At 35.3% G+C, this 57,671-nt stretch carries 50 protein-coding genes, 4 pseudogenes and 4 other annotated features; of the genes and pseudogenes, 45 read left to right on the top strand and 9 right to left on the bottom strand.

From position 1 onward, the window contains the following. The first annotated feature begins 27 nt into the window (after nucleotides 1-27). Nucleotides 28-801, top strand: coding sequence for a ZinT family metal-binding protein (locus Y7E_RS0102810; protein ID WP_017149804.1), 774 nt, complete (start codon nucleotides 28-30; stop codon nucleotides 799-801). 385 nt (nucleotides 802-1,186) lie between these two features. Here Y7E_RS0102810 and Y7E_RS29055 read toward each other — a convergent pair. After that, nucleotides 1,187-1,512 (bottom strand): annotated as a pseudogene (locus tag Y7E_RS29055) (IS4 family transposase); the annotation flags it as partial. Nucleotides 1,513-1,685: 173 nt separating this feature from the next. Here Y7E_RS29055 and Y7E_RS0102800 point away from each other — a divergent pair. Next, nucleotides 1,686-2,189 (top strand): dihydrofolate reductase, encoded by a 504-nt coding sequence (locus Y7E_RS0102800; RefSeq protein ID WP_017149803.1) that lies wholly within the window; start codon nucleotides 1,686-1,688, stop codon nucleotides 2,187-2,189. Between the two features lie 209 nt (nucleotides 2,190-2,398). Beyond that, nucleotides 2,399-2,551 carry a hypothetical protein gene (locus tag Y7E_RS33115; RefSeq protein WP_017149802.1) on the top strand — a complete coding sequence of 51 codons (153 nt, stop codon included), beginning with the start codon at nucleotides 2,399-2,401 and terminating at the stop codon, nucleotides 2,549-2,551. A gap of 91 nt (nucleotides 2,552-2,642) precedes the next feature. Here the strand turns inward: Y7E_RS33115 and Y7E_RS31305 are convergent. The 3 genes from Y7E_RS31305 to proC form a co-directional block, all read right to left on the bottom strand. Beyond that, nucleotides 2,643-3,915 (bottom strand): IS3 family transposase gene (locus Y7E_RS31305; RefSeq protein WP_390881332.1). Its coding sequence is split into 2 segments (ribosomal slippage): nucleotides 2,643-3,513 and nucleotides 3,512-3,915, totalling 1,275 coding nucleotides; the frame shifts between segments, so codons are not numbered across the junction. Between the two features lie 730 nt (nucleotides 3,916-4,645). Next, nucleotides 4,646-4,855 (bottom strand): hypothetical protein, encoded by a 210-nt coding sequence (locus Y7E_RS34960; protein WP_017149798.1) that lies wholly within the window; start codon nucleotides 4,853-4,855, stop codon nucleotides 4,646-4,648. Nucleotides 4,856-5,684: 829 nt separating this feature from the next. After that, nucleotides 5,685-6,503, bottom strand: a complete 819-nt coding sequence (gene proC, locus Y7E_RS0102770; protein ID WP_017149797.1) for a pyrroline-5-carboxylate reductase — start codon at nucleotides 6,501-6,503, stop codon at nucleotides 5,685-5,687. 505 nt (nucleotides 6,504-7,008) lie between these two features. Then, nucleotides 7,009-7,219 (top strand) — a binding site (T-box leader). A 139-nt stretch (nucleotides 7,220-7,358) separates the two neighbouring features. Here proC and proB point away from each other — a divergent pair. The 15 genes from proB (at nucleotide 7,359) to Y7E_RS0102695 (ending at nucleotide 21,248) form a co-directional block, all read left to right on the top strand. Then, entirely contained in the window at nucleotides 7,359-8,462 is a 1,104-nt protein-coding gene (gene proB, locus Y7E_RS0102765) for a glutamate 5-kinase (RefSeq protein WP_017149796.1), read from the top strand. Nucleotides 8,463-8,642: 180 nt separating this feature from the next. Continuing rightward, nucleotides 8,643-9,890: a glutamate-5-semialdehyde dehydrogenase gene (locus tag Y7E_RS0102760; RefSeq protein ID WP_017149795.1), complete on the top strand. Its 1,248-nt coding sequence runs from the start codon at nucleotides 8,643-8,645 to the stop codon at nucleotides 9,888-9,890. Nucleotides 9,891-10,101: 211 nt separating this feature from the next. Beyond that, a protein-coding gene (locus Y7E_RS0102750) for an IS3 family transposase (RefSeq protein ID WP_154652004.1) occupies nucleotides 10,102-11,297 on the top strand; the annotation gives its coding sequence in 2 pieces (ribosomal slippage) (nucleotides 10,102-10,408 and nucleotides 10,408-11,297; 1,197 coding nt in all). Between the two features lie 226 nt (nucleotides 11,298-11,523). Further along, nucleotides 11,524-12,441: an ATP-binding cassette domain-containing protein gene (locus tag Y7E_RS0102745; protein WP_017149792.1), complete on the top strand. Its 918-nt coding sequence runs from the start codon at nucleotides 11,524-11,526 to the stop codon at nucleotides 12,439-12,441. After that, complete coding sequence (locus Y7E_RS0102740) at nucleotides 12,434-13,213, top strand: ABC transporter permease (protein WP_017149791.1); 780 nt, start codon at nucleotides 12,434-12,436, stop codon at nucleotides 13,211-13,213. The genes Y7E_RS0102745 and Y7E_RS0102740 overlap by 8 nt, the downstream gene beginning before the upstream one ends. A gap of 11 nt (nucleotides 13,214-13,224) precedes the next feature. After that, a complete protein-coding gene (locus tag Y7E_RS0102735; RefSeq protein WP_017149790.1) occupies nucleotides 13,225-13,896 on the top strand; it encodes a response regulator transcription factor in 672 nt (223 codons plus the stop codon). Between the two features lie 19 nt (nucleotides 13,897-13,915). Beyond that, nucleotides 13,916-14,560 (top strand): sensor histidine kinase, encoded by a 645-nt coding sequence (locus tag Y7E_RS29050; RefSeq protein ID WP_237741333.1) that lies wholly within the window; start codon nucleotides 13,916-13,918, stop codon nucleotides 14,558-14,560. Further along, on the top strand, nucleotides 14,508-14,828 hold the full coding sequence (locus tag Y7E_RS34150; RefSeq protein WP_237741332.1) for an ATP-binding protein: 321 nt from the start codon (nucleotides 14,508-14,510) through the stop codon (nucleotides 14,826-14,828). The genes Y7E_RS29050 and Y7E_RS34150 overlap by 53 nt, the downstream gene beginning before the upstream one ends. 255 nt (nucleotides 14,829-15,083) lie before the next feature. Further along, nucleotides 15,084-15,338 (top strand): hypothetical protein, encoded by a 255-nt coding sequence (locus Y7E_RS29045; RefSeq protein WP_017149788.1) that lies wholly within the window; start codon nucleotides 15,084-15,086, stop codon nucleotides 15,336-15,338. Nucleotides 15,339-15,861: 523 nt separating this feature from the next. Beyond that, on the top strand, nucleotides 15,862-16,989 hold the full coding sequence (locus Y7E_RS0102720) for a conserved virulence factor C family protein (RefSeq protein ID WP_017149787.1): 1,128 nt from the start codon (nucleotides 15,862-15,864) through the stop codon (nucleotides 16,987-16,989). Nucleotides 16,990-16,993: 4 nt separating this feature from the next. Continuing rightward, nucleotides 16,994-17,377, top strand: coding sequence for a thiol-disulfide oxidoreductase DCC family protein (locus tag Y7E_RS0102715; RefSeq protein ID WP_017149786.1), 384 nt, complete (start codon nucleotides 16,994-16,996; stop codon nucleotides 17,375-17,377). A gap of 82 nt (nucleotides 17,378-17,459) precedes the next feature. Then, nucleotides 17,460-17,894 (top strand): BrxA/BrxB family bacilliredoxin, encoded by a 435-nt coding sequence (locus Y7E_RS0102710; protein ID WP_017149785.1) that lies wholly within the window; start codon nucleotides 17,460-17,462, stop codon nucleotides 17,892-17,894. Nucleotides 17,895-17,942: 48 nt separating this feature from the next. Next, a complete protein-coding gene (locus Y7E_RS0102705; protein WP_017149784.1) occupies nucleotides 17,943-18,719 on the top strand; it encodes a class I SAM-dependent methyltransferase in 777 nt (258 codons plus the stop codon). A 40-nt stretch (nucleotides 18,720-18,759) separates the two neighbouring features. Beyond that, nucleotides 18,760-18,974: a binding site (T-box leader), on the top strand. A 44-nt stretch (nucleotides 18,975-19,018) separates the two neighbouring features. After that, nucleotides 19,019-20,707 carry an arginine--tRNA ligase gene (argS, locus tag Y7E_RS0102700; RefSeq protein ID WP_017149783.1) on the top strand — a complete coding sequence of 563 codons (1,689 nt, stop codon included), beginning with the start codon at nucleotides 19,019-19,021 and terminating at the stop codon, nucleotides 20,705-20,707. 136 nt (nucleotides 20,708-20,843) lie between these two features. Next, nucleotides 20,844-21,248 (top strand): PH domain-containing protein, encoded by a 405-nt coding sequence (locus tag Y7E_RS0102695; protein ID WP_017149782.1) that lies wholly within the window; start codon nucleotides 20,844-20,846, stop codon nucleotides 21,246-21,248. A 195-nt stretch (nucleotides 21,249-21,443) separates the two neighbouring features. Here Y7E_RS0102695 and Y7E_RS0102690 read toward each other — a convergent pair whose 3' ends face one another. After that, entirely contained in the window at nucleotides 21,444-21,776 is a 333-nt protein-coding gene (locus Y7E_RS0102690) for a hypothetical protein (RefSeq protein WP_017149781.1), read from the bottom strand. A 257-nt stretch (nucleotides 21,777-22,033) separates the two neighbouring features. Here Y7E_RS0102690 and Y7E_RS0102685 point away from each other — a divergent pair, with 257 nt between their 5' ends. Further along, entirely contained in the window at nucleotides 22,034-22,915 is an 882-nt protein-coding gene (locus Y7E_RS0102685; protein ID WP_017149780.1) for a methyltransferase domain-containing protein, read from the top strand. Nucleotides 22,916-23,194: 279 nt separating this feature from the next. Next, nucleotides 23,195-24,022, top strand: a complete 828-nt coding sequence (locus tag Y7E_RS0102680; RefSeq protein ID WP_017149779.1) for a DegV family protein — start codon at nucleotides 23,195-23,197, stop codon at nucleotides 24,020-24,022. A gap of 53 nt (nucleotides 24,023-24,075) precedes the next feature. Here the strand turns inward: Y7E_RS0102680 and Y7E_RS34145 are convergent, their stop codons facing one another. Continuing rightward, entirely contained in the window at nucleotides 24,076-24,396 is a 321-nt protein-coding gene (locus tag Y7E_RS34145; protein ID WP_237741331.1) for an MFS transporter, read from the bottom strand. 101 nt (nucleotides 24,397-24,497) lie between these two features. Then, nucleotides 24,498-24,737: a binding site (T-box leader), on the top strand. A gap of 54 nt (nucleotides 24,738-24,791) precedes the next feature. Here Y7E_RS34145 and ileS point away from each other — a divergent pair. Together ileS and Y7E_RS0102670 are read left to right on the top strand one after the other, a co-directional pair. Further along, nucleotides 24,792-27,893 (top strand): isoleucine--tRNA ligase, encoded by a 3,102-nt coding sequence (gene ileS, locus Y7E_RS0102675; protein WP_017149778.1) that lies wholly within the window; start codon nucleotides 24,792-24,794, stop codon nucleotides 27,891-27,893. Between the two features lie 240 nt (nucleotides 27,894-28,133). After that, on the top strand, nucleotides 28,134-29,642 hold the full coding sequence (locus Y7E_RS0102670) for a M36 family metallopeptidase (protein WP_017149777.1): 1,509 nt from the start codon (nucleotides 28,134-28,136) through the stop codon (nucleotides 29,640-29,642). 66 nt (nucleotides 29,643-29,708) lie between these two features. Here Y7E_RS0102670 and Y7E_RS0102665 read toward each other — a convergent pair whose 3' ends face one another. After that, on the bottom strand, nucleotides 29,709-30,188 hold the full coding sequence (locus Y7E_RS0102665) for a hypothetical protein (protein ID WP_017149776.1): 480 nt from the start codon (nucleotides 30,186-30,188) through the stop codon (nucleotides 29,709-29,711). A gap of 216 nt (nucleotides 30,189-30,404) precedes the next feature. Further along, nucleotides 30,405-30,617, top strand: a binding site (T-box leader). Nucleotides 30,618-30,722: 105 nt separating this feature from the next. Here Y7E_RS0102665 and aspS point away from each other — a divergent pair. The 19 genes and pseudogenes from aspS (at nucleotide 30,723) to Y7E_RS0102570 (ending at nucleotide 53,397) form a co-directional block, all read left to right on the top strand. Continuing rightward, entirely contained in the window at nucleotides 30,723-32,021 is a 1,299-nt protein-coding gene (aspS, locus tag Y7E_RS0102660) for an aspartate--tRNA(Asn) ligase (RefSeq protein WP_017149775.1), read from the top strand. A gap of 251 nt (nucleotides 32,022-32,272) precedes the next feature. Further along, nucleotides 32,273-33,037 carry a vWA domain-containing protein gene (locus Y7E_RS0102655; RefSeq protein ID WP_017149774.1) on the top strand — a complete coding sequence of 255 codons (765 nt, stop codon included), beginning with the start codon at nucleotides 32,273-32,275 and terminating at the stop codon, nucleotides 33,035-33,037. An 11-nt stretch (nucleotides 33,038-33,048) separates the two neighbouring features. Then, complete coding sequence (locus Y7E_RS0102650) at nucleotides 33,049-33,822, top strand: protein phosphatase 2C domain-containing protein (protein ID WP_017149773.1); 774 nt, start codon at nucleotides 33,049-33,051, stop codon at nucleotides 33,820-33,822. Nucleotides 33,823-33,849: 27 nt separating this feature from the next. Beyond that, on the top strand, nucleotides 33,850-34,215 hold the full coding sequence (locus Y7E_RS0102645; RefSeq protein ID WP_017149772.1) for an EsaB/YukD family protein: 366 nt from the start codon (nucleotides 33,850-33,852) through the stop codon (nucleotides 34,213-34,215). Between the two features lie 33 nt (nucleotides 34,216-34,248). Continuing rightward, entirely contained in the window at nucleotides 34,249-38,259 is a 4,011-nt protein-coding gene (essC, locus tag Y7E_RS0102640; protein WP_017149771.1) for a type VII secretion protein EssC, read from the top strand. Nucleotides 38,260-38,378: 119 nt separating this feature from the next. Continuing rightward, the gene (locus Y7E_RS0102635; protein WP_017149770.1) at nucleotides 38,379-38,651 is read left to right on the top strand and encodes a WXG100 family type VII secretion target; all 273 of its coding nucleotides are present in this window, start codon (nucleotides 38,379-38,381) and stop codon (nucleotides 38,649-38,651) included. A gap of 82 nt (nucleotides 38,652-38,733) precedes the next feature. Further along, a complete protein-coding gene (locus tag Y7E_RS0102630) occupies nucleotides 38,734-41,409 on the top strand; it encodes a tetratricopeptide repeat protein (RefSeq protein WP_017149769.1) in 2,676 nt (891 codons plus the stop codon). A gap of 26 nt (nucleotides 41,410-41,435) precedes the next feature. Next, on the top strand, nucleotides 41,436-44,231 hold the full coding sequence (locus tag Y7E_RS0102625; protein ID WP_017149768.1) for a collagen-like domain-containing protein: 2,796 nt from the start codon (nucleotides 41,436-41,438) through the stop codon (nucleotides 44,229-44,231). A gap of 70 nt (nucleotides 44,232-44,301) precedes the next feature. Continuing rightward, complete coding sequence (locus tag Y7E_RS0102620) at nucleotides 44,302-44,736, top strand: SseB family protein (protein ID WP_017149767.1); 435 nt, start codon at nucleotides 44,302-44,304, stop codon at nucleotides 44,734-44,736. A 60-nt stretch (nucleotides 44,737-44,796) separates the two neighbouring features. Continuing rightward, the gene (locus Y7E_RS30865) at nucleotides 44,797-46,209 is read left to right on the top strand and encodes a WXG100 family type VII secretion target (protein WP_017149766.1); all 1,413 of its coding nucleotides are present in this window, start codon (nucleotides 44,797-44,799) and stop codon (nucleotides 46,207-46,209) included. Nucleotides 46,210-46,236: 27 nt separating this feature from the next. After that, entirely contained in the window at nucleotides 46,237-47,469 is a 1,233-nt protein-coding gene (locus Y7E_RS0102610) for a PoNi-like cognate immunity protein (protein WP_017149765.1), read from the top strand. 533 nt (nucleotides 47,470-48,002) lie between these two features. After that, nucleotides 48,003-48,263: pseudogene (locus Y7E_RS34955) on the top strand (pre-toxin TG domain-containing protein); the annotation flags it as partial. A gap of 180 nt (nucleotides 48,264-48,443) precedes the next feature. Continuing rightward, nucleotides 48,444-48,896: a zincin-like metallopeptidase toxin domain-containing protein gene (locus tag Y7E_RS0102605; protein WP_017149764.1), complete on the top strand. Its 453-nt coding sequence runs from the start codon at nucleotides 48,444-48,446 to the stop codon at nucleotides 48,894-48,896. A 16-nt stretch (nucleotides 48,897-48,912) separates the two neighbouring features. Beyond that, nucleotides 48,913-49,377: a hypothetical protein gene (locus tag Y7E_RS0102600; RefSeq protein WP_017149763.1), complete on the top strand. Its 465-nt coding sequence runs from the start codon at nucleotides 48,913-48,915 to the stop codon at nucleotides 49,375-49,377. A 777-nt stretch (nucleotides 49,378-50,154) separates the two neighbouring features. Then, a pseudogene (locus tag Y7E_RS0102595) lies at nucleotides 50,155-50,538 on the top strand (hypothetical protein); the annotation flags it as partial. Between the two features lie 5 nt (nucleotides 50,539-50,543). Then, complete coding sequence (locus Y7E_RS0102590) at nucleotides 50,544-51,041, top strand: SMI1/KNR4 family protein (protein ID WP_017149761.1); 498 nt, start codon at nucleotides 50,544-50,546, stop codon at nucleotides 51,039-51,041. Between the two features lie 705 nt (nucleotides 51,042-51,746). Then, nucleotides 51,747-52,190, top strand: a pseudogene (locus Y7E_RS29030) (recombinase family protein); the annotation flags it as partial. A 218-nt stretch (nucleotides 52,191-52,408) separates the two neighbouring features. Next, nucleotides 52,409-52,660 carry a hypothetical protein gene (locus tag Y7E_RS0102575; protein WP_017149758.1) on the top strand — a complete coding sequence of 84 codons (252 nt, stop codon included), beginning with the start codon at nucleotides 52,409-52,411 and terminating at the stop codon, nucleotides 52,658-52,660. Between the two features lie 227 nt (nucleotides 52,661-52,887). After that, the gene (locus tag Y7E_RS0102570) at nucleotides 52,888-53,397 is read left to right on the top strand and encodes an ankyrin repeat domain-containing protein (RefSeq protein ID WP_017149757.1); all 510 of its coding nucleotides are present in this window, start codon (nucleotides 52,888-52,890) and stop codon (nucleotides 53,395-53,397) included. 772 nt (nucleotides 53,398-54,169) lie between these two features. On the opposite strand, the gene Y7E_RS0102565 is transcribed toward Y7E_RS0102570, so the two are convergent. Further along, a complete protein-coding gene (locus Y7E_RS0102565; RefSeq protein WP_017149756.1) occupies nucleotides 54,170-54,469 on the bottom strand; it encodes a hypothetical protein in 300 nt (99 codons plus the stop codon). 292 nt (nucleotides 54,470-54,761) lie between these two features. Next, nucleotides 54,762-55,001 carry a hypothetical protein gene (locus tag Y7E_RS33510; RefSeq protein ID WP_017149755.1) on the bottom strand — a complete coding sequence of 80 codons (240 nt, stop codon included), beginning with the start codon at nucleotides 54,999-55,001 and terminating at the stop codon, nucleotides 54,762-54,764. A 253-nt stretch (nucleotides 55,002-55,254) separates the two neighbouring features. Between Y7E_RS33510 and Y7E_RS0102555 the strand changes: the two genes are divergently transcribed. The 4 genes from Y7E_RS0102555 to Y7E_RS0102540 all read left to right on the top strand — a co-directional run bounded on the left by Y7E_RS0102555 (nucleotide 55,255) and on the right by Y7E_RS0102540 (nucleotide 57,626). Then, nucleotides 55,255-55,644: a cupredoxin domain-containing protein gene (locus Y7E_RS0102555; RefSeq protein ID WP_017149754.1), complete on the top strand. Its 390-nt coding sequence runs from the start codon at nucleotides 55,255-55,257 to the stop codon at nucleotides 55,642-55,644. Nucleotides 55,645-56,104: 460 nt separating this feature from the next. After that, nucleotides 56,105-56,485: a BA_1872 family lipoprotein gene (locus tag Y7E_RS0102550; RefSeq protein ID WP_017149753.1), complete on the top strand. Its 381-nt coding sequence runs from the start codon at nucleotides 56,105-56,107 to the stop codon at nucleotides 56,483-56,485. A gap of 255 nt (nucleotides 56,486-56,740) precedes the next feature. Then, the gene (locus Y7E_RS0102545; protein ID WP_017149752.1) at nucleotides 56,741-57,088 is read left to right on the top strand and encodes a hypothetical protein; all 348 of its coding nucleotides are present in this window, start codon (nucleotides 56,741-56,743) and stop codon (nucleotides 57,086-57,088) included. A gap of 19 nt (nucleotides 57,089-57,107) precedes the next feature. Next, nucleotides 57,108-57,626: a hypothetical protein gene (locus Y7E_RS0102540; RefSeq protein ID WP_017149751.1), complete on the top strand. Its 519-nt coding sequence runs from the start codon at nucleotides 57,108-57,110 to the stop codon at nucleotides 57,624-57,626. Nucleotides 57,627-57,671: the final 45 nt, after the last annotated feature.

Here is a 57,671-nt window from a genome sequence, read left to right as displayed (position 1 = left end):
ATTACGATTTAAGGAAGGGGTGTTATAATGAGGATTTCATTTGCAAAGAGGGTAGGCATATTAACTATTAGTTCACTACTAGTATTGGTAGGCTGTCAGGCTTCAGGTTCATCCGAAGGCGAGTCTAATGAAACATCACCATCCTCAGCAGTTGCAGAAGGCTCTTCTGAAACGCAAGAGCAAACATCCGAAAGTCACACACATGAAAGTGAACACGATCACGGCCATGAGCACAGCCATAGTCATGCACATGATGAAGAAACAGAAAAAATTTATGAAGGTTATTTTGAAGACAGCCAAGTGAAGAATCGATCACTCTCCGATTGGGAAGGAGACTGGCAATCTGTATATCCATATTTACAAGATGGAACGCTTGATGAGGTATTTGCTTATAAAGCGGAACATACAGGTAACATGACAGCTAAAGAATATAAGGAGTATTATAATGAAGGGTATCAAACAGATGTTAACCGTATCGTGGTTCAAGGGGATACTGTAACATTCTTCAAAAATGGAGAAGAATATTCTAGTAAGTATATCTATGATGGGTACGAAATTCTGACATATGATGCGGGAAATAGAGGTGTAAGATACATATTTAAACTAGCAGAAAAAGCTGAAGGAGTTCCTCAGTATATTCAATTTAGTGATCATAGTATCTATCCGAATGAAGCTGGTCACTACCACCTGTATTGGGGTGACGACCGTGAAGCTTTATTGGATGAAGTCATACACTGGCCTACCTACTACCCATCAGAAATGGATGGACATGATATTGCCCACGAGATGATGGAGCATTAAATTAGGAGTCAAAATGATTATTTCTTTGACAAATATGTAAGATTCAAAGGTTATCAATCCAGAATCGCACTGTTTAATACTCAAAAAGTTAACCATAAAAAATATTCTCTTATATTAACAAATGCTTTACTGGAATAAAGGGCGCGAAAATAATCAAACATTTAAAAATATTAAGAGCGTGTTTTGATCAATCTTTTTTCAAAACACGCTTTTTCTATTTGGGGTCACCATACATGTCCATCAACTTAAGAATGAAAACAAAATGAACTTTCTTTCATTAAAACTAAAGTGTCCTCAATGTATAAGTATATTCTTAAAAATTGTGCATGCCAAATAAACCTAAATAGGTACCATTTTTGAAAATTATGCAGATTTCTTTTGTTTTCTCAATGATTTTATTTTGTAATAGTGCAGAGAAAATATCTTTTAAAAAGCAAACAGCTTTTTTATTGAAACGCTTATTTAGTCCTTCTGGACTCACAAGAGCTCCCGTAACAGCATGAAGTTGACACTACACAGTCGAACTAAAGAATCACTCGCTACTCGTTAACTCATCCAGACACAGAGAACAGCTAAGTCATGTGCTGAAAACTTACGTTTTCGTTGTACAAAACCTAATTTTCTAGCAAGGTCTTCTAAAGATGAGAGACTAAAATGTTGATGCAGTTCTTCAGCAAATAATTGTAATTCATCTTCAATCGAAAGATTCATAAAAACACGCCATCCTTTCTAATTTATTCCATGAAAAAGTGTATTAGACTGAACCTTATTGTTACAATAATATTCTTCCTTCCGGTCTTCTAAAATTTTATAATATAAATATCTTCATTAAATAATTTTTATTATAAATACAGTCCGTATTTCCTTGATAAGGAGATAAAAATATGATAATATCCACAATGGTTGCAGTAGGAGAAAATAATGTAATTGGTAAAGACAATGATCTTCCATGGAGACTTCCGAATGACTGGGCATACTTAAGACGAGTTACTATGGGACATTCTATTATTCTAGGAAGAAAGAATTATGAATCGATAGGAAAACCTTTAGAGGGACGTAAAAATATTGTCCTAACAACAAATCAAAATTATATAGCTGAAGGCTGCCATATAGCTTATTCAATTGAAGATGCTCTCTCTAAATGCGAAGGGCAAGAAGTATTTATCCTTGGAGGAGAGGAAATCTATCAACAATTTCTTCCCTACACTCATAAACTATATATGACCAAGATCCATGCTCCTTTTGAAGGGGATCGTTTCTTTCCAAATATTGATCTTTCCTTATGGCAAGAGATACTTATTGAAAAAGGAATTCAAGATGATAAAAATCCTTATGAGTATTACTTTCATGTATACGAAAAAAGAAATGCGGATAAAGAAAAATTTTAATACTTAATACTTAAAACTTAGGAGAATGTTTAATGACTTCACAAACAATGGAACAAGAATAAGAATTAAAAGTAACACTTATAGCATCAACACCAAATGCATGAAAGGTCGCTTTTACAGCAATACGAACTTGTTATTCTTCTAATGTACCTTCAAATTTATTCGAAGGTACGGAATATGAAAAGTATCAACAAAAACAGGCAACAGATGTGGAAAATGGAACCGATACTGATCGTCTATTTCGCCATATTATAGGAAGCGGGGCACAATGGGAAATTGCAAACTTAGCGGAGATACTTCGCCAAATTGTTATAGAATATGAACCTTGGTTGGAGCCATACTTCGAAGCCAGTAAGAAGTAATAACCTCTAATATCTGATAACATTGATTATAAGAATGAAAAATCCCTTCAGTACTTAAATTGTACTCTTTGTAAAGGACATTAAAAAAAGCCTAGGCAGCTCGAAGAAGATGCTCTCTGTATTGCACAGGGGTTATCTTTTTTAAATTCCATTGGTATCTGTAGTGATTGTAGTAAATCATATATTGTTTAATTTCATTTTTTAATTCATCTAAAGTTGTACATGCTTTAATAGAGGCTTCATCTTTAAGATTGCCAAAGAAAGATTCTTGGGGAGCGTTATCCCAACAGTTTCCTCTTCTTGACATGGATTGTTGTAACCCTAGTTTCTTAACTGCTTTTTGAAAGTTAGGGTGCGTATACTGAATTCCTTGATCTGAGTGAATCAAGGAATCTTTTGCTTTCTGGAAGTTGTTGTTCCTTTTTAACTTTAGAAGGGTATCTGTAGCTAATTCTACTGTCATACGTTCTGATATATGATGGGCTAAAATTTCACTAGTCGAACCATCTTTAATGACCGACAAGTAGGCTTTCTGACCTTTTCCATAAAATAAATATGTGATATCTGTTAGAAGAACTTTACCAGGGATTTCTTGCTTAAATTGACGATTCAATATGTTTGGCACAACTCGATGTTCTTTTGTAGCTTTCACAATTCGTCGTATACGCTTCAAATTGTAGACAACCTGAAATTGACCCGCCAAAGTCATTTTGATTTGACGAGCCCCTTTCTTGCGACCCTTGAAATGGAAGGCTTTTAGGATGAGCTCTTTTACTCCTTCATCCTTCTTATCTTTTTTACGTCTTTGTTCCTGTGATTTCACAGAGAAATAGTTATAATAACCGCTTCTTGAGACACCAGCTACTCCACATAGGTATTTCACCATATGTTTGAGTTGATATATTTCTATCACCGAGCGAATCAGGATATATTTTTGGCTAGAAGGGAGGACTACTTTTTTAGCCCCTTTCTATCAAACGAATCTTTTTTAACAGTTCGTTTTCTGCCTTTAGTAAGTTAATTTGAGCTTCTAAGCGAGCGTTCTTCTCCTCCAGAGTCATTTCTCTTTCTCTAGAACGTTTTAAATTTCCAGATCTAGTGTCACGTAGGCCACTAATCCCATTTTCATTGTAAGCTTTTCGCCATCTTTTACTCGCTGCCTTGATTCTATCCATTCCCAAGATTTCTACATCAAACCCACATTCTTCAAAGATTTGTCTTGGAAGCTTGCCTTTCTCTTTTTCGCCAATAAATATACGCTTAAATTTATCCGTATATGTGATACTTTTTGGGCTGACAGATTTAACATATTGATTAGATGATAATCGCTTAATTTCTTTCTCTGTAAAAACCTTTTTACTCATAATTTTCCCCAGTCTTTATATTTTTCTTAATTATATACAAAAAAAACAATAGGGAGACTTTTTTAGTGTCTATCCTATAGGGTACATTTTAACTTTTGAAGGGATTTTTTTACATGTTATAATAATTTAGTTTTATAAAACTAAATATAATTGGTTTAGAAAAAAATAACGTTTTTTATACATGGGGATAGTAAAAATTCTTAAGTTGATGGGCATGGGGTACCGCCAGGATTTCGGAAAAAACCCACGCTAAGCAAAAAATACAAAAAAACCGTCTATCAGGACGGCTTTACTTTTTACATAATTATCGTTATTAGAAGTTAAAAGGATTTCTTTTATTTAGAATACAACCAAGGAATAGCGGGAGGGGTGCCCGCTTCAGGTAAAAGATAAACAAAAATAAAAAAGAAACAAATGAATAGACCTGAGATTATAACGAATAAAGAGAGAAATGATTTTATTTTCTTTATTACTCCGTATAAACCACAGATAAAACTTGTTAATCCTATAAATAAATCAACTAGAGCTACTGGATAGACAGAATAATTATCCAAAAAATACACTCTTACAAAACTGAAAAGCGTCATTGATAGAAAAAAGATTATTTGTAGAATTAGACCTAAAAAAGGAATATTCAATATTTAGAACTCCTTTCTAATACTTTGCATTATCGGAAGTCAATATATCTAGAAGCTTATAAGTTTCATAAATATATTGCAAACCTATCCTATTAGAGAGAGTGGTATAGTGGTCTTAGAATAATGTATAAGAGATAAAGTCCGAGAAGAACGGGAGTAATCACACGTGATATTGCCACCAATCTTTGGTTCTCGTACAACTTATTCAAGAAAAAGAAGAACAGGACTATCCAAATTCCTTTTGAAAAAAACGCATATAGTATATTGAATATAGCATCAAAACCTTGTATGAGAAAATTCATTGAGTTTCCCCCTTTTTCCTAATTGTAACATTCAGGAAAAGAGATATGTTGTGTAATTTTGGTTGTATATCATATTCATAGGGGGGTAACATAACATCTCATTATAAAAAGTTGGATATCGTCAGGAATCCTTTTATACCAAGGGACCCAAACTGTTTAGTGCGTTTTTATAGCTTAGAAAACCATTAGCGTACGAAAATCAAGGTTTCTCTTCTATAAAATGTATTAGCGTGGGTTTTATGTTAGTACATTGGTGTACCCCAGCACCATCAAGCTAATATTTTAGATTACCCCTAAACCAAAATTTTTCTTTTTTTAAATTGATTGATAGTAAACAAGAAAGGTTGGTAAATTGCCAACCTTTCTTGTTTGTAGAGTTTTAATTTTCGGTTATCAAACCAAGAATAACAAAAATAATATCCTATTTGAATTGTTTTCCATTAAAATACCCTACGTAGTATTCTCCTCATAACTTTTTTTCTAAAGTTTAACGACGTTTGAGAATCTTTGCAACAGAACCTTTTTTGCAATTTACAATGTTAAACATGAATTTATTTTTTGTGAAGGTAATTATACAGGATGTGCTACAGAAAATAGGGAGGGTGTAAGACTAGAAGCTCAAAAGAGGCATGAAAATAGAAATGCATAAAATTATTTTGGAATAATTAAAAGGTAGAACGGACAAAATCAAGTAGGTATGAAATTGTCCGTTTGGGTTGCTATTGGTAATGAGACATCATGTAAATTAAATGTGAATATGGTTTAGAACTGTTCTTAGATATGTGTACTTAGCTAACAACATCTTTATCGGTCTCCTTTAAACTTTGTTTTAATCTTTAGTTAGACTGGATAATTCAACTGACTTTTGAGTACAACGTTTCATAGCTGAGATGATGGCTGTTCTTAATCCTTTTTCCTCTAATGTTGCTATAGCCTCTATTGTCGTTCCACCTGGAGAACAAACCATATCTTTCAATTCGCCTGGATGTATTCCTGTTTCCAGTACCATTTTTGCAGAACCTAATACAGCTTGGGCTGCGAATTTATATGCTTGATTTCTTGGCATACCATCTAGTACAGCAGCATCTGCCATGGCTTCTATAAACATATATACATATGCTGGAGAAGAGCCGCTTACAGATGTTACAACATCCATTAATTTTTCATTTACAATTTCTGTTTGACCAAAACTATTAAATATATTTAGTATATCTTCTAAATCTTTTTCTGTAACCATTTCACTAGAACATAACGCAGACATTCCTTCTCCAACAAGAGCAGGTGTATTAGGCATTACTCTTACAACCTTTAACTTTTTACCGAAAGCATCCTCAGTACTCTTAATGCTTTTTCCCGCAGCAATAGTTACGACTATTACATTGTTTTTTATCTGCTCTTTTATTTCGTTAATTACTGATGAGTATAAGTCTGGCTTGATTGATAAAATTAAAATATCAGCATTTTTAGCTACTTCATTGTTGTCAGTAGTTGTAGTTATATCATATTTTTCACTAGCATTTTTTAGATTAATGACGTTTAAATCTGAACAAATTAGTTTATCTGAAGACACTATATTTTTGTTTATCATCCCGCCAATCATAGCCATACCCATGTTTCCACACCCGATGAATCCAATTTGTTTGTCCATAATAACTCGATCTTGCTCCTTTTAAAATCAATTTTATTGGTTTGAAATTATTATTTTGAAAAAATTTAATAATATCCCATACAATATAAAAAAACATTTTAAGAGAGTGTATTACTTTTTGCAATACAAAAAATAAAGAAATCAATTTTATTCAACACTATAAAAGTACATGCACTTATAATTTAATATTTTGTGTTATATACCACTCGGTAACATTAAAAATCATGTTGGAGAAGAGCAACACATCCTATCAATCGCATAAAGAAAAAGGGAAGTTGTATGCTTTGACATGAATAGCTCTTTTTGTTGTTCGCTAAGGGATGTTTAGAAGGTTTTATATTTATGAATAAGGCATAAGGTATTGTTATATTAACGTTTTCTAGATATGGTGATGTTAATACAGTGTGTACATAATTTCATACTTAAAACTTGTCACCCTATTAATTTTTCAAAATATTTCTTGACACAAAAATGCACCATATTGCATAATGAATAAAAATTAAATTGGAAATCGTTGAAGGGAACTAGTAAATATGTCTTCTTGCGCAAGAGAGTGGAATTCACCGGCTGAAAGATTCCTCGTATAGAAAGTATTGAACCTATCCCTGAGTCTTAAATGAAAATTTAGGCGTACGCCTGCGTTATAGGCACCAAGTGGATATTTATTTATATCAATGAAGGTGGTACCGCGGAACAATGACCGTTTCGTCCTTTTTATTAAGGGCGAAGCGGTCATTGTTATTTTGCTCTTTATTACTAGATAGGCAGCATTGATGAGAAGAGACATTGCTGCAAACTACATGTATAGAAACGGAATTTACAAAAAACTTTGAATTTAGACTAGGAGGTACAAAAGTGAAAAAACAACGAATTGTTGTGAAGATCGGAAGCAGTTCTTTGGCAGCTAATCATGGTGGCATCTCTGAGGAACAGCTTTCAGATCACGTTGCTGCTATGGCGCGACTGAAACAGGAAGGACATGAAGTTTTGCTGATAACATCTGGGGCTGTCGCTGCAGGTTTTTCCGCTCTAGGATATCCAAGCCGACCTGTGACAATAAAAGGAAAACAGGCTGCCGCGGCTGTTGGGCAAAGTCTGTTAATGCAGGCGTATACGGAAGAATTCCGTAAATATAAGATCGTTACCGCGCAACTCTTACTGACGAGAAGCGATTTCTCCAGAAAAGAACAATACAGTAATGCCTACGCCACTTTAGGGGAGCTACTAGATCGTTCCGCTCTTCCTATAATCAATGAAAATGATTCTATTTCTTTAGAGGAGCTGACATTTGGTGATAATGACATGTTGTCTGCTTTAGTAAGCGGGCTTGTCTTGGCGGATATGCTCATGATTTTTACGGATGTGAACGGTTTATATGACCAAAATCCCCAGAAAAATGCGGACGCGAAAAAATATTATTTTCTCCCTGAGGTTACGGAAGAAATCGCTTCTCTTGCTGGAGATGCCGGCTCAAAACTTGGAACCGGCGGTATGAAATCGAAAATCGATGCTGCAAAGACGGCACTATCTCTCGGAGTGAGTGTATTCATCGGAACAGGACGTGGACAGGAGAAGTTTTTAGATGTTTTGAAGGGGAAAGGTGATGGAACGTATATCGGTAATGCTCCTCAAAAAGTGATTAAGATGAACAAGCAATGGATTGCGCTACATTCGCTTGTTAGCGGACAAATTGAAGTAGATGCGGGGGCAGCCGCTGCTATCATTCAGCATGGAAAGAGTCTTCTTCCAGCTGGTGTTACTAGTGTGTCAGGATTCTTCCAAGCGGACGAAGTCGTGGAGGTCGTAACGCAACAAGGGCGCGTGATAGGGAAAGGACAGTGCAGATACAGTGCAGAGGAACTGAGGGGTTTAAAAGGTATGCAGAGCCATGATATTCAAACGCGAGGCGAAAGGCAAAGCTATGAAGTCATCCATAGAGATAATTGGGTTTCATTTTAAGAATAGAGTGGACTCATCCAAGTGTAGAGCATAGAGTCCACCGTTATAAATCTGACTCTAATTCTTCAATCAATACAACTAATATCTAGGCAGGAAAGGCTTAAATGGTAGTGCCAAGTGGGCGGAGTAAAACAAGCCTTGAATTTTATACTTTTTAATCTTTAAAAGGAGGAAATGAAAATGAATGAAGTGTTGGCAAAGGGACAAAAAGCGAAGAAGATTGCTGGAGAACTTGTGCTCAAATCCACAGATCAAAAAAACGAGGCACTTGCCGCGATTGCTGATCAATTGATAATAGAAACAGCTTATATTTTGAAAGAGAACAAACGGGATATCGAAGAAGGTAAGGCAAAAGGATTTTCTGCTTCTATCCTTGATCGCCTTATGCTGAATGAACAGCGCATTATTGATATGACAGAGGGTATCCGGCAGCTGATTGATTTGCGTGATCCTGTTGGAGAATATGTAACCGCATGGGAAAGACCGAATGGATTGTCTATTCAGGAGATGCGCGTGCCACTAGGTGTTGTCGGGATGATTTACGAGGCGCGGCCAAACGTAACGGTAGATGCGGCCACAATTTGCTTGAAAACAGGAAACGCAGTGATCTTGCGTGGTAGTTCTTCCGCTACTTTTTCTAACAAAGCCATCGTTGCTGTTATTCACCGAGCGCTCAAACAAACAAGCTTGTCTCCAGAAAGCGTACAGCTTATTGAAGATACGTCACGAGATAGCGCAAAGCAGCTGTTTACATTAAACGAGTACTTGGATGTTCTTATCCCAAGAGGTGGCAAGAAGTTAATAGATACTGTAGTGAGAGAAGCGTCTGTTCCTGTATTGGAAACAGGTGCGGGAAATTGTCACATTTTCATTGATGAAACAGCGGATAAACAAATGGCATTTGATATTATCATAAATGCCAAAAAGCAGCGTCCATCTGTATGTAATGCAATCGAAACGATTATACTTCATGAAAAGTGGGCGCAGCGATTTGGTAGCGAACTATTTTCTTTCTTGAAGGAAAGAGGAGTAGAGCTACGTGGTGATAATAAAGTATTGGCAATTGATTCTTCTATTGTACCTGCTTCAGAAGAAGACTGGGGAACAGAATTTTTATCTCTCACGCTAGCAGTCAAAATGGTTTCCTCTGTTGAAGAAGCGATTAATCACATAAATACTTATGGATCCATGCATTCCGAAGCGATTATTACAGAGAATGAGGAAAACGTCAGCAAGTTTTTCACGTCCGTCGATGCCGCGGCGCTCTATCATAATGCATCGACCCGCTTTACTGATGGTTTTGAATTCGGCTTCGGTGCGGAAATTGGCATCAGTACGCAAAAGCTACACGTAAGGGGACCAATGGGGCTTCCTGCATTGACTTCCACAAAATATGTGATTCGTGGAAATGGACAGATTCGTAGATAATAAATATAGGAGATACGGAAAAGCTCCATGCCTATTAAGTTATAACAAGACAGGTTGAGACCAAAGCAAAAAGGATAGGCTGAAGGTTCTTAAATCGATAACATATTAATAGAAAAAAGGACCGACAATGGTATTATCCCCTTTAAGTAGACAGTGTAAAAAGACCATGTACATACATGGGTGTTACACTATTACTTGGAGGGGATTTTTCGTGGTTAAAAAAGGTACAACATTCAATACGTATTCAGATGGATTAAAACTATCAGCTGTTCAAAGTTATTTAAATGGAGAAGGCAGTTATCAAGCTATAGCTAAGCAATATAATATCAGGAGCTCTACACAACTTAAGGATTGGGTGAAAAAATATAAAGAATTGGGTGATATTACAGATACTCGTGGAAAAAATAGCGGAACTCAAGGTATTCCTAATCCTCTAAAAGGAAAACGTGTCCATTTTAACAGTGTGGAGGAAGAGAGAGACTACTACAAGGCACAGGTTGCATATTTAAAAAAGCGTTATCCAAATCTGTAAATGGAGGTGCACTGAGGCACAAGGAGCGATATCGTATCATTGAATCGTTAAAAATGAAATATCCGATCACTTGGCTTACTAAATTCGCAGGTGTACATCGAGCGGGTTATTATAAATGGATCCGTGCGAAAACAGCTAAAAATGTACGATCAGAAGCGGATCAACAATTAAAAAAAGTGATACAATCTATCCACCTGAAGTACAAACAATACGGCTATCCACGTATGAAAATAGCTTTACAGGAGGAAGGTTTCTTTGTAAATCATAAAAAGGTTTATCGATTAATGAGTGAGCTCAACATTCAATCTATTATTCGTAAGAAGCGACGCTTCTTTAGAGGGAATTATTCGAATACTTTTCCAAATGTTTTAAACCGTGAATTTAAAAATCGAAAACAAAATGAAGCGCTCGTTACAGATATTACATATTTACGAATCCAAGATGGATTTCGCTATCTTTCTGTCGTGCAAGACATTTATAATAATGAAATTGTTTCTTGGAAAATCTCTAGACGCAATGACAATGAACTCGTATTAGATACGCTTGAAAATTTGGTACAAAAAAGAGATGTGCGTGGAACCATTCTTCATTCAGATCAAGGGTTCCAGTACACATCTCATGTCTACAACAAACGACTTTCAGATTTGGGTATCATCGGCAGCCACTCTCGCAAAGGAAACTGCCATGATAATGCCTGCATCGAGTCATTTTTCTCCCATTTTAAATCGGAGATGTTGTATTTACACCATTTTAAAACAGAAGAAGAAGTAGTACAAGCAATTGAGGAATATATCTACTTCTATAACTATAAACGATTCCAAAAACGACTCAACCACCGAGCTCCGATAGAATATCGAATCTTGATGGCTGCCTAGTCTTTTTTATAGCTGTCTACTTGACAGGGCTAACACCACAAACGGTCCTTTTTTTGTTTCTTATCGAAGCATTCTGCTCGTAAAAAGCCTTTAATACAGGGGCATGTTTATAAGTTGAAATAGCCACTTGTAATGAATTCTTTACACTTTTTTTATACTTTTCTAGTCTAATTATTTATTCCTAGCACTTATTCTAAGCCTATCAACATCGAAAGGATGATTACTTATGTCGGAAACGATTCTTAAAGCAACAAATGTTTCAAAAATATATGGCAAACACAAAGCGCTTGATAAAGTATCTATCGAAATTAAACGAGGTATGATTTACGGATTAATCGGGGAGAATGGCGCAGGAAAATCGACATTTATGCGCACCATCATGGGATTAATCACTATCGACGAGGGTAACATCGAGCTGTTTGGGGAAACTGGCATGAAGGGATTGCAATATGCAAGAAGAAGAATGGGACAATCCATTGAAACGCCAGCACTTTATCCTGAATTAACGGCTCGAGAGAATCTACAAGTACAAGCGGCAAACGGTGGTGTAAGTGAACGAGAGATTGATAATTTACTTCACTTAATGAACCTTAGTAATACAGGTAAGAAGAAAGCTAAAAACTTCTCTTTAGGAATGCGTCAACGTTTAGCAATTGCCTCAACACTTATTACAAATCCTGAGTTCTTAATCTTAGACGAGCCGACAAACGGTCTCGACCCGTCAGGTATTGTTGAAATGCGTGAAATCATTCAACGTTTGGTGGCAGAGCGTGGTATCACCGTCTTACTTTCAAGTCACTTGCTTGATGAGCTTTCACAGGTTGCTACACATTACGGAATTTTGCATGATGGAAAAATCATTAGTGAACTTTCAAAGGAGGACCTAGCACGTGAAACTCGTCAATACATTGAATTAGAAACAACTGAGGTTCAAAAAGCAGTCGTCGTACTAGATAAAATAGGGATAAGGGATTATGAAGTCATCAATGGAACAGAAATTCACATCTATGAACACTTAGATGACGTTGCCACAATCAATCATTCGTTAGTCTTAGCTAACGTGAAGGTTTCGCGAATTGGTGCAACTAGACAAAAACTTGAAGATTATTTTTTACATTTAACAGGAGGAACCCCCCATGCTTAATCTTTTAACAGCTGAAAGAATCAAATTATCCCGAAGTAAAAAACTATTAATCGCCCTAGGTGTTTTATTTTTGCTTCCTATCATTCAAGTCGTGAATAGTAAATTAACTGTGCATAATGGAACAGAACTCGTCCAAGCAATCGATACAGTCATCAATGGAGCAACAGGTATTCTGATGATTGAGAAAAATGGATTAACTATTTTACTCGTCATAAGTGCTTTTATCAGCTTCTTTATTGGTGAAGAATTTCAAAATGGAACGATTCGAAACGCGTTGGCCTTAGGTCGTAGTCGCACGCATTATTATCTATCGAAATTTGTGATTGCCGCACTACTTTCTCTCGTAGGTGTAATTGTAATGACCGTGCTTGGAATGATAAGCTTTTCAGTAGTGTTTGGCTTTGGTGAAGTTGTTAAGATTAACAATTACCTTAGCTTTGCTATAAAATCTTTTAGTACTCTTTATTTATTAATTTTAGCAAATGTATCTATCTATGTGATGATTAGCTTTCTAACAAAAAATAGTAGCATCTCACTTATTTGGAGTTTTCTTTATACAATTGCGACAGGTTTTGGACCTGAAATTTTCCAACAAACTACACATTTTAAGCAAGTAACGTACTGGTTTACGGAAGCGTTTTTGTTCTATTCAGATTTCGCAAAACCAGCGGGAATCGCAAAATATCCTGAGATGATATTGGTCAGTCTCATCACAATCGTGTTATCATCAAGTTTAGGAATCATTCTGTTTAGACGAACAGATATAAAGTAGGTTGATAGGATATGGCAGCGATATTAATCATTGAAGACGATATTACAATTCATTCACTAATCAAAGAAACATTAGATTTGCACGGTTTTAAAATCCTAAGTGCATACTCAGGAACTGAAGGGAAATTGCTATTCGAACAAAATCAGGTACATTTAGTTCTATTAGATTTGATGCTTCCAGGGATGAATGGGGAAGAATTTCTTCAAGAAGTTCGGCATAACTCAACTATTCCCGTGATTGTGATTTCAGCAAAAAATGACCAAAATTCGAAATTAGAACTATTAACGAATGGAGCAGATGATTACATCATAAAACCTTTCGATGTGAAGGAACTACTTGCACGAATTCACATTCAATTACGTCATGCAGCAAAGGCTTCAGTCAGTAGTATGAAAGAAATTCATTACAAGAATATCAGCATAAATTTAGACACGCGTGAAGTGAAGATAAATGACCAAACTCTTCATTTTACTGGACGCGAGTACGCAATACTTCTACTATTTTTAGAGAATCCACAAAAAGTATTCAGTCGCGCCAATATTTACGAAAGTGTTTGGAATGAACCATTTTTTGATAGCAATAAAACCATTAACATGCATATAAGTAATTTACGAAATAAACTTAACTCAGATGACACAAACTATATTAAAACTATATGGGGCATAGGCTTCAAATTTGATTAACGAAAGGGGCGTGAATGTTATGTGGGGATGGATATTTGTCTTCCTAACATTGGCGCTTCTTCTTTATATCTACTTCTTAAAGCGAGAACTGTGGAAATTGAAACATGAGGTCAAAAGGCTTCCCATTCGTTCCAGTTTTGGCAGCAGGCTATTTCTTGATTTTCGTGAGAAGGCATTGATGGATTTAGTCGATGAATTGAATCAGATGATTGATGCATTTGAAGAAAAAAATCGCCAAGCAAAACAGATGGAAGAAAATGTGAAGTTGTCAATCGCTGGGCTCTCTCATGATTTACGGACACCACTCACGTCCATCAACGGCTATGTTCAACTCTTAAATACGGCCACAGATGAAACAAAGCAGGTGCACTATCTACAGATTATCGAACACTCTGTCAAACGTCTGATTGAGATGACAGATCACTTTTATGACTTAGCACGCATTGAAACTAACCAAAAAGAAATAGCATTATCTTCGATTTCTCTTTTTCCCTTAGTTGAAGAAATCTTTTTGTCCTCTTATGAACAACTCGAGGAAAAGAAAATTGAAATTCAATTTCCTGAACAAATAAATGATCGACAAATAATTGCTGACAAAATAATGCTTATTCGTGTCATCCATCCAAAATATTGTTCAAAATATACTTCGTTATGCCAAAAGTAAAGTGATAATCAGCTACGGGAATGAAGAAAACTATCTAATTTTAAGCGTTAAAAATGATATCAAACCAGATAGTAAAGTGGCCGTAGAAAAAGTATTTATGCGTTTCTATACAGAAGTCACCAGTAGAACGAACACTGAAGCAAGTGGGTTAGGCCTTTATCTATCTAAAAAGCTAATAGAAAAAATGAATGGAAAAATGAATGCGAAGTTGAATGGCAATTGGTTTATTCTTAAAATTCATCTTCCCATCAATAGAAATCAACCTTAATTGTTTGGATTATTTTTTTTTAATTTTGTAATAATGTAAATTACTTTCTCTAATCCAATTATTTAATATAAAATATGTTCATTCATATTCACAAATGAGCCCCTTTTAGTTGGATACTTACGCTGAAGCAGGAAGAATTTGTTGTTCTTTGTGCATTAATTTTTTTTTTTTTTTTTTTTTTGTGTGGAAATATATGCCAGTAAACGTTTGGTTTGAACGTTCTATTTTTTAGAGTATGACAGGAGGAGAATGAATATGGCGAAAATTGAAGTAGGCGAAATTTTTACCCTTAGCGATGAGATAGGGGTTAAGAAGAACAGCGCACAAATAACAGATTGTTATGATTTATCTGACCTTATTGGTAAACAAGTATTAGGCGTAGTAAACTTCCCTCCAATGAGGGTTGCTGATTTTAGTTCAGAAGTATTAGTGATGGGGGTCTATGCAGAACAGGGTGTTGTGCTTATAGAACCTCAACAAAATGTAAAAAAAGGAGATCGATTAGGATAAAGTTAGCCATGTACACATAGCTTTAAATAGTTGTATACCATATTCATATGTGATTAACATAACGTCTCATTATTGGTAGTATCCAAAAAAATCTCACTTCTTATCTTTTTTCAGATAAGAAGTGAGATTTTTTGTTTTGGGGGTGACTTGATTTCTTAGCTTGATGGGCATGGGATTCACCACACCATTTCGGGAAAATTGTGTATTTTGACATGATTTAGACTCAATTACATGAAGCAAGGAACTGCTTATGTATATATGCGTTGCTTGGAGAAAATCTGTTAGGAATGCGTCAGAGTATTGTAAAAGGAATGTATAAAACAGAAAGGATTACGTTTTTGAAGAAGAGAGGAGAACATCATACCAAAAGAGATATATCTATAGAGTCAGTTCTTACATGATATTCATGAATTCTACTAAGACTACAATTGTTATTAGAAAAAGCAAGCGTCTCAGTAGGAGTATAGTAATAGAACATGTTACAATACAGCTAATAACAAGCAATAAAGGAGAGTACATTTACGTGAAGATTAAAGCAATTGAACCGACGCCAAGTCCAAATACAATGAAAGTTATTTTAAATGAAGTGTTACCATCAGGAGCACGTAATAATTATACAAATGAAAATGCAGAACAGGCACCAGAGCAAGTACAGCATATTTTAAAAATTGAAGGTATTAAAGGGGTATATCATGTTGCGGACTTTTTAGCAGTAGAGAGAAATGCGAAGTATGACTGGAAAGTACTTTTACAACAAGTTCGCGCTGTGTTTGGAGAAGAAGTGACAGAAGAAGATGAGAGGGAGCAACTTTCGCATTTTGGTGAAGTGAAAGTATTCATTCAAATGTTCTTTACAATTCCGATGCAGGTGAAATTAACAGATGGAACAACAGAAGAACGGGTTGGCTTACCAGACCGTTTTAAAGAAGCGATTATGAAAGTGCAAATGTCAGCACCTAACGTTGTCAAAGAGCGTAAATGGGTGGAACAAAGTACACGTTATGGCAATTTTGAAGAGATCGGAAAAGAAGTTGTCGAAGAAATTGTAGCTGCTTATCCAGAAGATCGTGTTGAAAAGACTGTAAAAGAATTATTAGATCAAGCGGGTGCTACAGAAGTAACGATTACAAAGCGTGAACCATACAAAGTAACAGAAGAGATGATGGCAGATTCTGATTGGAAAAACCGCTACGCAGCACTTGAGCAAATGGATCCTACTGAAGAAGACATTCCTGTATTGAAAAAAGCGTTAGAGGATGAGAAAGTATCCATCCGCCGATTAGCAACAGCGTACTTAGGTATGGTAAAAGGTGAGGAAGTATTACCGTTACTATATAAAGCTTTATTAGATCGTTCTGTAAGTGTACGTCGTACAGCAGGCGATTGCTTATCAGATGTAGGTGATCCAGCAGCGATGTTTGTCATGATTAAATCATTAAAAGATCCAAGTAAATTAGTGCGCTGGCGTGCAGCGATGTTCTTATTTGAACTTGGTGATGAAAGTGCGATACCAGCATTACGCGTAGCGCAAGATGATCCAGAGTTCGAAGTAGCAATGCAAGCTCGTTTAGCATTAGAACGTATTGAGGGCGGAGAAGAAGCGAAAGGATCTGTTTGGAAACAAATGACGGAGTCTCGTAAAGGAGAATAATCATATGCTCGTTTTCTATGATAGTTGGTGTCCGATGTGCACGGCAGTTGCAGAGCGTACGAAGAAGCTTGATAAAAAAGGTGCGGTGAAGTTTATTTCTTTTCGTGATAAAGATGTTGTGGAAGAGTATCAGCTTTCTGCAGCATTACAAACTAAGATGGAACAAAGACTTTATATTTTCCAAAACGACAAATGGTACGATGGAATTGGCAGCATTTATGTTTTAGCAAAGTTTATCCCAGCATATTGGATTGCAGTTCCATTTATTAAGTTATCTATGCTACTTGGATTTGGAAATAAAGTATACGACTATATCGCCAATAATAGAAAACTTGTTCCTGTTGGACACTGCCGCGAAGGGATTTGCGAAATCCCTTCAAAAAAATGATGACAACGTTATCTTTCTTTTGCACCTATTATAAGAGCGTGATATGATGAATTTGGAATGAAAGTTGAAGGAGAGATACAAGATGTCAAATGCATACGAAGAGTACATGCGTCAAATGGTAATTCCAATGCGCCAAGAGTTAGTGCGTGCGGGATTTGAAGAATTAACTACTGAAGAAGCTGTAAAAGAATATATGGAAAATGCGACAGGTACAACATTAGTTGTCGTAAACTCTGTTTGCGGATGTGCAGCTGGTTTAGCGCGTCCATCAGCTGGTCAAGCGGTTGTACGTTCTGAAAAACAACCTGACCATCTTGTAACTGTATTTGCAGGACAAGATAAAGACGCAACAGCTACAATGCGTGAGTACTTCGGAGATATTCCACCGTCTTCACCATCTATGGCGTTATTAAAAGGAAACGAAGTTGTTCACTTTATTCATCGTCATGAAATTGAAGGAGCAACAATGGAAGAGATTATTAATAACTTAGAACAAGCTTTTGAAAAGCATTGCTAAAAAGGGGGAGTAATTCTCCCTTTTTTCTTTATATATTGAGGTGAAAAGATGATTGTAACAACAGCAGGACGAACAAATGAGGAAATGACTGCTTATGCAAAAGAGGTAGCGGAAGAATTGCAATGTTCTTTTGTAGTACGTAATGATATATCTGTGTCCAAATTACATGAGCAGTTTGAACAAGATGTACTCGTCGTAGGAAAGAATCGATTAGCAATTTATCCAAAAGGTACGGAAGAATCGTTCTTTTTCCATCCTAATTCGGCAATGTTTCGTGTGAAGAGATTAATGCGGGGAGAGCATGATCCATTTGTAGAAGCTGCAAAGTTAGAACAAGGGATGACGGTACTAGATTGTACGCTAGGCATGGCATCAGATAGTATTGTTGCAAGTTATGTTGTTGGAGAAGAAGGAGTTATAACGGGGCTTGAGGGAAATCGTTACATGGCTTATATAATGAATAAAGGTTTAAAGCAGTGGTGTGCGGGTATTTCAGAAATCGATGAAGCGATGCGCAGAATTAGAGTGAAGAAGAACGAGCATTTTGATTTCTTAAAGCGCTGCGAAGACAACAGTTATGATGTTGTTTATCTGGATCCAATGTTTGAAGAAACAGTAATTGAATCAGATGGAATTCGCGGTTTAAAACACTTTGCTTTGTATAACGATGTTACAGATGAAACGATTGCAGAGGCAAAGCGTGTCGCTAGGAAACGTGTTGTTTTGAAAGATCATTTCCGTAGTACACGATTTGAACGACATAATTTTTTTGTCTATAAGCGAAAAAGTGCAAAATTTCATTTTGGTATAATTGAACCTTGCTAATTATTTGAAAAGATGTATAATAAGCAATAATCAATCATATAGGATGTCATCGATGAAGAGAGTAGTCTGGTTCAGAAGTAAAGCGAGCTAGGGATGGTGAGAGCCTAGTACGGAGAAACGGATGAAGCGCACTTCGGAGACGCTGCTTGAAATGAATAGTAGAGTAAGCCGGGGCCCCCTGTCCTCGTTATAAACGGGAAAGTGGTTCGTAGTGAACAACAAGGGTGGTACCACGGGTGAAAACTCGTCTCTTTTTTAGAGACGAGTTTTTTGTGTTTAAAAAATAAGGAGGGAGCAACATGGAATATAAAATTAAATTTGCAAAAAGTTTATTTGAAGTAATTGAATCAGAATTATCATTGGAACAGATTACAGATCTAATTGAAACTCCGAAGCAAGATGAATTCGGAGACGCAGCATTCCCTTGTTTCATGCTCGCCAAGCAATATAAAAAAGCACCGGCAATTATCGCGAAAGAAATCGCTGAGAACTTAAACGATTCATTTTTTACAAAAGTGGAGGCTGTTGGGCCATATGTGAATGTATTTTTCAACCGTCACATAGTAAGCGATGATGTATTAAAAACGATTTTAGCTGAAAAAGAAGAATATGGACAAGGGTATTTGGGGCGAGAAAAGACAGTAGTAATCGATTACTCTTCACCAAATATCGCGAAACCGTTCTCCATGGGACATTTACGTTCAACGATGATTGGGAACTCTTTAAAACATATTGCTGAAAAGTGTGGGTATGAGGTTGTAGGAATCAATTATATTGGTGATTGGGGAACACAGTTTGGAAAATTAATTACTGCATATAAAAAATGGGGAAATGAAGAGCTTGTAAAAGAAGATCCGATTCGTGAATTATTCAAATTATATGTTCATTTCCATGAAGAAGTGAAAGAGAATCCAGAGCTAGAAGAAGAAGGTCGTGCATGGTTTAAGAAATTAGAAGACGGTGATGAAGAAGCAGTCTTTTTATGGAATTGGTTCCGTCATGAATCTTTAAAAGAGTTCTCTCGTATTTATGAACTTCTTGGTGTTGAATTTACAAACTTCCAAGGAGAGGCTTTCTATAATGATAAAATGGGTGACTTTGTTGAGATTTTAGAAGAAAAAGGATTATTAGAAGAATCAGATGGAGCACAAGTTGTCAATTTAGAAAAAGAAGATATGCCACCATGTTTAATTAAAAAATCAGATGGGGCTACACTTTATGCAACACGTGATTTAACAGCGGCACTATATCGTCAAAACACATATGAGTTTGATAAAGCGCTATATGTGGTAGGTGCAGAACAAAGCTTACATTTTACGCAATTTTTCACTGTATTAAAGAAACTTGGTTATCATTGGGTAGATGGTATGGCTCATGTACCATTTGGACTCATTTTAAAAGATGGTAAAAAGATGTCCACACGTAAGGGTAAAGTTGTACTGCTTGAAGAAGTATTGGAGGAAGCGATTACGCTTGCAGAGCAAAACATTGAAGAGAAAAATCCAGACTTAAAGCAAAAAGCGGAAGTGGCTAAGCAAGTTGGTGTTGGGGCAGTTATTTTTCATGATTTAAAAAATGAACGTATGCACAATATTGAATTCTCTTTAGAAAAAATGCTGAAATTTGAAGGTGAAACAGGACCGTACGTCCAATACACACATGCACGTGCTTGCTCCATTTTACGAAAAGAAAATGCCAAATTTGAAACAGAATCATTTGCGTTAAGCGATGATCATAGTTGGAGTACGATAAAATTATTAAATAAATTCCCAAAGATCATTGAAACAGCCTTTTCAAAAAATGAACCTTCACATATTGCGAAGTATTTATTAGATGTTGCACAAGCATTTAATAAATACTATGGAAATGTTCGTATTCTTGAAGAGAATGAAGAGAAGGAAAGTAGACTGGCACTTGTTTATGCAGTAACGATTGTGTTAAAAGAAGGATTGCGCTTGCTTGGTATGGGGGCTCCGGAAGAGATGTAAGCAAAACAATTTTATAACTTGAAAATTGTCCAATTACACATAGAAAGAACTTAATTAAATTAGAAGGTTTATATAGTAGAGAAAACAGAGGTAATGTAGTAAACAACTAGTAAATTTCATAATAAGAGGTATTAAAATGTTAACAAATCAGTATTTAGATGAATTATTTGACGAGTTAAAAATCGAAGGCGAAACATACTTTTATTATTTCTACACAATGAAAATGGCATCAACATCAGAGTATTTCAAGTTAGGTTTTGGAGCGTTGCTAGAGAATGAGCATCAAATAATATGTTTTACAAATAAAAGAATAATGTTATTAGAGATAACGCCTTTACAGGGTAAGTTCAACGGTAATAAGAAGTATATAGACATGAAAGATGTAGAAAGCGTGAAAGTTAAGAGAGGGTGGTTTAAGACTAAAATAACTGTTACATTGACAGGTAACAGAGGAGATATTGTAATAAAATCAAATAGTTTCACAATTGGATTGTCAAATCAAAGAAAGAATTTAATAAGTTTAGAAAAGATGTATGATTAAAGGTATATTTTTTATAAAAATATGTTCCAATTCAATATAGTAAGAGTGTGTTTTAATCAATCTTTTCTTCAAAAAACATACTCTCTCTTTTGATTGTCTATCAAGGTTATTAGTATCAATTTGAACAAAATTCATTCTAAAGCAATATATAACAGTATAAAAATACCAGCTGTAACTATTTCCTAAAGTGTTAATTCATTCCTCAACATTAACAATATACTCTTTTCTCCAGGAAACATCTGCAAAAATTTCTTGGTTTCTATCACTAGAAAGGTATCCACGTATATAAATTGAATGCGTTCCCAATTCATTAGAAAAATCAGCGTGTGTGATTGTAACATCTAAATTTTTTTCTTTTTTAAAATAATCGATAGTAGCCTTTACCGCTTTTGCTTTTATTGCTTCTTCTTCTTGAGGAGACTTTGTAAGTAAAGGATGAGCCGCATTTATGAATTCGATAGCTGTACAAGATGTAACACCAATAAAAATAAGACTCCCTATGATTACGAGTTTTAAATATTTTTTCATTAAGTTTCACCTCTCAACATATCTATTATCCCACACTTTAATATCATATCATTCAAATATGATGAGAAGGATTATTTATTTTTTAATAAAATGACCTTTAGATTGTCACTAAAAATAATGACTAGAAAGAATCATAACATGAAGTGCTGCCTCAAGATTAAGAACTAAAATTCATATCCCTTTTTAAAACAATCTATTAGTACTTCGTAGCATTGCGACAACTTAACATTCTTTATAAACACAAGGAGGTAGCTCGATTGAAAGAGTATGAATGGGATAATAGGTTAGAGTATTTAAGAAATACAAGAGATCTATACTATAATGACGACTATCTAGATTTTTTAGTAAATTCAGTTTGGAAAATTTCTAAACCAGTTCATATTGTTGACTATGGTTGTGGATACGGCTATTTAGGTCTGAAACTATTACCTTTGTTACCGGTAGGATCAAGATATACTGGCATTGATAAAGGAAAGCAGTTACTCAATGAAGCGAGAAACTTGTTTCATCCTCTTCCGTATGAAGCAGAGTTTAATGAGGCAGATGTTACTGAAATAGAATTAGAGAGTAAGTATGATATAGCAATCTGCCATGCTTTTTTATTACATATGAACAATCCGAAGACAGTGTTACAAAAAATGATAGATTCAGTGGTAGATGGAGGTAATATTATATGTTTTGAGCCGCACTGGATCTCGAATATGTCTTCGTACTATTTGAATAATCTAGAGCAATCTGAAATGATCCAGCTTGGTGTTCTTCAAAAATTGTTTGAAAAAGATGCAGAGCGAAATGGAAAAGATGGTAACATTGGAATGAAATTACCGATATATTTAAGTGAGCTAGGTGTAGAAAAAATCGAGTGCAGGGTTAGCGATAAAGTTAATTTTCTTAATACGAATGAGATGCAAAGAGATAAACAACAATTGTATCACTTACTTAAGGAAGAGGGGATCGGTAATACACCTGCTGAAAAGGATGATTTTATTGGACGTTTAATAAATCGAGGACTGACATATAATGAAGCAATAACACAGTACGAGGCAGAATTAAGATTCTCTAAAGAGTTTACTATAGATTCTTCTTTAGTTTATGCTCCAAGTATGAAAATTACTTTTGGCATAGTGAAAAACAAATAATGTAAATAAAGTAATGAGATAAGGTTTCTAACTTCGTATACGTGTTAGAAGCCTTGTTTTTTAGTTTGATAGTATTTACGAAAAGTAAATATGTCGAAATTGTGTATGAATGCGAATAGATTCGATATTAATTTTGAAAAATTTGCTCAAATAATCCATCTCTTATGGAATAATAGATCTAGTCTTGTTATGATAGCAAGCATAGTCCTTTTTATAACTCGCATGGATAGATTTGTGAGAGAAGTTCAAGAAAAAGGATGCACACAAGGGAGGAACAACATGAAGCGTGTTGCTTGGTTTACTGATAGTACAACTGCAAGCTTTACAACAAGTGAAGATAATTTTGTTATACCTATTGAAATTGTTATTAATGGAACGGCCTATAAAGACTATGAAGAAGGTGTTCGTGAACGTGTCTACGATGCGTTAAAAGAAGGCGTAACCGTAACTACGTCACAACCTAATTTAGGAGAGATGGTTGCTCTTTTCTCGAAATGTAAAGAAGAATATGAAGAAGGATTTGCTGTCACAATTAGCGGCAAAGTAAGTGGTACCTATCAAAATATGATACTTGCAGCAGAAATGGCAGGATTTCCTTTAATTGTAATAGATAGTGAAACAACAAGTTATCCAATGGATGAACTTTTAACAAAAGCACAAACGTTATACCGTGAGGGTATGACTTTACAAGATATACAAAAAACAATACAACACGTTGAACGTAGTCCTTACTATGTATTTCCAAAAGATTTGAAAGGTTTATATGCAAGTGGACGTGTGAAGGGTGTGCAATTTATACTAGGTAGTCTACTAAGCGTAAACCTAATTCTAGAAGTACACCATGGCGAACTTGTGATGAAAAAGAAAGTTCGTAAAATACAAAAATGTAAAGAATATATGCAAAACGAACTTGAAAGAGTAACTCCGAATGTAGTACATGTTTTTCACGCTAATGATGAAGCAGGGGCAGAAGAATGGATTGCCGATTTCAGAGAAACATTTCCTGAAATGAAGTTTCTACTTTACCCAATTCCTATATCTTTTGCTGTTCATGCAGGAGCTGGAACAATTGCGATTAGCTTTTCGAAAGGGAAAACCCGTGAATAATTCACGGGTTTTTTGATGTTCTAGTTCTTAGATTCTGTATACATAGCTATAACCTAATGTCGTTTTTTCATTTTCCACAAAAACAAGCAAAGGTAGCATAAAAGAAAAACACTAAATATGTAGAAAGCGTTTGTTAATCCAAATAAATTTGATAAACCTCCGCTAAGCATTGGCCCGAAAAACATACCAATTGAGTATGCTGTATTATAGATAGCAAAAAGTATACCATACGCATGAATTCCATTTTGATCTGCAAAATATGTGAGTTCTGGCAGGGCTGGTGCTAGTAGAAGGCTAAAACTAATTCCGAGGATAGCAAGTACAAATATTTCAAAGGCGGTATGGGAAACGATAAAGAAATAGAAGTTTTTCACGATGTATAAAATTCGAAAATCAGGACAAAAATAAAAATATATTTTTGAATTGATTGACAATTATCTGTTTCATGGAATAAAATAACTGTTAATAAAAGTATACAAATCTGAAGACGAGAAAGAGTAAAATATCGTATTGTTCCCCAGAGAGCCGGTGCTATGCTGAAAGCCGGTGTACAGACTTTATTTGAAAATCATCTCCGAGGAGCCGTGGCTGAATAGAGTAAGCTCGGACGGATGTCTACCGTTACAAAGAACGCGTATGTTAGTACGTTGCTAAGCGCTATTAGTTAAAAGGCTAATAGAATTAGGGTGGTAACGCGGGTAAACCCGTCCCTACTTTTAGGGACGGGTTTTTTGTGTGCTTTTACAAAATTTCAAAGGAGTGATTGTAAATGGAGAAGGTAGATGTAAAAGAATCAGCTGTAGGGAGAGAAACACGAATTCGCAAGCAGTGGAACAAGCAGAATATCTTTGAGCAATCCATTCGAAATCGTGAAGGTGCACAATCTTTCGTTTTTTATGAAGGGCCACCAACTGCAAATGGACTGCCGCACGTGGGACATGCGCTCGGACGGACGATTAAAGATTTAGTAGCGAGATATAAAACAATGACTGGGTATAAAGTACTTCGAAAAGCTGGTTGGGATACGCACGGATTACCGGTAGAATTAGGAGTTGAAAAACAGCTTGGTATTTCCGGTAAACATGAGATTGAAGAATACGGAATTGAACCGTTTATCCAAAAATGTAAAGAAAGTGTATTTACGTATGAGAAGCAGTGGCGTGAATTTACTGAGAGCATCGGATATTGGGTCGATATGGATGACCCGTATGTAACGTTGGAAAATCCTTATATCGAGAGTGTATGGCATATTCTTGGAACGATTCATGAAAAAGGGCTTTTATATAAAGGTCATCGAGTTTCACCATACTGTCCAAGTTGCCAAACATCACTTAGTTCACATGAAGTAGCGCAAGGATATAAAACAGTAAAGGATTTAAGTGCAACGGTAAAGTTTAAAGTGTTGAATAGTGAAAATGAATATTTTCTTGGATGGACAACAACGCCGTGGACACTGCCTGCTAACGTAGCACTTGCTGTACATCCGGATATGGAATACGTGAAAGCAGAGAAAGGTGGAACGGTTTATATTGTCGCAAAAGAGCGTGCAAATGATGTGTTAAAAGAAGGACATCAAGTATTATCTACTCATAAAGGAGAAGAATTGGTAGGTATTTCCTACACAGCGCCGTTTCCTATGGCTGAGGTGACAAATGGATACCATGTTATTTCAGCGGATTTTGTTACGGGAGATAGTGGGACTGGACTTGTTCATATCGCGCCAGCTTATGGAGAAGATGATTATAAAGTGGTACAAAATCAAGGGTTATCGTTTCTTCATGTTGTGGATGAGCAAGGTAAGTATACGGAAGCTGTTCCGTTTTTACAAGGGAAGTTTGTGAAAGAATGTGATGTTGATATTGTTCGTTATTTAGCTGGGGAAGGCTTGCTATACCATAAAGAGAAATATGAGCATAGTTATCCGCATTGCTGGCGCTGTGATTCACCACTCCTGTATTATGCTGGAGAAAGCTGGTTCATTCGGACAACTGAGATCAAAGAGACTTTCTTAAAGAATAATGATGCAGTCACATGGTATCCGGACCATATGAAACACGGACGCTTCGGGAAATTTTTAGAGAATATGGTAGACTGGAATATTAGCCGGAAACGATACTGGGGAACACCGTTAAATGTATGGGAATGTGAAAACTGTGATCATCAATTTGCGCCGAAGAGTATTGATGAATTAAGAAGTCATAGCGTAGGACATACAGCTGAAAATTCAGAACTGCATAAACCGTATGTAGATGAAGTGAAAGTATGCTGTGAAAAATGCGGCAGTTCGATGACTCGTACGCCAGAAGTAATCGATGTTTGGTTTGATAGCGGTTCGATGCCATTTGCACAGTATCATTATCCCTTTGAAAATAAAGAGCTTTTTGAGGAACAATTCCCAGCTGATGTAATTGCTGAAGGTGTTGATCAAACGCGTGGTTGGTTTTATAGCTTATTAGCAGTAGCGGCTTTATATACTGGAAAAGTGCCATACAAACGTGTATTATCTCTTGGACATGTGCTAGATGAACAAGGACAGAAAATGTCAAAAAGTAAAGGGAATGCATTAGATCCAGTAGAGTTAGTTGAAAAATTTGGTGCAGATGCACTAAGATGGGCTCTCCTTGTTGATAGTGCACCGTGGAATGCAAAACGTTTTTCTGAAAGAACTGTCCAAGAGGCAAAATCAAAACTAGTAGATACCCTTGTGAATGTATATAGCTTCTATGTTTTATATGCAAACTTAGATGAATACAACCCAAAAGGGAAGTACGAGGTTAAGAAAACGAAACTAGATGAGTGGGTATTATCACGCCTTCATAGTACAACGAAAAAAGTAAGGAGCGCATTAGAAGAGTATCAATTTACAAATGCAGCTCGTGAAATTGCTTATCTTGTAGATGAGGTAAGTAACTGGTATGTAAGACGTTCACGCAATCGTTTTTGGGAGTCTGGTATGAATCCTGAAAAGGCAGCGGCATATGAAACTCTTCATGAAGTGGTTGTCACGGTTAGTAAGTTACTCGCTCCGTTTACTCCATTTGTAGCGGAAGATATTCATCTTAACTTAGAAGGAAGTAGTGTTCATTTAACGGATTATCCAGCAGCGGATGAAACTGTTATTCAAACAAAACTAGAACAAGAAATGGATGCTGTTTTACAAGTTGTCGAGCTCGGACGTAGCAATCGAAATCAACATGCCTTAAAAGTAAAACAACCATTAGCAGAACTTGTATTACTCGAGCATCATGAACAGAAAGTGGATTGGGAATCCTATCGTGACATTGTCATGGATGAACTGAACGTAAAAGCATTTCATGTAGAATTAGATGAAACAAAGTATACATCGTATCAATTAAAGCTAAACTTTAAGACGGCAGGACCGAAGTTCGGAATGAACGTAAATGCTGTAAATCAATGGCTAAAACAATTATCGCAAGAAGCAGTACAAAACTTTGTTGTAGATGAAAAAGCAATGTGTAAGCTTGTCTCAGGAGAAGAAATTACAGTAACACTTGAAGATGTATTGGTAGAACAAGTGCCGAAAGCAGGGTTTTCTAATACGACAAATGGACAATATACAGTTATGTTAGATACAAATGTGACAGATGAATTGTTACAAGAAGGGGTAGCACGTGAATTTATTCGAGCTGTTCAAGAGTATCGAAAACAGTTGAACTTACCTGTTAATTTGCGAGTGGATGTAATTCTTGATACAGAAGATGAATTACAGAGAACATTAACAAAACATAAAGGTTTACTAGAAGAAAACTTGTTAGCGAGGCAATTTACATTTGAGGCATTGTCACAGGAGGATGATATAATTTCTTTAGGTGACAAAACGCTTCGTATTAAGCTGAGTCCAGCAAGTTAAAAAGAATAGGATGTAAACAGAAAGTTCGAATGCTAGATGATTCGGACTTTCTTTACTATTTTGTTTAAATTCAATAAGTATAACGGATAGTATCTTTCGAAAGTATTTATTACTTTGATGCACAAATATTGAGAAAATATTACTTTATCTATCGATACAAAAAAGAGAAAGGTAATATAACAAGGCTTATAGAATTACTCGTACATTCAAAATTTATTAAGAGAGTGGAGAGTGGTTCTAATGTTCAAAAAAAGAGTAGTGGCAATTGCTACAGCGATACCGTTAGTACTTGGTACAGTATCTACTGCTTCAGCGGTAGAAGAGAAACAAGTAAAGATAGATAGGTATTCTCCTCAGGAAAAAGCAGCCGAATATTTAAAAACGAATGCCGCGCAATATTCATTAAAGCCAGATCTATCAGACTTACAGTATATTTCAACAACGGATACACAGGTAGCTTCATATGTTAGATTTCAACAAGTGGTAAATGGTGCTCCTGTATTTTCAAGACAAATAACCGTGACTCTTAATGGAAAAGGTCAAGGATTACTTGCAGTTTCTGATTATCAGCCTGTTCAGAGTGTGAAAGAAATAAAGCAAAAGATTAGTGAAAAAGATGCAGAACAAAAATCAAAGGCATACGTTGGAGGAGAAAGTGAACAAAATTTATGGGCTCCAACAATGAATGAATTTGGGTATGTCATTGAAGAAGGAGTTGCTATTCCGGTATACCGAGTTGTAGTCCATTCCAATCAACCATTTGGTGCGTGGGAAACATTCATTGATGCTGAGAGTGGAAAGTTAATTAAAAAGGTTGATATAAACAGGAAAGCGGAGGGAACGGGAAAAGTGTTTATGCCTAATCCTGTCGTATCCAGTGGTAGTTTAACTGGATTAAAGGATAATAATGATGCAGATTCCACTGCACTAAATAATCAATTAAAAACAGTTACGTTAAAAGGCTTAAATGGGACAGGTTCTTTAGTTGGAGATTACGTCACAATTTCTTCAAAGGCAAATACAAAATCGCCAACTCTTCAATTTAATTACACTCGTTCAAATGATAGTTTTGAAGATGTGATGGCATATTATCATATTGACACTTTACAACGTTACATCCAACAAATAGGTTTTAAAAATATTAATAATCGTTCTATTAAAGTAAATGTAAATGGAACGACAGCTGATAATTCTTTCTACTCTCCATCAACGAAAGCTTTAACATTTGGAACCGGTGGAGTAGATGACGCCGAAGATGCAGGAATCATCGCGCATGAATATGGGCATTCGATTCAAGATAATCAAGTTCCAGGGTTCGGAAATTCGGCAGAAGGTGGAGCGATGGGAGAGGGATTTGGAGATTTCCTAGGTGCTACTTATGAAGATACTACATCAACGACAGGATATGGAAAGGCATGTGTAGGAGAATGGGATGCGACTTCTTATTCCAGTTCCAACCCAACATGCTTACGACGTTTAGATAACAATAAAGTGTATCCAAGGGATATTGAGAACGAGGTACATGCAGATGGAGAAATTTGGGCGCAAGGAGAATATGAAATGGCACAATCCTTTGGGCGTGATGTAGCGACAAAAATCATTTTACAATCGCACTGGTCATTAACGCCAAATGCTAACTTCCGTGATGGAGCAAAAGCAATTAAACAGGCCGATGCTCTTCTATATGGAGGACAACATGCAGCGGAAATTGACCGGATTTGGGCAGCACGGGGAATTAGTATGAATTAATATTATGAATCTGAAAAGAGCCGTGATTTTTCATTCAATCACGGCTCTTTTCAGAGGGATAAATATTCATTTTTTAGCTTCTTTAAACACAAAATGCTCTTTAAACTTTCTACCTTCCACTTTTTGACCATTTCGCATTGCAAGGAAAGGATGCTCTTGCCATGTAATCATGACATCTACTTCATTTGCTTTTACGGAAACAGGAAAATTCGCATGTTCAAATCCTGTTTTCCCACTTGCTAATCGAGCTTCTTTTAAAGAAAACAGTTCATGTTTTGTCTCTGTGTTCGGTTCATTTCGGAAAACTTCCACATGGACGTTATATACTTCGTCTTTTCCAATGTTTTGTACTGAGAAGTGATACGTGTGAAAGACACCTTTTTTAGGTTGCAACATGTCCTTGTCTGTTTTCTTTACTTCATCAATATTGACTTTCCATTGTTTTGAGTTTTGCGAGATGGGTAATGATTGTGGGGAATACGCGTATACTTGATTTGTCATTATCATGCATAATAGTAACAGTGTGGAACTTACAATTTTTCTCATGTATAGACCTCCAGAATACATTTACTAATAATATGCGTGAAACAATCAATTGCTATGTAATAGAATGAGATGTTTTTGAGATGGGGAGGTTATGATTCAAAAGCATTTCAAAAACTTGAAGAAAGGATTGCAGAATGAGTTTAAAATAAAAAATCAGAAAATAACGAAAAAACACTTGCGTTTTCTCTTTTAAAGGAATAGAATACTCTGTAAATATAAAAAGTGATGAACAGGAAAAGTACATGATGCAAGGGTCTCCAGAGAGCAATCGGTTGCTGGGAAGATTGCGATACCGCATGATGGAAAGACACCTGTGAGCGTTGCTTTGAACGTGATGATTAGTAAAAGCAAACGGTACCTACCGTTATCAGGTCTAAGATGGTCAGTATGGCAATTTGGGTGGTACCGCGGAAAAAATCCGTCCCTATTTATAGGGGCGGATTTTTGTATTCTTTGAAAGGAGGTGAGTGACCGTGGATGATGACGATGACAACAATAATGTAAATAAATATGAGAATATAGGAGGAAACAATAATGGATCAAACAATGAAGCGGTCACTCGTTCGTGAATGTAAAACGTCTAGTAAAAAGGTGGTTTTACTACAAGGTTGGGTGAAAAAAATTCGTCACTTGGGGAATATCAGTTTTTTATTATTACGTGACCGAACAGGTGTCATCCAATGTGTGTTAGAAAAAGACTTGGCCGGCTATAAAGTTGATGTGGAAAGTGTTGTTCAAATTACGGGAGAACTAGTAGAGACAACGAAAACAGAATTAGGCGTGGAAGTGCTTGTGCGTAAAATACAGTTATTGAATACCTCTGATCCACTTCCATTTGAAGTGAACAAAAGAAAGCTGCAAGTTGGTTTAGATCAAATGTTAAATGAGCGCGTGGTATCACTTCGGCATGAACGGATACAGGCAATTTTCACGGTTCAATCGACACTCGTACAGGCATTTAGTGAATTTCTAATAGAGAACGATTTCACACGTATATTTACACCGAAAATTGTTTCACAAGGAGCGGAAGGTGGAGCGAATGTTTTTAAACTACCTTATTTTCAGAAAGAAGCATATTTAGCACAGTCACCGCAATTTTATAAACAAATGATGGTCGCAGGCGGATTGGAACGTGTTTTTGAAATTGCTCCAGTTTATCGAGCAGAACATCACAACTCTTCCCGCCATTTGAATGAATATATATCTTTAGATGTAGAACTTGGGTTTATTCATGATTTTCATGAAGTGATGACATTAGAGGCAGATGTTTTACGCTATATGTTTGAACAAGTAGGACAGAAATGTGAAAAAGAATTAGAGCTCTTGCAAGTTACGGTTCCTATCATTACAGAAATTCCAAAGATTACACTTGCAGAGGCACAGCGTATTTTAAAAACAAAGTACCAAAAAGAATCACCAGCTGGCGATTTAGATACAGAAGGGGAAAAACTACTTGGAAAATATGTGATGGAAACATACGGTAGTGATTTTGTCTTCATCACACATTATCCGAAAGAAGCGAGACCGATGTATACGATGCCGAATAAAGAAAATCAAGCTGTTACGGATTCTTTTGACCTATTGTATAAAGGGTTAGAAATTACGTCAGGTGCGCAGCGCATTCATGAGTATGGTATGTTACTTGCTTCTTTTAAAGAAAAAGGGCTACAACCTGAAAATTTTCAGTCTTATATTGACACATTCCGATATGGCTGTCCGCCGCATGGTGGTTTTGGAATCGGTCTAGAAAGGCTTGTTTATAAGTTTTTAGAACTATCAAATGTTCGAGAGGCGAGTGCGTTTCCGAGGGATTGTACGCGTCTTGTGCCATAACCATAATAAAAACTCTTCATATATGGAGAGTTTTTATTATGTATATATAGGAAGAAGTAGAGAATGAAAAACAATATTCGTTTCGTGAAGGAATATTGGAGAGGTATTCTTTTAATCATAAATAATAACATTGTATAAATAATAGGAAAAAAATTCTATAATACATTGAGAAAACGAAAATTCATACGTTATAATAAACTATGAATATAAAGAATTCTTGTATAATTTTTTTATGAGAAAGGGTATGGAACATGTTATATCAAACACAAGCAACACAGCAAACACCAGCGTATATTATTTATTTACTTGATGTGAGTGCATCGATGAATCAGATGATGGATGCAGGAGGAGAGGAGAAGCGACGTATTGATATTGTGACAGATGCTCTTTCCTTAGCAATTCGTCAAATGGTGTTTCGTTCTACGAAAGGCAGTCGTTTGTTGCCGAGATATCGTTTATCTATTTTAGCTTATAGCGATCATGTCTTTGATTTATTAGGTGGTGTGAAAACAATTGATGAAGTCGCAAGATTACGTCCGTTAGAAAAAATTCAAACGCATCGTTTAACAGATACAGCAAAAGCTTTTTCAGTAGTAGAAAAGTTATTGGAAAATGAATTACCAAATTTACAAGAAGGACCAGCTCCTGTTGTTTGTCATATGACAGATGGAGCATCAACAGGTGAAGATCCAGAACCAATCGTACAGCGGATTATGAATATGTCAGTACCAGATGGAAAGGTTCTCGTTGAAAATATTTTTATTTCAGATGAAATTATACAAGAGCCGATTTCAAATATAAAACAATGGAAAGGCATTATGCCAGATACAAACATTTCGGACGAATATGGTGCAAAGCTCCAGCGTCTTTCATCACCTATTCCTGAAAGTTATCGTGAAATGATGATTGAGCATGGATTTCATATTGCAGATGGGGCGCTTATGATGCTACCTGGCACAAACGCAGATTTAGTATCACTTGGTTTTCAGATGTCTGCTGCGACGCCTGTTCGATAGGGGGATAGCGAATGTTGATACATGCTTTGCCACAATTGAAAGAAACACCGTTGCAAGAAGAGACTACTGGAATTTTTACATATCGTTATAGCTATTTTAGAGCGAAAGAAACACAGGAATTAAATGAAATGGGACAGGATTTTTTAGCATTTCGGGTAAGTGGAAATCGTTTTATATTTGCACTTTGCGATGGTGTAGGTATGTCTTTTCATGGAGAGATAGCAGCCCGATTTCTTGGAACAAAATTATTAAAGCTATTTGGAACTTGCTTGGATAAGGAGCAAGATTTTTCTAGTTTTTTATACGATAATTTACAAGATTGGGAAAAAGAAGCGATGGAGGAAGTGAAAGCGTTTCAGTTACCAAAAGACACTCCTTGGTTACTTCGTGATGTATTGGAAGAAAAACGAAATCATGGCAGTGAATCCATGTTTATTGGTGGAACAATTGAAGTAATTCCAAATCGAGATGAAGTCAATTTAATGTTAGTTGCACATGGCGATTCATTCTTGCAGTTGTTTCAGGAGAATAAGAAGTGTTTTGATTTGATAGAGTATGAGAGAAATACAGAAAATAGATGGTCTACTCATCGCGGAATACTTGGTGGGGAGTTGAAAATTATTTCGAAAACCTTAGCTAGAAAAGAAGCAAATCGTATTGTCATACATTCGGATGGTTTGATGCCACTCCTTCATTATAATTTTGAAGAAGTAACAGAGGAAATCAAACGGGCGCAGAGCTCTCCAACAAGTGATGATATTTCATTCCTTGATATTTCTTGGTAAGAACATGATGGAAAAAGGTGAATAAAGTTGGAAGAAATTATTGTGACGTATATAAAGCAGTCAAATGAAGAAATAGATATTGCGATTCCAAATGATGTAAAAGCGGAACAAATTATTGAAGCGATTTTACATCATGAAAAGATAGATGAAACATTAAGTGGAATCTATGAAATTCGAGCAGCAAAGGATAAAGAAGAATGGCATTCTATTCGTAACGATGAGACTTTGCGAGATAATGATGTCTGGGATGGTCAATATATTATGTTGCATAAAAAAGGAGCAATCATTCCTTCTTTTGAAATGTTACCAGCAAAAGATCAACATAACGAATCTGTCATACCTGATGTGCCTTCTGATGAAGGAGAAGGTTATGTATGGAAAATGATTGAATAGAATGTTTTGTGAAAGAGGAAGGAGAAATGTTTTGTGCAAAAATCACCATATTTTCAGCGCTCTCCGCGTATGAAAGTAGATATACCAACTGGAAATATCGTCATTCATGATCCGCCAAATATACCGGAAGAACCGAAATTTTCAATTGAAACAATCATATTACCAGCGGCGATGACAATTCTAACACTCGTATTATACTTCGTGATGATGAAGGTTATGAAGATGAACTCAAGTTATATGCCACTTATGATGGTTTCTAGTATCCCGATGCTAGGCTCCTATATATTCACAGCAATGGGGTATATACGCAATAAGAAAGAACATCGTCAAATAGTTGAACAATTGAAAACAAGATACTTAGAACAAATTCAAAAACACAGAGTAGAGTTAGATACATTAAAGGTTGAACAAGCGAAGTATTTGATTACTCAAAATCCAAGTCCTTTAAAAAGTGTGCAACGAATTGAAAATCGAGAAAGTAATTTATGGGAAAGAACTCCGGAAAGTCCTGACTTTTTAGATATTCGTATTGGAACAGGATCCAGACCATTTCTAGTTGAATTAAAAGTTCCAGAACAAAGGGGATATGAAGAAAATGCATTAGTTACAGAAGCGCAAAATGTGAAAAGGGATTTTACAACAATTCCTAATGGGCATATTTCAATCTCTCTGAAAAAAAATGATGTAATTGGTGTAGTTGGGAATAAAGAAGATAGATTGAACTTTATTCGAACTGTAACGACACAAATTATGACGCATCATGCTCCAAATGAAGTGAAAATAGCAGCCTTTTATCATGAGCGGGAGAAAAAACAATGGGATTGGATGAGATGGCTTCCGCATGTATGGGATGAGCAACGAAGCATGCGTTTTTTAGCAGAGAATGAACAGGATGCACAAAAGTTGGCAGAATCATTATTTACACCGCTTAATATGCGCAGAATCTATAATTCCTCAGCACAAGCGGATGCAAAAGTACCATTAATCCCGATGTATATTTTCTTCTTATCTGCAAGAGAATTTTTGGAAGATGATCCTCTTATTCCTATGTTGCTCAGAGAAGGAGAAAGTGTGGGCGCTTCTACATTCATATTTGCAGAACAAAAAGAACGATTACCAATGGAATGTGATATTGTTATTAGCTTAAATGGAGAATACGGCGAATTAGTAGAAACATTTTCGAGCTCGGCTGAAACTAGTGGAACGACACGTGCTAGTTTTAAAGTGGATCGCCTTTCATTTGAACGTTGTGAATTAGGTGCTCGTAGTATCGCACCGATTCGAATGAAAAGCTCTACAGCAGCTAACATACCTAAAGTACTAACATTTTTAGATCTATTCCAAGTAAAGAAAATGGAAGAGTTACAAGTGTTAGATCGCTGGAATGAAAATCGCTATCCAACTTCATTACCTGTTCCAATTGGAGTAAGAGAAGGAAGTAAACCTGTTTTTCTAAACATTCATGACAAAATTGAGAAAAAAGGACACGGTCCACATGGACTAATGGCTGGTACGACAGGATCAGGGAAAAGTGAAGTTATCCAATCTATAATTGCAGCATTAGCTCTTACATATCACCCTCATGAAATGGCATTTATGCTAATTGACTATAAAGGTGGGGGAATGTCAAATACATTTGCAGGGCTACCACATATCATTGCGTCGATTACGAACTTAGAAGATCCAAATTTAATAGAACGTGCAAGGATTTCGTTGAAAGCAGAGTTAGAGAGAAGACAAAAACTGTTCATTCAAGCTGGAAATGTCCAACATCTTGATGAATATTATGAAACAACTTGGCGTGAGAAAGAACCTCTGCCACATTTATTTATTGTTATTGATGAGTTTGCCCAAATGAAAAAGGAACAACCAGAATTTATGGATGAACTGATAAGTGTTGCTGCAATTGGTAGAACGTTAGGGGTACATTTATTACTGGCAACGCAGAAGCCTTCCGGGGTTGTCAATGATAAAATTTGGAGTAACTCTCGTTTTCGAGTTTGTTTGCGAGTACAAGATGATGCAGATAGCCGTGAAATGCTAAAAATTCCAGATGCATCTAAAATAAATGTTCCTGGACGTGGGTATTTACAAGTCGGTAGTAATGAGATACTAGAACTATTTCAATCAGCTTGGAGTGGAGCGCCATATAATCCAGATGAAGAGAAGGTTGTAGATATTGTTGATTTCACAGAAGTAAAACTTTCGGGTAAACGAATAAAAGTGAAAAAGCGTCCGAAACCTATGACGAATAGTCCAAAGCAATTACAAGCATTTATTCAATATATACAAACAATATCTGAGAAAGAAAATATTAAACCATTACCAGGACCTTGGTTAGCGCCTTTACCAGAGAAACTATTATTAAATCAATTCTATGAAATAGAGAATTGGAATGCGGATGTATGGAAGCAAAGAGAAGAAGAATTGCAGCTAACGGTAGGGCTAATCGACGATGTGGCAAATCAAGCGCAGTATCCTTTGAAATTAGATGTACAAGAGGGACATTTAAATATTTACGGTATGCCAGGTACAGGAAAAACGACTCTACTACAAACAATAATTATGTCGCTTGCATTATCTCATACACCAGAGGAAGTAAACTTCTATGTGGTTGATTTTGGTCGCATGTTTTTAGACTTTAGAGATTTACCACATGTGGGTGGAATTGTACAAGAAGACGAAATTGAAAAAATGAAACGGTTGTTCAGCTTTTTGAAGAAGGAAGTCACATATCGAAAAGAATGTTTTTCTGATATGGGAGCAAAATCTTTCGCGATGTATAACCGAATGGTAGAAACAAAGATTCCAGCTATTGTCGTAATGATAGATGGTTATATTAGGTTCCGAAGTGAATATGAGAAGGAAAATGAAATTTTAGAGCAATTATTACGTGAGTCAAGTACGTACGGTATTTATTTTCATTTTTCACTCAACCAAACAACTGATATGTTTGACCGTGTTCGTAACAATATTCCGATGGCAATTTCGTTTGAATTGCAAGATAGAACAGAATATTATAGCTTAGTCGGAAGACCAAACTTCCCATTAATTGATGTACCATCTGGTCGTGGTTTAGCGAAAGGACAGCCCCCAGAACTATTCCAAGCAGCATTACCTTTCATTGGGGAAAATGAATTGGAATATTCTCAGCAATTAAAAACAATTATTCAAAAAATGAATGGAGCATGGACTGGAGAGAAAGCAAAATCAATTCCAATGGTTCCGAAAGAGCTGTTTGTTGAAGACATGCTAGAGCAATCGGAATCGTCACAAATTTGTGTAGGTATCGAAACAGAAGATATTCGCTTGCAAAACTTTTCATTGGAGGAAATGACAAATATTTTCATTGGTGGAAGAATTGAAGGTGGTAAGACATCTTTATTACAAACACTGATTTTTTCTCTTACCTATCAACATGCACCTGAAGAAATTGAATTACTCATGATTGATTTAAGCGAAAAAACAACGGGTATTTTGGCTCTTGGAGAATTACCTCATGTTAAAAAGCGAATTACAGATGGAATGCAATTAAAAGAAATGCTAGATGAGTTGCTAGAAATAATAAATAACAGAGAAGTGGTCATGCCGTCTTTAAATCCAAATGAAAAAATGAAGTTTCCATATTCGAGGATTATGATTGTTATTGATGATATTGATCAAATCCTGGCGTTATTATCTACTGATTTTGATGCGAAAAATAAAATGGAGCAAATTGTTCAAAACGGAAGAAATAAAGGGATCCATTTTGTTGCAGCGGCTACAACTTCAAGTGTAACTAATTATTCACATGAAAAATGGTTTGCGGAAATCAGAAAACGAAGCTTTAGTTATTTATTAGGTACCACGCAAAATAATGATGTGTATTTCTTTAATATAAAGCTTAAGCATGCAGAAATGGATCAGGAATTCCAGAGTGGGGAAGGATATTTTGTACGCAGGCAACCTATGAAAGTAAAATGTGCTTTTACACCACTACATTTACTGCAAGATTTAACAAAAAAAATTGCTAGAAAATGGTTAGAATCGGCAGAAAGAATATAAAACTTGGGTAATTTGCAAAAAAATAGTATTTTTTTGTAAATTACCCCTTTAAAAACAGTGTGAATATAGTTTATAATCTAATTGTTACAATATTAATAGATTGAAAGGGGAAATACAGGATGGCAGAAATTAAAATTACACCTGAAGAACTTGAGCGAATCGCTGGTAACTTTACAAACGCAGCAAGTGAAGCTCAACAACAAATTACTAGACTTGAAGGCGATATCAATGGTCTTGAAGGTCAATGGGCTGGGGCAACACAAGCAAAGTTCAGAGGGAACTTTAATGAATCTAAACAAGCAATGCAACAATACATTCCAATTCTACAACACATTTCTGACGAATTGAAAAAGATTGCTACTAACTTCCGTAACGTGGATAACTCATATTAATAGCAGAACAATTGCAAAAGGCCAGGAGCTATTGTTCCTGGCCTTTTCTTTAAAATTCGTCATATGAGAGTAAGGGGATAAAATGGGATTTCGACCAGAAGTAGGAGAAAAAATATCTTTTCATACAGATGTTTATAGCTTTACAAAACATCCAGCAGTTATCGGTATTGAAATGCCATATGGGCAAGAGGGTAGACAAGGGATTGTCTATCAATTACAACATGAAAATAGCGTAGAAAGAATAGCTTTAAAAGTTTTTAAAGAACGCTATCGTGATGAAAAACACCAACTGGCATTTTTAAAACCGCTTTCTCACCTAGTAGGGCTTAAAGTATGTTCGCGCTATATTGTTACAAAAGAAGAACATACAGCTGCGATTGAAAAATCAGAAGAACTTGCTAATAGTATTGTGATGCCGTGGATCGAAGGACCAACTTGGGCAGATATTTTACAAGAACAAAAATTCTTATCAAAGCAACAATGTTTTTCGATTGCCGAGGCGTTTCTTACAACGCTAAAAACAATGGAAGAGAATGAAATTGCACATAATGATTTATCATCTAGTAACATATTAATTCCTTTTTTAAGTGATAATCCAATTGAAGGTCAACATAATATTGAACTCGTTGACGTTGAACAAATGTATGGTCCGAAAAGTAAAAGACCTTCGTTATTACCAGCAGGCTCAGCTGGCTATGCGCCAACATTTCTAAAAGGCGGAGTATGGCAAAAAGAAGCGGATCGTTTTGCTGGAGCCATTTTATTAGGCGAAATATTAAGTTGGTGCAGTGAAGAAGTTCGAAATAAGAAATGGACAGATGCAAGTTATTTTAAAACAGAAGAAATGCAGACAGAGTGCGAGCGTTATGTATTGCTCAAACAAACATTACATAAAGACTGGAATAGTAAGGTTGCACAATTATTTGAGAAGGCTTGGCATAGTAAAAGTTTTGCAGAATGTCCGAGTTTTGCACAGTGGTATGATGCATTCAATAGTATTAGAGAGATGATTAAAATTGATGCGGAAAGAAAATCAGAACAAGAGCACTCTCTTTTTGTATCGAAATGTTTGGAAATTGCAAGATTACTAGAAGAGAAAGGCTTTAAACAAGCAGCTTTATTTGAATATAAAACCATTCTCAATTCATCACATCCATCAACTGCTCTAAAACAAGAACTAACATATTTGATTAAGGCGATAGAGAGTCAAGAACCTGAAATGAATCAAAAACAGGTGCTGCAAGGTTATTTGGAATTAGCTACTGAATTGGAGAGAGAAAACAATGCAGAATTTGCTTGTTTCGTCTATTCGCGAATCATACAATTTCCAAACATTGATCAAGCGTTAAAAAAGGAAATTGAGAGCATCATTGAAGAGATAAAAGAACAACAAGGAACATACCCTACTGAAGAAGTAGCCGCTGCTGTGACGGTTCCAAATAGCATTTTGCAAAACCGTAAACAGACAAAGAAACAAGTTGAATATGATATAGATGATGAAATATTAAATGCGAAAGCATCGAATCAGCCTCTTACTTTAACGCATGAACAAAGAGAACCATCTGCTTTTTCAAAGTGGTGGGGAAAAAATAAAAAACGTATTTTAATCATTGGCTCAATTGTAATTGTAGTAACAGCAGGTTCACTGTCTTATTATTTCTATACAACAAATAAGAAATATCAACAGTTCATGGATCAAGCTCGGCAAGCATATCACGATAAAAAATATAAACTGGCTGAAGAAGCTGTAGCTCAGGCGATTGTCGTGAAGGGGAAAGATGAAGCACATTTGCAATTAGCAACAATTTATATTGCGGAAGGAAAAAATAAAATCGCTATCGATTACCTTACGAAGCTAATAAAAGATAAAGAAATTGATAAAGACAACAAAGAAGCAGCGTATTTATTAGCTTCAGCAAATTTTCGAGTTGGGAAATTCCAAGAAGCAGTACCGAATTTCGAGCAGGCACTTGCGAATAATGCAAAGGGAATCGAAATATATAAAAAAGATGCGATGCGTGATTTAGCTGTGAGCCATATGAAAATGAAAGAATTTGAAAAAGCAGAAGATGTCATTGTTAAAATGAGCACAAAAACAGATGAGGATAAGGCAATTGTTTCTTATCTAAAAGGTCAATTGGCAACAGCAACTGTGCAATTAGACAAAGCAGAGTCCTTTTTTAAAGAAGCCATTAAAGAAGATGACAAAAATGCTACTTATGTAATTGAACTTTCTAACCTATATGTACTTTGGAATAAGACGAACTTAATTGATAGTGCGAAAAAAGAAGGAAACTACCAGCAAGCATCACAAGTATTACAAACTGCAATCCAAAAGGATCAAAATAATATAGAGCTATTAAATCAATTAGGAATTGTGTATTACGAAGCTGGTCAATTTTACGAAACGCGTGATGGGGGCAAAAGTACAGTAGCTTACCAACAAGCACTGCAAGCTTATAACAGTGTTGTCAATAGTGGTACACGCGACACAAATACGCTTGTAAATATAGGGATTTTATACGATAAAGTGGGACAAGGAAATGAAGCAGAAAGGTTTTTCTCTGAGGCATTTGCACAGAATGATGAAGACCCGCATGTGAATTTTGCATATGGCATGTTTAAAATTAAACAAAAGAAATATGAGGAAGCAAGCCGATTCTTAAGAAAAACCGTACAAGCAAATGAAAACCAAGCTGAAGTAAAAACAGCACAAGACAAACTATCAGAAATGAAAACGAATGGCTGGATTCAATAAAGATGGGAAATGGGGAGAAAGACAGTATGGAAGAAAATAATAATTTAGGTAAGAAAGTTGCAATATCTGTTATGTCAGCAGCTTTATTAGGTACATCTGGTTATCTTATCTATGATAAAGGCTTTAATACAGCTGGAAAAGAAACAGTAAAATTAGCAAGTAATACAGAAGAGAAAAAAGATGATCGTATTACAGGAGGAAACGGCCTGCAATCTATGTTTCCTAATTTACTTGCTGATCCAGCAAAAAAAGATGCAAAGCCGGGTGAAAAACCAAACATTAATCTAGCAGATTTAATTGGAAATAATAAATCTCCAATCACGCCAGTAACTTATAGTCCAGATGAAGTGCAGATTGCAAAAAAAGATCCTGAAATTAAATTATCTGATGCACCAGCACCGCCAAAGCTTGACTTACCAACTAATATGGGGGGGCCGGTGGTGGATCCAGGTAAGCCAGTAGATCCGGGTACACCAGTGGATCCAAAGCCACCAGTAGATCCAGGAAAAGACCAAGATCCAGGAAAAGACCAAGATCCAGGAAAAGACCAAGATTCAGGAAAAGACCAAGATCCAGGAAAAGACCAAGATCCAGGAAAAGACCAAGATTCAGGAAAAGACCAAGATCCAGGAAAAGACCAAGATTCAGGAAAAGACCAAGATCCAAAACCAGATCCAGATCCAAAACCAAAACCAGATCCAAAACCAGATCCTATGCGCCCAATAATAACAGTATCACCGAAAACAGGTGATATTTTGGTTGAGTGGTATGCTGGAAACGGAGAATATTACTCATCTGTATTCTTTAATGATTATTATGGTAGTCAAAATGGACAGGATTCAAATGTATTAAATGGTCTGACTAAATATTCTAAAGAAAAGAATGACTGGACGCTTGTTAGCCAATTGAATACGTCATCAGAAGCAAAGGCGGTAGCCGAACATAAGTTAGCATTAGATAATTTAGACCAAATTCTGAACCCATCAAATAACGATTATTCAAATCAGAGAGAGTTATTCTATTTCCGTAATCAAATTAATGTACTGCATGAATCAGTTGCAACACAAGAAGAGTTACAAACATATTTAAGTGAAAAACAGAAAGAGTATATTCAATCAGTAGCAGAAAAAGTGTATCAAACAGCGATAGAAGAAGAACAGATTTGGTCTAATGAAGGGGATACAGCATCTTTAGAACAAGCTTTAAGTAAATATTATTTAATTACATCAGTTTTTGAAAGTGTGGATTCTAAATTAGTAGAAGATGCAAATCAACGTGTAGAGGAGATTTTCTATAAGCTGCTCCAAGAAGAATTGAAGAATATGGACATTCAAACGCCAGTGGTAGCATCTACAACGGGAACAGAAGAAACTTCAAAAGAAGCTGCAAAAGAAACTGGTAGTAAGGAAGAAACAAAAACAAAAGAAGATAATACCGAAAAAACAGAAGCAATCGAAGCGCCTAGTGAGCAATGGACAAAAGAGGAACTGGTGAAAGGAAATACAGAGGGCAAAGAGAGCGAAGAGAGTAAAGAAAATAAAGAAGATAAAGAAAGTAAAGACACTGTAAATACTAAGAAAGAAAAGGATAACAAAGGCACGAGTGATCAAAAGAAACCAGAAAAACCAGATCCAATTCATCAAGTAATTGAGCAGATTGAAACATACTTACATCCTGAAAGTTTACAATATGAAAATGCTCTATTATTAGCAAATCAATGGATTGATGGGGCAAAAGGTGAGCAGCAAGATAAATTAAATCAGCAATTTAACGCGGCTGTAGAGGGACTTCGAGGACAAATGAAAGACCCTAACGTTTCCATTGATGACGCCCTAAAGAAAGCGAATTTGTTATTTGGTACAGCAAGAGTAGAAAAATCTGTTCGAGATGAAGCGAATAAATTATTGATGTCACTTATGTTTGAAAAGAAAGCAAATGAGGCAGCAGCTAAAGAAGAATATTATACTGCTGTATTAAATATCGCAAATGCAATCCGTACCAAACATCCATTAGAGCGCTCTAGAGAAGAAATGGTAAGTTATGCGAATAAACTATGGGAAAGCACAGAGAAAGACTGGAATGAAATGAATGGAACAGCAGGATGGCAAAATAAGGTAGAGGAAACGGTGCTACCATCATACACATTACTCGCACAGTTAAAAGATATCGATAAAACAATTGGACAAATTAGTGGCATGAGTATGATTGATCGAGCTTCTAAAAAAGTAGAAGGAATTCAACTTATCCAAGTAGCGAGTGGTGAAGCAAATAAACAAGGAAAAGATTCACTTTATAACGCTTTACATTATTATGGTCAGGCAGCTTCCCGTGACGTAATTGACACCAAAGGATTTACAAAGGCCGCTAATGATGTATTAGAAGAAGCAAAACAGGCAGAAAAAACTAATTATCTATCAGCTTTAAAGATCTATCAAGTTCTATATAAAACACCAGAAATTGAAAAAACTGGGGTTAAGGATGGAGTAAAAGCGGCGATTGAGTATTTAAGTACATTTGATGCTGCGAATAAAAAGGCAAAAGATGTAAAAACTATTGAAGATTTAGCAGCAGCAATTGAATTAACATATCAATCAATGAAACTAGGATATCAACAAACTCCTGCAAAGGAATTAATGAATGAGTACTCTACTCTTATGTTGGAGACGGGAGAAAAGGCCTTTGAAGGAAAGAATTTTGATGCAGCATATAAGTGTTTTGAATTTTTAACTCGTGATCAATATGCAACCGCTATTGACGAGAATACACGTAAAAAGGCAATGGATAAAGCAAACGAAATTAAAGCCATGGATGCTAAAAAGTAAATATTTGTGAAGTTCGCCATCTTATCTCAGGTAAGATGGCGAACCTATTCTCATTAAGGAGTGAAAGAGAATGAGTTTACTAGAAATTTGTCCGTTAGATGAGGCGCTAGTAGAAGCATTACAGAATGAAGAAAAAAGAGGACACTTTTACGATATTTTACAAAAGTCAAATTTATACGTTGTCGCTTCTGTAGAGGGGGATACAAATACGGATGAAGACGGCAATTTGATTTCTACAGAAAATACACAATTGCAAATTCATTATTTTGAAATGAAAGAAGGATTAATGTTACCGCTTTATTCTGATTTAAAGCATTTAGAAATGGTGATTCCAGAAGACTGTCCGTATGTTTGTATGAATGCTGTTGAATTATTACAAACAGTAGATTTAGAGGCGAATGTGATTTTAAATCTAGGGACACCATTTCAAAAATTGTTTGTAAAAGAAGAAATCGAAGCCATTTGTGATGGGAGTATCTTTGATATTTTTTCTAAAGAAGTATAAGCAATAATAGATGCAGTTCCTGCTCTTTTTGGTATAAAATAGAGGAAGGTGGGAGAAGGTTTGGAGATTAAAGTCAAACCCGAACAACTCGAACAAATTGCCAAAAACATCTCAGAAATGCAGAGACACAGCCAGAATGTACAACAGAATCTCAATCAAGCGATGTTCAGTATTCAAATGCAGTGGCAAGGAGCAACGAGTCAGCGTTTTTATGGGGAGTATATGAAATCGACGAAACTAATGGAAGGGTATATACATAACTTACAAGAGACAGAAAAGGATTTACGGCGCATTGCCCAAAAGTTTCGTCAAGCAGATGATGAATATAAAAAGAAACAAGCAGAAAAAGTAAAAGAAGCACCTAAAAAAGAAAAGAAAAAAGAAAAATCGTGGTGGGAAAAGGCACGCGATGAAGCAGCGGAATTTTTCGGTGTAAACGATGCGATTAGAGCAGTTACAGGTAAAGACCCTGTCACAGGTAAAGAGCTATCTACAAAAGAAAGACTCATTGCGGCAGGGTGGACGGCTCTGAACGTTATTCCGGTTGGAAAAGTCGTCAGTGTTGGTGGAAAAGTAATTAAGTATGGCGGAAAGAAGGTCGTAGAAGCAGTAGAGAAAGGCGGAAAAGCTCTTCTTGATGGAGCGAAGAAAGTGTCAAGTAAGCTACAAGAAGGCGTATCTTTTGTCGCTTCTAAAACTAAAGGTCTGGTTAATAAAGTAGGAGACCTGTGGAATAAAGGGAAGACAAAGGTTAAAAACGATTTTATAGAAGCAGATAAGGCATTCCGTTATGCTATCAAAAAATTAGGAGAGTATGTACCGAAATTTGGTAGAGGACCTTCTCTCGCAATGGAAGGTGTAGGCGCCGTTTCTGGTGGAGGAAAGAACCTGCTGAAAGATGCGTATCAGTATGTGAAGGATACTGGGGAGAAGGTTTTTGGTAAGGATACGGGTAAAGATAGTTCTGGTGGAAGTAAAAAAACAAATGTGGATGACTTTAATGCGGAAACAGCTACAGCTAAACAAAAAGGTAATTTTGGTGAAATAAAATCAGGTGATAATTTATTAAACAATCAAAGTATAAAAGATGCTGGATATGACTTAAAGGTAATAGGCAGGGATTTACCATCAACCATAGATGATAAAATAGTAAAAGGGATTGACGGATTATACGAAAATACAAATGCAGAATCAAAGATCAAATATGTTATTGATGAATCTAAGTTTGGTAGTTCACAATTAGGAAAAACTAAAGATGGACCACAAATGTCAGATAATTGGTTGACAGGTTCTGAAACTGGAAAAAGTAGAATATTGAAAGCTGTTGATGGAGATGAAGAATTAGCAGAAAAGATTACGAATGCATTGGAAGATGGTGAAGTTGAAAGAGTATTATCAAAAATCGATAGTAGTGGAAATGTAAAAACATATAGGATAGATGCAGATGGTAACAACATTGGAGAATGGCCATAATTTAGAAGCTAGGAGGAATCAAATAGAATGAGAGATCATTTATGTATAGAAGAAAAATGTAAAAAAGGAATAGAATATCATAAAAAGTTTATTGAAGAAAATAGAGAAGATATTAAAAGTTTGGAAGAAGATGAAAAAAATGGTATTCAAAGAAAACCTAAAGATAATAAAAGTATTATAGAAGGAAGATATTTAAGAAATTTTATACATGAGACGAATGATATTAGGGCAATGTATTCTTTAGGAGAAGACATTAGTGCAATAGAAGCATATTTTCATAATGCAATTGATGATTTAGAGCATACAGGGAGTAGGGAAGTTGGATATATAAATCTGCTTTGGATGATTTCCTTAGGAATATTATTAGAAACGGATAAAAAGAATATAGAAAGATTAAATAAGTTAGTTGAGAAAAAAAATATGAATGATTCAGTGATTGATTTTTTATTATGTGCTAGTGATATTGGATACACAAAAATCACCAATGTTTATTTTAAAGAAAATCCATATGCAAAAACAAGAGAGATTATAGAACTTGCACAAACAGATAAGAAAGAAGCATCTAAAAGATTGAAAACGTATATGGAGAAAGAATGGTTTAAAGGCCATTATGATTATGAATGGAAAAATGCGCATAAAGAACCTGGATATGTAGGGTTTTGGAGCTTCGAGACAGCAGCACTAGCAAAGATACTAGAACTTGATGATACAAGCCTAATAAATAATAATCACTATCCATATGAATTGGCACATTACAAGAATTCAATGAAATTCAAACACATCTCCCTAAGTGAATACAACAATGAGCATGAGATTGAAGAGATAGATGAAATAATAGAAGGAATTGAAAATAATCCTTTATTGGAAAAGATTATTCCTTCAAGATGGCACTCATTTGTTAATGAATTGATACATGATTATGAGAATATGGATGATAGTAGTTTTTATGAAAAATACAAAAAAACTATAGGAATAAACCAAATCTGGTTTTTATTACAAGAGTATGAAAAAGAAAATGAGCAAAAAAATCTCTTAGGAAGTTTAATTGTTTTTGCAATGACCGAAAAAGGATATATATTGCAATTGGACTATAAAGAGGATTTAGAGGACTACGTTGATAGTATCAAAAATTTCTGGAATGAATCAGAAACAAAATTAGTTCAATTTATATTAAATAATGATCAGAATTATTATGCATTGGTACCAATAGATGGAAATATTGGGGATATGTATGAAGTTATTGTTAAAGATGTAAAGTAAATATATTTAGAAATCAGTAAAAAATCTATTTTATTGGTTTTAATGAGTAACTTTTCAATCAATCGAGTACTGTTAAGGGATCTGTTAATAAATGTGTGTAAACTAAGTTGAATTGAATAAATGATAAAATGGTGGTAGTTGGAAAATCCGACTGCCACCATTTCTTTAGTGGGCTTGACTTTATTATTTAGAGTACGGGTAACCTTATTGGAGAAGTTTTAGAAGATAGGTTTAGAGTCGTAAGAACTAAACTATCTGATTCACATGCCAATAAAATAAATTAACAGTAGTGTTAGAACAGTGAAGTGACTGTTAGCAGTTTTATTGTGTTACTCGTTGGTTTATCTATATAATTTGAACTGGAAGATTAGTTATATCTTCCAGTTTTTTATTTGAAAGAAAAGATAGATATAATTAATAGAAGAAAAATATAAAAAGCTAGAAAAAATAACGAAATATCGTTTAAAAGCTGCATCAAACAGCTGAATCTTTAGTGTGGATGATGAAATCAGAGGAATTATGGGAAAAATCCTTGTACAGGTAAAGAACTATCCACAAAAGAAAGACTCATTGCGGCAGGGTGGACGGCTCTGAACGTTATTCCAGTTGGAAAAGTCGTCAGTGTTGGTGGAAAAGTAATTAAGTATGGCGGAAAGAAGGTCGTAGAAGCAGTAGAGAAAGGCGGAAAAGCCCTTCTTGATGGAGCGAAGAAAGTGTCAAGTAAAGTAAAAGAAGACGTATCTTTCGTCGCTTCTAAAACGAAAAGTCTCGTTAATAAAGTAGGAGACATGTGAAATAAAGGGAAGACAAAGGTTAAAAACGATTTTATAGAGGCAGATAAGGCATTCCGTTATGCTATCAAAAAATTAGGAGAGTATGTACCGAAATTCGGTGGAGGGCCTTCTCTTGCGACAGAAGCTGCAGGCAAGATCCCTAGTGGAGGAAAGAACCTGCTGAAAGATGCGTATCAGTATGTGAAGGATACTGGGGAGAAGGATGTTGTTAAGAAAAACAGTGGAGCTGATTTGGATTTTAGAAAAGTAAATGTTCAGATTAATGAGATTGGAGAAACCTTAGCTTCTCGAAAAGAAATTAGAGCATATAAAAAACAATGGGGAGAACAGGGCATCAAGGTTAATATAGATAAAAAAGGAAACGTTCTTCCAGAAAATGTGGAAGCAGCATTTGATTTTGTTAATGGGGAGATATATCTAAGGAAAAATCCGTCAGTTATAAACATACATCATGAGGGATTCCATGCAGAGCAGTGGTTAGATATAGGAAAAGAGCAATATATGAATCTTAGCAGATTGGAAAGAGAAGAATATGTATTTGAACAAATTATGAAAAATCAGCATTTATTTGATGAAGCATCAATTCAACATTCAAGAGAATATATAAACAGATTGCGAATGAAATATAAGTGATTGAGGAGGAGAAAAAATGAGAAAAAAAAATTATCACAATAGGACTAAAGAGGAATTAGACGCTTTATTAGAGTCTGTTGACAAGGATTTTCCAAGACATTATCGTAAATTAGAGGAAATTACGATTAATGTAATATTGAAGCCAGAAGAAGTTATAGAAATTGCTAAAAAATATCATCAAGAATATGAACTGGATGGAATAATCGATGAAGATATTCGGAATTTACGATTTGATGAGGCTTATACATTCAAAATTGATAAAGAAAATAGAAATAATGATGATGTAAGAACGGCATGGAGAGTATTAGTAGATTTACCAGCAAACCCTTTTCTTATGGAGGACTATACATTGATTGTGTCTGATAAAGATAAAAAAGTGATGGGAATGCTTGATCCAAACGGACATCCAGTATTTAAAGGAAATGAATTTACGGATGAAGATATCGAATATATTATGAATGATGAGGATACTGAAGATTAATAAAATTATTAGTTTAGTATAGGGTTTTATAAATAGAATAAATCGTTATTATGCAATTTTGTGAGTTTCTCGATCATTGGTAAAGAACCATATCCACTTTACAGGGTTATTTAATGAAGCCTTTGTCTATACGATCTGAACTGGAAGATGTTATTAGTCTTCCAGTTTTTTATTGAACTGAAAAAATAGATATAATTAAAAAAGGAAATGTAAGATAGTTAGAAAAACGATGGAAAATTGTTAAGAAGTTTTAACTAGCAAATAAATTTTTATATGTAAACACCAATATCAGGGTATATACAGGTAAAGGACCCTATCACAGGCAAAAAATCCAAAGAAAGACTCATTGCGGCAGGGTGGACGCTACTAAACTTTGTACCAATTGGAAAAGTCACGAGTCTCAGAGGGAAAGGAATTAAATATATTGGGAAAAAGGTCGTAGAAGCAGTAGAGAAAGGCGGAAAAGCCCTTCTTGATGGAGCGAAGAAAGTATCAAGTAAAGTAAAAGAAGGCGTATCTTTCGTCGCTTCTAAAACGAAAAGTCTCGTTAATAAAGTAGGAGACATGTGGAATAAAGGGAAAACGAAAGTTAAAAACGATTTTATAGAAGCAGATAAGGCATTCCGTTATGCTATCAAAAAATTAGGAGAGTATGTACCGGAATTTGGTGGAGGGCCTTCTCCTGTAATGGAAGGTGTAGGTGCGATTTCTGGTGGAGGAAAGCAGTCTCTGAAAGATGATGTAATTCAGTTTATGAAAGAGACTGGGGAGAAGGTTTTTGGTAAGGGTACGGGTAAGACTACAGAACCTTACGATGTAGTACCGTATAGACCAAGCAATTCACCACTAGAAAATCATCATGACGTTATGGATGTTTGGGCTAAACATAATGTCCCCGATTATGTAAGTAGAGGGGCGAATACTCCAACTATAGCTTTAACTCAAGAGCAACACAATGCTACTAAAGCTGTTTATAGACAATGGCTATTTGATAAAACAGGGAAAAAAGTTGGAGGTAAAGTAGAAACGATTTTTTGGAAATCTGTTTCACCAAAAGAAATACAAGAATTGACGGAAAAAATGTTTGATGCTGCGAATGTACCACGTTTAGCTAGACAAGAGTATTATAGGGCTTTTAATCAATATAATTTTAGGGAGTAATTCAGATGGAAAATATTAATCAGTTGATTAAAAAAGTAAAATCATTACCTAATTGTCGAGTTCAGGAGCCTACAGAATTACCGATAATTGATAAGAATAAGCATATGCTACCAGGTGATTTAAAGGGGTTTTATAGTCTTTGTGGTGGTCTTACTTTATTTGAAAATGAGGAATATCCTATTCATATTGTTACCCCAGAGGAGCTTATTTTGGCTAATCCCGTAATTGTAGGAGAGTTATGTGAAGAAGATATTTCATCAAATTGGTATATTATATGCAATGATGGTAAGGATGAGTATTTAACAATAGATCTTAGTGAAGAAAGACTAGGGAGATGTTATGATAGTTTCTTTGATCGACATGGAATTGTTGGGGAGTCGCAAATTATCGCAACTTCATTCACTGACTTACTTGAAAAACTTATTAAGAATAAAGGACAATATTGGTATTGGCTAAAGAGTGAATTTGAATCACTTGGAGATGCTTATGATGATCAAGAGTGACAAAAAACGTGATACTAAAAATAAAAACACAAAATTGTATGGAACAAGCAATATGAAAAGAAAGTTAGAATCTTTGAGTGGGATAGGAAAGTGACAGGGTGTTTGAAAGTACATACTCCATGATGGTTGTACCACCATAGAGTATTATGTGCAATGATAGAATAGAAAACGAAGTACGAGCTTAGGCGAGATGACATTTTACATGGCGATGAATATAAACACATGGAATGGACATTAAACTAACGAACTTGTACAAACTCGTAAGTTTTAACATAACACTTGTCACGACATATAAAAGGTGTCATATTGTTACTTTAAAACTTACAAATTTATGCTACTTAAAAACAGATGAATTTAAAGCACTTGATTGTCTATAAAAGGCAATGAGTGCTTTTTGTGTTTTAACGTGAAAGTTTTAAAGAGAATTATAATTTTATAAGTGTATTAATTGTTAAATTTTATAGATTGTAATGGCTGTGAACAGTGTACGACGATAGTAGAGAAAAAATAAAGGGTTGTATTATTTTTTGAAGTCATCGTAAAGTACATTTTAATGGATGCATGTTATGCACAAGTTATCCGTAAAAAACGGGTAAACGTTACAGGGACTGTAATTGCTGTAACGGGAGGGGGTTCGATATGGAAGAGAAAGTAGTTGGTTATGTATGAGTTTCAACAGAAGGACAAGTACGTGAAGGGTACAGCTTGGCGTATCAAGTAGAAGAAATTGAACGGTACAGTAACGAGAATGAACTACAACTGCTTCACATATACGAAGATGGATTAACAGTTGAACGTGAAGGTCTACAAGAGCTATTGTCGGATATGGCGTATCAACAAGTGAGTCAAATTGTTGTACTAAATACATCTCGTTTATGGCGCTCAGACATGGCAAAAGTGTTAATACAACGAGAGCTAAAGAAATATGAGGTAGATGTGAAATCAATTGAACAACCCAATTACAGTATATATGCACATGACCCAAATGATTTTTTAGTAAATGGCATGTTAGAGCTATTAGACCAATATCAACGTCTTGAGATTGCATTAAAGCTAAGTAGGGGCAGAAAGAAGAAGGCGGAACAAGGTGGGTATGCAGGTGGCGGTGTACTGTTTGGCTACAAGGCAACAAAAGGACAGACTTTGGTGTGTATTATGAGAAGACTTGTAAACATTGTATATGGCATGATGAAATATAAAACAGCTTATGAGTTGCCGGTAGTATAAGAGAAGGAAGTAGTTTAATAAGGTTTTACATGGTTTGCTTTTTTGTTGTGAAGGTTTAAGATTACAACATAGGGTACGGGTAACACCGTAAGCGATTATCTTGATGATATGTCGAGGTTGGTAGTGTTAATGCCACTAAGATGAATAAGCTTAAAAATGCTATTCAAAATAATACTTTTAGTGTAGATGAGTTGTCTGAGATTAGTAAAAAGATGTCTGATTTAGGCATTACTAAAGAATATAATGAAGCATTAATTAAAATTGATTTTGGTAAGTATCTTAGAGGACTAATAGGTGATCCACATACTGCTATGATAAATCCACATGCACATCATATTCTATTTAAAAAAGGTCTTGGCCAGAAGCAACAAGAACTAGTTCGAGAGGGTTAAGAAATATTAAAAAGGTATGGAATAGAACCGATAATTGGTAAAGAAAATCTTGTTTGGGCACCAAATAGAATTACAGGACAACACGGTATAGAACGTCTTCAACATATTGTTGATAAGTTGAAAGAAGTAGATAGTTTTGGTGGAACTCGTGAAAAAATGGTTGAAATGCTTAAGCTACTAGGTGAAGAAGCAGTATCAAAGCAATAAAGATATTTTAGGAGGATTCTATGGATAATAAGGAAAAAGCAATAAAAATCTATGATTTAATTAAGAATGGTGATATAGAACAAGCGAAAGAGATAATTATTACTGATAAAAGTTTGCTTGATTTTGTAACACCTTTTGGAACGTGGCTACATGTTGCGACTAGAGCTGGTAAACTGGATATGATAAAATTTCTAGTTGAATCTGGTATGGATATTAACATAAACGAAGGTGTACCAAAGTCAGCGCCTATTGCACATGCAGCTAGTGAAGGTGAAATTAGTATTGTAGAGTACTTATTTGATAATGGTGCAATATTAGATGTTAGTGACCCAAATAGAAATCCTCTATTCTCAGCGATTTATGGTGGGCACCTTGATATTGTAAAGTATCTTGTTCAGAATGGTATTGATATTACTGTTAAGTATACAGGGGATACTATGAAAGATATGGGAGCTTATGAATTTGCTATTGAAAGAGGGCAAACAGAAATTGCTGAATATTTAAAGATGAAGATGGGAGAAAAAGAATAAGTAAGAGAGATTGATATTGTTTTACTAATTATGAATGACACATAAAGCATATGTGAAGTATATAGAAAAAGAAAAGGTCATTTTGAAGTCGTGACCTTATAATGGTTTACCATAATGGACTATCGTTTATACCCCCCATATCTCGACACGATAAAATAAGACACATGAGCTTAGGCGAGATGACATTTTACTGTATGGCGGGTACAGTATAATAAACTAATGAATAAACACAAGCTCGTACGTTTTAAAGGGATTATTTGTCACGATAAGCGAAAGGTGTCATACTGTTTTTACGACGTGATAAGAAGTAGAAACTTAGAACCAACCGTGAAAACTTAGAAAATACATGAACTTAAAGCACTTGATTGTCAACTACAACAATGAGTGCTTTTTTGCGTTTTGGTGTAGAAACAAGTAGATACACTATAATTTTATAAGTAAACGTAAAGTAACTCCAAAATATACAATAAAAGTTGATTTTGGAGTTGTTTTTTGTTTACTTTCATATAGGAACTCTTGTGCAGCAAATTCTTATGTGAGGGTACACCCGTTATTTTTTATTTATAAGAGAATATAGTAATTTGAAACTTAAGCCAAATACAATTGAAGTGACTACAGAATAAATTATAGCTTTAATATTCAGTGATCCAATTATTAATAAAAAATAAATGCATGGTAATGGCTAAAGCTAGAATTGAGATAACTATTGACAGCGATGTAATATTCTTGTCACTCACTGTAATTAATTCACCTCATTAAATTTTGACTTGCTTTATCCGCAAACTTTAGTAGTTGCCATTACGCAACCAATTTCCCATATCAATCCACAGACGAGTGAGTATCCTAAACCGCCTAAGAAATCACTTAGTAGTTTATCTATACATACATAATAGCAATCTATAATACCAACTGCTGCACACATTAATCCTAAAGCCCAAGTACATAGGGAGTTGCTAGATTGTATTAGGTTTTTTTCGATTTCAGTTTTTTTGATTTTTAAATATTCATCAGGTGAAAATTCTTTCCCGTTAGAATCAACTATTTTACCATCTTTTGTAAGTGGAACGTTCATAACCTCACTGTTGTTAGTAACCCATTTGAAATTCACTTTATCATTTTCGGCTTGTTGGACATAAAATTTTTGTTCAAGTCCTATTTCATTGGTTTTGAAGTTTATTATATAGCTAACTAATGTTAGTCCCTTAGAATTCTTATTTACAGGGATGCCAACTACAGCTTGCCCGTCGTCTGTAAGACATTTACAATAATATCTTTTCGTTTAATGCCTTTAATTTCTTTAGAAGTTTCTTTGAATTGTTTCGATTTAATTAGTATTTTGTATGATTTATTGTTCTAACGTATCCTCAATGAAACCTTTTAATTTTTTTTATTTCATCAGGTGTCATTTTATCTACCGGTTTATAGTTACCATTTTTATCATAATTAGCTGAATCTTTCTTCGGATCATGTGTAGATGGGGGAGCTGATTTCTTAGGTTGTTGTTGCGCCGACGTCTGAGTAGTAGGTACACTTTGTTTATTTTCTGTATTCTCTTCTTGAGATTCCAGACCCACGACTTGAATAGCGTAATCTGCCGCAACCATCGCTCTAGATTTACAAGTACGAAGATGATGAAAATATTTTGTTTGAATGTGAAGTATTACACCTAAACTAATGGTGCAGGTTAATTGAAGAAGAATGGATTCCAGAAGATCGTTATTAGAGTCGATCTTTTTTCTTTGTTACTGCTTCAGATAAAAGAGTTACTATTTGAAGCACATTGGAGCCCCATTTATAGTGATAATATTTTATGAATTGGAAAACAATAATGATTACTTAGGAAAGGAGGGATTGCGAATGTCTATGAAAAAGTGGTTAACTGGATTGGTCGTTTTGCTTGCGATGATTGTGGTTGTGACAACTCCAGGCTCTCTCAGTGTATTTGCCGAATCCGGCGTCATAACACAGCCTATTGAGTCAGTGAAAGTGATTGAGGTCGAGTTGAACGATGATTACTTTAATCCGAAAGTCATCACTCTTCCGATTGGAAGAACGACAACATTGATATTGAAAAACCAAGGTAATAAAGAGCACACCTTCACAGTGGAAAAGCTTAGAATTGATGTCGAAGTCCAGCCGGGAAAAGAAAAAAACATTACCGTAAAACCTAAAAAGCCCGGTACATATGAACTGATATGTCGGTACCATTTCCAGAAAGGGATGGATGGAAAAGTAATAGTCAAATAACAAGCAGGGCCAATCGGGCACATTAATTGAGTAAGGATCGCAAAAATCATCAAACTTTTTTATAAAAGGATGATTTAATTGATTATAGAAAAAGCGTGTTTTGATCAATCTATTTTTCAAAACACGCTTTTTCTATTTGCTCTTTTATCAAGGTTTATTAAGTTAATTTAATCAAACTTTATTTCAATGTTACAACTGTTTATAAAAGTATGTGTCAAAGTTCTATAATGAAAATAAAAATGAAATCGAACGTTCAAGAGAATCTGTATTAAAATTTACAAAAAGAAATGTAGATTAAGTAAATTTACGGGAGTTTATTAGGCTGAATGGATGCGGATGTCACACAGGTTATCAGTAAATAACAATTTTTAATTTTGATGAGTATATTGGTTTATCAAAAAATGATAAAATAGTTACCGCAATGGTAAAATTTTATCATGATAAAAAAAGGGGGATCTCTATGAAATTGCTACGTTCAGTTCTCATTCTCACTCTTGTTGTATTGTTAAGCGCATGCAATACAGCAACAAAAGTCACAAAGGTTCAAAACAATGGCGAAACGACTTTAAAAATTGGCTCCCTGAAAGGGTATCACGATGTGCAAACGATTAAAGCTGAAAAAGGAAATGTGGAAATTCCTTATGAGGCAGCCGTTGAAGAAGGTACGATTTTATTGCAAGTCACAAAAGACGATAAGGTCATTTATGAAGAAGAAGTCACTTCTCAAAAAGAAGGTTTGCTTTCTTTTGAAGCGCCAAAATCCGGATCATATGATTTAATTGTACGCGTGAAGGGTGAAGAAGAGAAAGCGAAAGGAATTCAAATACATACGAAGCTATGAAAAATCGGCAAGCGGAGTGTACCCGCTTGCCGTTTCCTATAATAGTGAATTTATTTTTTCAAATTCCAAAGTAAAATGTTCCAAGCCTTCGAACTCTTATAAATATGGTAATCAATTATTGTGTGTTTTTTGGAGAGGATTTGCTTGTACGATTTGAACTGGAAGATGTAATTAGTCTTCTAGTTTTTTATTTATTCGGAAATAACCGGTTATATATGAAATTGTAAATCATGTAAGAGGTTAAAAATATGTCATTTGAAAAGAAATACAAGTCAATATAGAATTAAGGTAAGTGAAGATGGGATTATTTCCATACCAAATAAAAATGCGGATTTAAATATAAGTGCATATGATTTAGAACATGCTTTATATTATAGAGATGTTGCTAGACCTGAAGAAGAAATAGTAGAATTCAAAAACAGTTGGCTGACTTGGTTAAAGAAACCAAAGTTGATCAGTATGGTTACTCAAAAAAAGTTAAAAATCAGGGTGGAACAGCTTCGAAGTTGGTTGATCCTACGATTCCTGGTACTAAGTTATGAATTACCTGCTAAATCATGGATTCAATGGTTAGAGAAATACACTACTAGAAGAATAGAATAAATGATGGAAGGTTAGAATAATGTTAAAACCAAAGTATGCGCAAAATATAATTGTTGGTATAAAAACTTCTGATGATTTTTCTTGGTATATAACAGAAAGAGATGTGTGGATACTAGATATTAATAAATATAGTATAGCTTATAGAAGTAATGGATATGAATTTAATATGGAGTTTGCTCTTTCGTTGAGAAATAATATTTCTGTTGTTAACGAGAATAATTATAAGATATATTTAGATGATTATTCAAATAATATTGTATCGTCATCTGATTTAAGAGAATTGATTTTAAAAAAAGAGTATGATACTACCATTTTAGAATTAAAACCATCATTATTCTTAGATTTTACTGAGAAAAAGCTGCTATCTATGTACCCGGAACCATTACCTTATGAAAAGTATGTACCAGATAATTGGTATGGTAGTTGTGAAGAATTTTGCCACTGTATCTACGAAGAGGATAGGTATTGGATAGTTTGTGAAGAGGACATTATTAGCAAGGTTTTTGAGGAAGAAAAAGAAAAATTTAAGGGAGAATAGACTATGCAAAAAAAATGATACTTTAGTAGGAGGTAGTGGTTATGT

Origin of the sequence: Bacillus bingmayongensis (genome assembly GCF_000299035.1) — a bacterium.
Classification (GTDB): Bacteria; Bacillota; Bacilli; order Bacillales; family Bacillaceae_G; genus Bacillus_A; species Bacillus_A bingmayongensis.
This window is presented reverse-complemented; position numbering and strand designations above follow the sequence as displayed.

Bases quoted from the DNA above. Each gene is read 5' to 3' on its own strand.
- Y7E_RS0102810 (WP_017149804.1), top strand. From the start codon at position 28: ATGAGGATTTCATTTGCAAAGAGGGTAGGCATATTAACTATTAGTTCA.
- Y7E_RS0102800 (WP_017149803.1), top strand. From the start codon at position 1,686: ATGATAATATCCACAATGGTTGCAGTAGGAGAAAATAATGTAATTGGT.
- Y7E_RS34960 (WP_017149798.1), bottom strand. From the start codon at position 4,855: ATGAATTTTCTCATACAAGGTTTTGATGCTATATTCAATATACTATAT.
- proC (WP_017149797.1), bottom strand. From the start codon at position 6,503: ATGGACAAACAAATTGGATTCATCGGGTGTGGAAACATGGGTATGGCT.
- Y7E_RS0102760 (WP_017149795.1), top strand. From the start codon at position 8,643: ATGAATGAAGTGTTGGCAAAGGGACAAAAAGCGAAGAAGATTGCTGGA.
- Y7E_RS0102745 (WP_017149792.1), top strand. From the start codon at position 11,524: ATGTCGGAAACGATTCTTAAAGCAACAAATGTTTCAAAAATATATGGC.
- Y7E_RS0102740 (WP_017149791.1), top strand. From the start codon at position 12,434: ATGCTTAATCTTTTAACAGCTGAAAGAATCAAATTATCCCGAAGTAAA.
- Y7E_RS0102735 (WP_017149790.1), top strand. From the start codon at position 13,225: ATGGCAGCGATATTAATCATTGAAGACGATATTACAATTCATTCACTA.
- Y7E_RS29050 (WP_237741333.1), top strand. From the start codon at position 13,916: ATGTGGGGATGGATATTTGTCTTCCTAACATTGGCGCTTCTTCTTTAT.
- Y7E_RS29045 (WP_017149788.1), top strand. From the start codon at position 15,084: ATGGCGAAAATTGAAGTAGGCGAAATTTTTACCCTTAGCGATGAGATA.
- Y7E_RS0102715 (WP_017149786.1), top strand. From the start codon at position 16,994: ATGCTCGTTTTCTATGATAGTTGGTGTCCGATGTGCACGGCAGTTGCA.
- Y7E_RS0102710 (WP_017149785.1), top strand. From the start codon at position 17,460: ATGTCAAATGCATACGAAGAGTACATGCGTCAAATGGTAATTCCAATG.
- Y7E_RS0102705 (WP_017149784.1), top strand. From the start codon at position 17,943: ATGATTGTAACAACAGCAGGACGAACAAATGAGGAAATGACTGCTTAT.
- argS (WP_017149783.1), top strand. From the start codon at position 19,019: ATGGAATATAAAATTAAATTTGCAAAAAGTTTATTTGAAGTAATTGAA.
- Y7E_RS0102695 (WP_017149782.1), top strand. From the start codon at position 20,844: ATGTTAACAAATCAGTATTTAGATGAATTATTTGACGAGTTAAAAATC.
- Y7E_RS0102690 (WP_017149781.1), bottom strand. From the start codon at position 21,776: ATGAAAAAATATTTAAAACTCGTAATCATAGGGAGTCTTATTTTTATT.
- Y7E_RS0102680 (WP_017149779.1), top strand. From the start codon at position 23,195: ATGAAGCGTGTTGCTTGGTTTACTGATAGTACAACTGCAAGCTTTACA.
- ileS (WP_017149778.1), top strand. From the start codon at position 24,792: ATGGAGAAGGTAGATGTAAAAGAATCAGCTGTAGGGAGAGAAACACGA.
- Y7E_RS0102670 (WP_017149777.1), top strand. From the start codon at position 28,134: ATGTTCAAAAAAAGAGTAGTGGCAATTGCTACAGCGATACCGTTAGTA.
- Y7E_RS0102665 (WP_017149776.1), bottom strand. From the start codon at position 30,188: ATGAGAAAAATTGTAAGTTCCACACTGTTACTATTATGCATGATAATG.
- aspS (WP_017149775.1), top strand. From the start codon at position 30,723: ATGGATCAAACAATGAAGCGGTCACTCGTTCGTGAATGTAAAACGTCT.
- Y7E_RS0102655 (WP_017149774.1), top strand. From the start codon at position 32,273: ATGTTATATCAAACACAAGCAACACAGCAAACACCAGCGTATATTATT.
- Y7E_RS0102650 (WP_017149773.1), top strand. From the start codon at position 33,049: ATGTTGATACATGCTTTGCCACAATTGAAAGAAACACCGTTGCAAGAA.
- Y7E_RS0102635 (WP_017149770.1), top strand. From the start codon at position 38,379: ATGGCAGAAATTAAAATTACACCTGAAGAACTTGAGCGAATCGCTGGT.
- Y7E_RS0102630 (WP_017149769.1), top strand. From the start codon at position 38,734: ATGGGATTTCGACCAGAAGTAGGAGAAAAAATATCTTTTCATACAGAT.
- Y7E_RS0102625 (WP_017149768.1), top strand. From the start codon at position 41,436: ATGGAAGAAAATAATAATTTAGGTAAGAAAGTTGCAATATCTGTTATG.
- Y7E_RS0102620 (WP_017149767.1), top strand. From the start codon at position 44,302: ATGAGTTTACTAGAAATTTGTCCGTTAGATGAGGCGCTAGTAGAAGCA.
- Y7E_RS0102610 (WP_017149765.1), top strand. From the start codon at position 46,237: ATGAGAGATCATTTATGTATAGAAGAAAAATGTAAAAAAGGAATAGAA.
- Y7E_RS0102600 (WP_017149763.1), top strand. From the start codon at position 48,913: ATGAGAAAAAAAAATTATCACAATAGGACTAAAGAGGAATTAGACGCT.
- Y7E_RS0102590 (WP_017149761.1), top strand. From the start codon at position 50,544: ATGGAAAATATTAATCAGTTGATTAAAAAAGTAAAATCATTACCTAAT.
- Y7E_RS0102575 (WP_017149758.1), top strand. From the start codon at position 52,409: ATGAATAAGCTTAAAAATGCTATTCAAAATAATACTTTTAGTGTAGAT.
- Y7E_RS0102570 (WP_017149757.1), top strand. From the start codon at position 52,888: ATGGATAATAAGGAAAAAGCAATAAAAATCTATGATTTAATTAAGAAT.
- Y7E_RS0102565 (WP_017149756.1), bottom strand. From the start codon at position 54,469: ATGAACGTTCCACTTACAAAAGATGGTAAAATAGTTGATTCTAACGGG.
- Y7E_RS33510 (WP_017149755.1), bottom strand. From the start codon at position 55,001: ATGGTTGCGGCAGATTACGCTATTCAAGTCGTGGGTCTGGAATCTCAA.
- Y7E_RS0102555 (WP_017149754.1), top strand. From the start codon at position 55,255: ATGTCTATGAAAAAGTGGTTAACTGGATTGGTCGTTTTGCTTGCGATG.
- Y7E_RS0102550 (WP_017149753.1), top strand. From the start codon at position 56,105: ATGAAATTGCTACGTTCAGTTCTCATTCTCACTCTTGTTGTATTGTTA.
- Y7E_RS0102540 (WP_017149751.1), top strand. From the start codon at position 57,108: ATGTTAAAACCAAAGTATGCGCAAAATATAATTGTTGGTATAAAAACT.